Annotated in this window: 44 protein-coding genes, 2 tRNA genes and 2 pseudogenes (1 of these 48 running past the window's edge); 16 read left to right on the top strand and 32 right to left on the bottom strand. The window is 72.3% G+C overall.

What is annotated here, in order from left to right; translation table 11 throughout:
* The 4 genes from VMF51_RS16710 to VMF51_RS16695 all read right to left on the bottom strand — a co-directional run.
* On the bottom strand, positions 1-2,939 hold the 5' end (the start) of the coding sequence (locus tag VMF51_RS16710) for an OmpL47-type beta-barrel domain-containing protein (protein ID WP_325475586.1). Its footprint begins 3,034 nt before the window's first position; 2,939 of the gene's 5,973 nt are visible here — the first part of the coding sequence; it begins with the start codon at positions 2,937-2,939; the stop codon falls past the left edge of the window.
* The gene (locus VMF51_RS16705; protein ID WP_325475585.1) at positions 2,936-3,160 is read right to left on the bottom strand and encodes a hypothetical protein; all 225 of its coding nucleotides are present in this window, start codon (positions 3,158-3,160) and stop codon (positions 2,936-2,938) included. Before VMF51_RS16705 ends, VMF51_RS16710 begins: the two co-directional genes overlap by 4 nt.
* On the bottom strand, positions 3,157-9,993 hold the full coding sequence (locus VMF51_RS16700) for a family 78 glycoside hydrolase catalytic domain (RefSeq protein ID WP_325475584.1): 6,837 nt from the start codon (positions 9,991-9,993) through the stop codon (positions 3,157-3,159). The genes VMF51_RS16705 and VMF51_RS16700 overlap by 4 nt, the downstream gene beginning before the upstream one ends.
* A 78-nt stretch (positions 9,994-10,071) precedes the next feature.
* The gene (locus VMF51_RS16695; protein WP_325475583.1) at positions 10,072-15,879 is read right to left on the bottom strand and encodes a family 78 glycoside hydrolase catalytic domain; all 5,808 of its coding nucleotides are present in this window, start codon (positions 15,877-15,879) and stop codon (positions 10,072-10,074) included.
* Positions 15,880-16,133: 254 nt separating this feature from the next.
* Here VMF51_RS16695 and VMF51_RS16690 point away from each other — a divergent pair, with 254 nt between their 5' ends.
* Positions 16,134-16,334: a hypothetical protein gene (locus tag VMF51_RS16690; RefSeq protein WP_325475582.1), complete on the top strand. Its 201-nt coding sequence runs from the start codon at positions 16,134-16,136 to the stop codon at positions 16,332-16,334.
* Between the two features lie 120 nt (positions 16,335-16,454).
* On the opposite strand, the gene VMF51_RS16685 is transcribed toward VMF51_RS16690, so the two are convergent.
* The 3 genes from VMF51_RS16685 to VMF51_RS16675 form a co-directional block, all read right to left on the bottom strand.
* A complete protein-coding gene (locus VMF51_RS16685) occupies positions 16,455-18,974 on the bottom strand; it encodes a protein-arginine deiminase family protein (protein ID WP_325475581.1) in 2,520 nt (839 codons plus the stop codon).
* A 97-nt stretch (positions 18,975-19,071) separates the two neighbouring features.
* Entirely contained in the window at positions 19,072-19,386 is a 315-nt protein-coding gene (locus tag VMF51_RS16680; protein WP_325475580.1) for a helix-turn-helix domain-containing protein, read from the bottom strand.
* Positions 19,373-20,752: an APC family permease gene (locus VMF51_RS16675; RefSeq protein WP_325475579.1), complete on the bottom strand. Its 1,380-nt coding sequence runs from the start codon at positions 20,750-20,752 to the stop codon at positions 19,373-19,375. The genes VMF51_RS16680 and VMF51_RS16675 overlap by 14 nt, the downstream gene beginning before the upstream one ends.
* A gap of 191 nt (positions 20,753-20,943) precedes the next feature.
* On the opposite strand from VMF51_RS16675, the gene VMF51_RS16670 reads away from it, so the two are divergent.
* A complete protein-coding gene (locus tag VMF51_RS16670) occupies positions 20,944-21,648 on the top strand; it encodes a FadR/GntR family transcriptional regulator (RefSeq protein WP_325475578.1) in 705 nt (234 codons plus the stop codon).
* On the opposite strand, the gene VMF51_RS16665 is transcribed toward VMF51_RS16670, so the two are convergent.
* The 6 genes from VMF51_RS16665 to VMF51_RS16640 form a co-directional block, all read right to left on the bottom strand.
* The gene (locus VMF51_RS16665) at positions 21,615-22,856 is read right to left on the bottom strand and encodes an amidase (RefSeq protein WP_325475577.1); all 1,242 of its coding nucleotides are present in this window, start codon (positions 22,854-22,856) and stop codon (positions 21,615-21,617) included. The genes VMF51_RS16670 and VMF51_RS16665 overlap by 34 nt on opposite strands.
* Positions 22,857-22,903: 47 nt before the next feature.
* Positions 22,904-24,724, bottom strand: coding sequence for a hydantoinase B/oxoprolinase family protein (locus VMF51_RS16660; protein WP_325475576.1), 1,821 nt, complete (start codon positions 24,722-24,724; stop codon positions 22,904-22,906).
* Positions 24,721-26,802, bottom strand: a complete 2,082-nt coding sequence (locus VMF51_RS16655; RefSeq protein ID WP_325475575.1) for a hydantoinase/oxoprolinase family protein — start codon at positions 26,800-26,802, stop codon at positions 24,721-24,723. The genes VMF51_RS16660 and VMF51_RS16655 overlap by 4 nt, the downstream gene beginning before the upstream one ends.
* A gap of 223 nt (positions 26,803-27,025) precedes the next feature.
* Positions 27,026-27,223, bottom strand: coding sequence for a hypothetical protein (locus tag VMF51_RS16650; protein ID WP_325475574.1), 198 nt, complete (start codon positions 27,221-27,223; stop codon positions 27,026-27,028).
* Between the two features lie 45 nt (positions 27,224-27,268).
* Positions 27,269-28,231, bottom strand: a complete 963-nt coding sequence (locus VMF51_RS16645; RefSeq protein ID WP_325475573.1) for a DUF5996 family protein — start codon at positions 28,229-28,231, stop codon at positions 27,269-27,271.
* Between the two features lie 2 nt (positions 28,232-28,233).
* A complete protein-coding gene (locus VMF51_RS16640; RefSeq protein WP_325475572.1) occupies positions 28,234-28,545 on the bottom strand; it encodes a GNAT family N-acetyltransferase in 312 nt (103 codons plus the stop codon).
* A gap of 234 nt (positions 28,546-28,779) precedes the next feature.
* On the opposite strand from VMF51_RS16640, the gene VMF51_RS16635 reads away from it, so the two are divergent.
* Both VMF51_RS16635 and VMF51_RS16630 read left to right on the top strand, forming a co-directional pair.
* Complete coding sequence (locus VMF51_RS16635) at positions 28,780-28,920, top strand: hypothetical protein (protein WP_325475571.1); 141 nt, start codon at positions 28,780-28,782, stop codon at positions 28,918-28,920.
* Between the two features lie 211 nt (positions 28,921-29,131).
* Positions 29,132-29,596, top strand: a complete 465-nt coding sequence (locus VMF51_RS16630; protein WP_325475570.1) for a hypothetical protein — start codon at positions 29,132-29,134, stop codon at positions 29,594-29,596.
* A 421-nt stretch (positions 29,597-30,017) separates the two neighbouring features.
* Here the strand turns inward: VMF51_RS16630 and VMF51_RS16625 are convergent.
* From VMF51_RS16625 to VMF51_RS16595, 7 genes are all read right to left on the bottom strand, one after another.
* Positions 30,018-30,090: transfer RNA gene (locus VMF51_RS16625), tRNA-Ala, on the bottom strand.
* A gap of 81 nt (positions 30,091-30,171) precedes the next feature.
* Positions 30,172-31,035: a hypothetical protein gene (locus tag VMF51_RS16620; RefSeq protein WP_325475569.1), complete on the bottom strand. Its 864-nt coding sequence runs from the start codon at positions 31,033-31,035 to the stop codon at positions 30,172-30,174.
* A 70-nt stretch (positions 31,036-31,105) separates the two neighbouring features.
* Entirely contained in the window at positions 31,106-31,669 is a 564-nt protein-coding gene (locus tag VMF51_RS16615) for a GNAT family protein (RefSeq protein ID WP_325475568.1), read from the bottom strand.
* Positions 31,670-31,713: 44 nt separating this feature from the next.
* Complete coding sequence (locus tag VMF51_RS16610; RefSeq protein ID WP_325475567.1) at positions 31,714-32,199, bottom strand: molybdenum cofactor synthesis domain-containing protein; 486 nt, start codon at positions 32,197-32,199, stop codon at positions 31,714-31,716.
* Positions 32,192-32,671: a cyclic pyranopterin monophosphate synthase MoaC gene (gene moaC / locus VMF51_RS16605; RefSeq protein WP_325475566.1), complete on the bottom strand. Its 480-nt coding sequence runs from the start codon at positions 32,669-32,671 to the stop codon at positions 32,192-32,194. Before moaC ends, VMF51_RS16610 begins: the two co-directional genes overlap by 8 nt.
* 13 nt (positions 32,672-32,684) lie before the next feature.
* Positions 32,685-33,926 (bottom strand): gephyrin-like molybdotransferase Glp, encoded by a 1,242-nt coding sequence (gene glp, locus VMF51_RS16600; protein WP_325475565.1) that lies wholly within the window; start codon positions 33,924-33,926, stop codon positions 32,685-32,687.
* On the bottom strand, positions 33,919-35,301 hold the full coding sequence (locus VMF51_RS16595; protein ID WP_325475564.1) for a UTP--glucose-1-phosphate uridylyltransferase: 1,383 nt from the start codon (positions 35,299-35,301) through the stop codon (positions 33,919-33,921). The genes glp and VMF51_RS16595 overlap by 8 nt, the downstream gene beginning before the upstream one ends.
* A 23-nt stretch (positions 35,302-35,324) precedes the next feature.
* Here VMF51_RS16595 and VMF51_RS16590 point away from each other — a divergent pair, with 23 nt between their 5' ends.
* Positions 35,325-35,915, top strand: coding sequence for a 5-formyltetrahydrofolate cyclo-ligase (locus VMF51_RS16590; RefSeq protein WP_325475563.1), 591 nt, complete (start codon positions 35,325-35,327; stop codon positions 35,913-35,915).
* A 184-nt stretch (positions 35,916-36,099) separates the two neighbouring features.
* Here the strand turns inward: VMF51_RS16590 and VMF51_RS16585 are convergent, their stop codons facing one another.
* The gene (locus VMF51_RS16585) at positions 36,100-38,703 is read right to left on the bottom strand and encodes a penicillin acylase family protein (protein ID WP_325475562.1); all 2,604 of its coding nucleotides are present in this window, start codon (positions 38,701-38,703) and stop codon (positions 36,100-36,102) included.
* A 90-nt stretch (positions 38,704-38,793) separates the two neighbouring features.
* Here VMF51_RS16585 and VMF51_RS16580 point away from each other — a divergent pair, with 90 nt between their 5' ends.
* From VMF51_RS16580 to VMF51_RS16570, 3 genes are all read left to right on the top strand, one after another.
* Positions 38,794-39,108, top strand: a complete 315-nt coding sequence (locus VMF51_RS16580; protein WP_325475561.1) for an FmdB family zinc ribbon protein — start codon at positions 38,794-38,796, stop codon at positions 39,106-39,108.
* Between the two features lie 64 nt (positions 39,109-39,172).
* A complete protein-coding gene (locus VMF51_RS16575; RefSeq protein WP_325475560.1) occupies positions 39,173-39,820 on the top strand; it encodes an SAF domain-containing protein in 648 nt (215 codons plus the stop codon).
* A 12-nt stretch (positions 39,821-39,832) separates the two neighbouring features.
* Positions 39,833-40,225: an MscL family protein gene (locus VMF51_RS16570; RefSeq protein ID WP_414689481.1), complete on the top strand. Its 393-nt coding sequence runs from the start codon at positions 39,833-39,835 to the stop codon at positions 40,223-40,225.
* Here VMF51_RS16570 and VMF51_RS16565 read toward each other — a convergent pair.
* Positions 40,222-40,395 (bottom strand): hypothetical protein, encoded by a 174-nt coding sequence (locus VMF51_RS16565; protein ID WP_325475558.1) that lies wholly within the window; start codon positions 40,393-40,395, stop codon positions 40,222-40,224. The genes VMF51_RS16570 and VMF51_RS16565 overlap by 4 nt on opposite strands.
* On the bottom strand, positions 40,392-41,705 hold the full coding sequence (locus VMF51_RS16560) for an LCP family protein (protein ID WP_325475557.1): 1,314 nt from the start codon (positions 41,703-41,705) through the stop codon (positions 40,392-40,394). The genes VMF51_RS16565 and VMF51_RS16560 overlap by 4 nt, the downstream gene beginning before the upstream one ends.
* A gap of 121 nt (positions 41,706-41,826) precedes the next feature.
* Here VMF51_RS16560 and VMF51_RS16555 point away from each other — a divergent pair.
* Positions 41,827-41,902: transfer RNA gene (locus VMF51_RS16555), tRNA-Arg, on the top strand.
* 6 nt (positions 41,903-41,908) lie between these two features.
* On the opposite strand, the gene VMF51_RS16550 is transcribed toward VMF51_RS16555, so the two are convergent.
* Both VMF51_RS16550 and VMF51_RS16545 read right to left on the bottom strand, forming a co-directional pair.
* A complete protein-coding gene (locus VMF51_RS16550) occupies positions 41,909-42,652 on the bottom strand; it encodes a hypothetical protein (RefSeq protein ID WP_325475556.1) in 744 nt (247 codons plus the stop codon).
* Positions 42,649-43,206, bottom strand: a complete 558-nt coding sequence (locus tag VMF51_RS16545; protein WP_325475555.1) for a TetR/AcrR family transcriptional regulator — start codon at positions 43,204-43,206, stop codon at positions 42,649-42,651. The genes VMF51_RS16550 and VMF51_RS16545 overlap by 4 nt, the downstream gene beginning before the upstream one ends.
* 91 nt (positions 43,207-43,297) lie before the next feature.
* On the opposite strand from VMF51_RS16545, the gene VMF51_RS16540 reads away from it, so the two are divergent.
* Positions 43,298-44,191: a DUF4437 domain-containing protein gene (locus VMF51_RS16540; protein WP_325475554.1), complete on the top strand. Its 894-nt coding sequence runs from the start codon at positions 43,298-43,300 to the stop codon at positions 44,189-44,191.
* 12 nt (positions 44,192-44,203) lie between these two features.
* Here the strand turns inward: VMF51_RS16540 and VMF51_RS16535 are convergent, their stop codons facing one another.
* A complete protein-coding gene (locus VMF51_RS16535; protein WP_325475553.1) occupies positions 44,204-45,232 on the bottom strand; it encodes a formylglycine-generating enzyme family protein in 1,029 nt (342 codons plus the stop codon).
* 131 nt (positions 45,233-45,363) lie between these two features.
* On the opposite strand from VMF51_RS16535, the gene VMF51_RS16530 reads away from it, so the two are divergent.
* Positions 45,364-47,643, top strand: a complete 2,280-nt coding sequence (locus tag VMF51_RS16530) for a sulfatase-like hydrolase/transferase (protein WP_325475552.1) — start codon at positions 45,364-45,366, stop codon at positions 47,641-47,643.
* 1 nt (position 47,644) lies between these two features.
* Here the strand turns inward: VMF51_RS16530 and VMF51_RS16525 are convergent, their stop codons facing one another.
* From VMF51_RS16525 to VMF51_RS16510, 4 genes are all read right to left on the bottom strand, one after another.
* Positions 47,645-48,799, bottom strand: coding sequence for a thiolase family protein (locus tag VMF51_RS16525; protein ID WP_325475551.1), 1,155 nt, complete (start codon positions 48,797-48,799; stop codon positions 47,645-47,647).
* Between the two features lie 76 nt (positions 48,800-48,875).
* Positions 48,876-50,069, bottom strand: coding sequence for a flavin reductase (locus tag VMF51_RS16520; protein ID WP_325475550.1), 1,194 nt, complete (start codon positions 50,067-50,069; stop codon positions 48,876-48,878).
* An 82-nt stretch (positions 50,070-50,151) separates the two neighbouring features.
* On the bottom strand, positions 50,152-50,787 hold the full coding sequence (locus VMF51_RS16515; protein ID WP_325475549.1) for a TetR/AcrR family transcriptional regulator: 636 nt from the start codon (positions 50,785-50,787) through the stop codon (positions 50,152-50,154).
* Positions 50,784-51,425 (bottom strand): helix-turn-helix domain-containing protein, encoded by a 642-nt coding sequence (locus tag VMF51_RS16510; protein WP_325475548.1) that lies wholly within the window; start codon positions 51,423-51,425, stop codon positions 50,784-50,786. The genes VMF51_RS16515 and VMF51_RS16510 overlap by 4 nt, the downstream gene beginning before the upstream one ends.
* 185 nt (positions 51,426-51,610) lie before the next feature.
* Between VMF51_RS16510 and VMF51_RS16505 the strand changes: the two genes are divergently transcribed.
* From VMF51_RS16505 to VMF51_RS16490, 4 genes are read left to right on the top strand one after another with little or no spacing between them, the layout of a single operon-like run.
* Positions 51,611-52,930 (top strand): ABC transporter substrate-binding protein, encoded by a 1,320-nt coding sequence (locus VMF51_RS16505; RefSeq protein WP_325475547.1) that lies wholly within the window; start codon positions 51,611-51,613, stop codon positions 52,928-52,930.
* A 3-nt stretch (positions 52,931-52,933) separates the two neighbouring features.
* Complete coding sequence (locus tag VMF51_RS16500) at positions 52,934-53,872, top strand: branched-chain amino acid ABC transporter permease (protein WP_325475546.1); 939 nt, start codon at positions 52,934-52,936, stop codon at positions 53,870-53,872.
* A gap of 1 nt (position 53,873) precedes the next feature.
* The gene (locus VMF51_RS16495) at positions 53,874-55,568 is read left to right on the top strand and encodes a branched-chain amino acid ABC transporter ATP-binding protein/permease (RefSeq protein WP_325475545.1); all 1,695 of its coding nucleotides are present in this window, start codon (positions 53,874-53,876) and stop codon (positions 55,566-55,568) included.
* A 19-nt stretch (positions 55,569-55,587) separates the two neighbouring features.
* Positions 55,588-56,298 carry an ABC transporter ATP-binding protein gene (locus VMF51_RS16490; RefSeq protein WP_325475544.1) on the top strand — a complete coding sequence of 237 codons (711 nt, stop codon included), beginning with the start codon at positions 55,588-55,590 and terminating at the stop codon, positions 56,296-56,298.
* 22 nt (positions 56,299-56,320) lie between these two features.
* Here VMF51_RS16490 and VMF51_RS16485 read toward each other — a convergent pair whose 3' ends face one another.
* A complete protein-coding gene (locus tag VMF51_RS16485) occupies positions 56,321-57,043 on the bottom strand; it encodes a hypothetical protein (RefSeq protein ID WP_325475543.1) in 723 nt (240 codons plus the stop codon).
* A 90-nt stretch (positions 57,044-57,133) separates the two neighbouring features.
* On the opposite strand from VMF51_RS16485, the pseudogene VMF51_RS25945 reads away from it, so the two are divergent.
* A pseudogene (locus VMF51_RS25945) lies at positions 57,134-57,454 on the top strand (NYN domain-containing protein); the annotation flags it as partial.
* Positions 57,455-57,559: 105 nt separating this feature from the next.
* On the opposite strand, the pseudogene VMF51_RS25940 reads toward VMF51_RS25945, so the two are convergent.
* A pseudogene (locus VMF51_RS25940) lies at positions 57,560-57,671 on the bottom strand (IS30 family transposase); the annotation flags it as partial.

The following is a 57,671-nucleotide window of genomic DNA, read 5'->3' as shown; positions in this document are numbered from 1 at the left end:
CCGGACAGCGTCACGTCACCGACCACGACGGTCGGCAGGTGCACCTGGGCGATCGTGCCGGTCGGCACCGTCACGTCCAGCTCGTAGACCTGGCGGTCGCGGGCGTCGATGTCGACCGCGATCCGGCCGCCGATGCTGTGCACCTTCGCCGAGATCGTCTTCAGCCCGCCGAGCTGGGGGCGTACGGCGAACTCAGCGAAGCCGGGCTCGACCTGCTGGATGCCCGCGGCGTACCGGCTCATCATGGTCAGCGGACCGCCGGTCCACGCGTGGTTGAAGGTGCCGGCCTGGTCCTGCTCCGGTCCGGCGAAGAACTCCCACAGCGTCGAGTGGTCCGGGTCGTTGACCATCGGCGCGTAGCGGTCCTTCATCCGCGCGATCGCGTCCTCGGGGTAGCCCATCAGGTAGAGCGCCTCGAGGACGTACTTGTCCATGTAGGGGCTGGACTTCTGGATGTTCACCAGCACGTCGCGGATCTGCTCGTACTGCGCGGGCTTCGCGAGGCCGGCGTACACCGCGAGGGCGTTGGCGCGGTCGTCGGCGCGCCCGTCGCCGGTGGACTCGTAGAAGCCCTTGCCCGGCACCCAGAGCGAGTCGATGTTGTCGCGGATCGAGTCGGCGCGGTCCTGCATCCAGGCGATCGCCGGGTCGTCGGCCGGGACGCCGATCTCCGTGCCGGACTTCATCGTCGACTGCAGGGCGATGTAGTACCAGAGGGTGTCGATCAGGCGACCGTCCTCGTTGTAGCCCCAGTCGTGCCAGTGCCAGGTGCCGCCGTGGTCGTGGGCCAGCAGCCCGTCGGCGGCCATGTTGTAGGTCCGCAGGTAGGCCACCGACGGCTCGTAGGTCTCCTCGAGCGCCGAGGCGTCGCCGGAGTACTCGTAGAACATCCAGAAGCTCATCAGCGCGGCCAGTGACTGGGCGGGCAGCTCCGAGAAGGAGGCCGCCGGGGCCTGGGTCGGGATCAGGTCGCCGTTGCGGAAGCCCATCAGGTTCGTGATGCCCTTGCGGGCCAGGTCGGCGGCAGCCGGGTCGAGGGCGTAGAACGCCTCCTCGAGCTCGTTCGTCGCGTCACCCCACCACTGCGAGCGCTCCCGGTCGGGGCAGTCCATGTAGGAGTCGCGCATGGTGACGTAGAGGGTGTCGCGCGCCATCCGCCAGAGCTTGTCGAGGTACGGGTCGTCGGAGGTGAACGCCCCGTCGAACTCGCTGGCGTAGCCCGACAGGCGGTAGCCGATGGCCTCGACCTGGGCCGTCTGCGGGGCGGTGACGAACAGCTTGTCGCCGTTCATCCAGATCAGCGACTCGTACTCCTGCGCGCCGGCCTTGGTGACGTACTCGGCCTGGACGGCCTGCTCGATGCCGGCGCCGCGCACGGTGGCGCGGTCGGTCTTGAGACCGACGGTCGCGCCGGCCTGGGTGCCCGCGCCGAGCCTCACGTACGGCGTGAGCTGGTGGTTCACCGGCATCCGGAACTCGTACGTCGTGATGCCGCCGCTGGTGGTCGCCTTGACCCGCGGGTCGGTGACCGGGATGGCGGTGGGCTGCTCGTCGTACTTCAGCAGCGGGATCGGCCGGTCGACCAGGAGGTTCCAGGGCGAGCTGCCCTCGTTGCCCGACGTGACGGCGGCCGGCCAGGCGGCGTCGTCGAAGTCCGTGGCCGACCAGTCGGCCCAGTCGGCGATCTCGGCGCGGGCGTCGTACTTCACGTTGGGCTCGGCGAGGCGGTAGTTCACGTCGACCGACATCCGCCCGTAGGCGTCGAGCTTCAGCGCCTTCCAGGTCTCGTTGGAGCGCAGGTCGACGTCGGGGGCCTCGAAGAAGAGGCCGGCCTTGCCGGAGTACGGGCCGGCGTACCCGCCACGGCCGTAGGAGACCGCGAGCACCGCGACGGTGTTCTCGCCCTCGCGCAGGTGGGGCCGCAGGTCCACGTTGTCGACGTACGAGTCGACCTTGTTGGGGCCGCGCTTCACGCTGCCCTCGAAGACGACCAGCTCGTCGTTGAGGTAGAGCCAGTACTTGGTCTCGGCGGCGATCCGCGCGTTCACCGTCGCCGGGAGCGCGTCGAGGTCGTCGACGGTGAAGGTCCGGCGGAAGGCCGTCCAGTTGTTGAGCGAGGCGGCGTCCGAGGACCAGATCCAGTACGCGTCCTCGGGCGAGTCCGGCACGCTGCAGACGCTGACGATCTCCAGGCCGCCGTAGCCCGCCGCGGTGGCACCGCTCGTGCCGAGCGGTCGACCCTCGAAGTCGTCGGCGTAGAGGTAGGCGTCGGTGCCGAGGCGCTGGACGACGAGGTTGTCGAGGGTGCCGGTCTCGCCGCCGGAGACCCGGATGCCGACGGTGCCGGAGGCCGGGATCCAGGGACGCGAGTACTGCGCCACCTGCGCGCCGTCGATGTGGACGGTGACCTGCTGGCCCGTGACGGCGATCTTGAAGTGGAAGGGCTCGCCGGGGGTGAGGGTGCCGGCCGGCAGCGTGATGGTCCCGTCGGCCGCCCAGCCGCCGTTGTTCAGCCGCAGCGGGCCGAGGGAGTTCCCGCTGGCCGAGAACTGCAGGGACGGGCCGTTGTTGCCGCTCTGGCGGAAGGAGACGGCCAGGGTGTTGGGGGTGGTGGCGTCGCCCTCGACGGAGTAGTCGGTCCACTCCGAGGCGCGGGCCGGTGCGAGGTAGCCGCCGTCGTACGTCGGCGCGCCGGTGCCGCCCGATCCCGGGAGCCCGAGCAGCACGACCTTGTCGGTCGCGCTGCTGAGCGCCTCGCCGCACACGCGCGGCGGGGCGGCCGAGGCCGCCGGCGCGGCGGCGCTCGCCGGCGCCGTGCCGACGGCGGCGAGGCCGCCCAGCCCGAGCGCCAGGACGACCGCCCCGGCGATCCGGGACCGTGCCGCGAACCCTGTCCGTACCTTCCTCGCCACCCTGCTGCCCTCCACGATTCGTGTCACCTGTCCTGCCGTTCCTCGGGTCGGGAGCCGACGCCGGCTCCGTCTGGTCCGCGCGACGGCTGTCGCGCGGGATGGATCGCCTCGCCGTCACCCGAGTGGGCGGCGAGGTAGAGGTCGAAGGCGAAGCGCGGCAGGCCCCCCGTGCGCGCCACGGCGATGCCGTTGGCCAGCGCCCAAGCCCGCACCTCGCGCGTCGAGAGGCCCGCCGGCGGCGTGGTCATCGGACCCGGACCACGATCGGCCCGGCCTTCGACGGCTGCACGGTCGGCGACCCGCCGTACTGCGCGACCAGGCGGTGGGCGCCGCGGCCGCGGAGGCGGACCTTCACGGTCACCGCCGAGCCGGTCGCCCGCACCGTGCGCACGACCTTGCCGTCGAGGCGCAGGGTCACCCGGCCGCCGACGGCCACCGTGGGCGCCGAGACCTGCACGCGCACCCGCACCTTCTGGCCCGACCGGACCTTCGTCCGGTTGACCCGCAGCGAGGTGGCCGAGCGGACCTTCGTGACCGGTCCGACGGCCGTCGACGTCGCCGTCGCGGTCGCCAGGCCCGCCTTGGCCGCCGTCACCCGCACCGCGAGGCGGCGACCGACGTCGGCGGCCCCCAGGCGGTACGTCGCCCCGGTCGCGCCGGGCACGGGCCGGCCGTCGCGCAGCCACTGCCGCGTGAGCGTGACGCCGGCGGTGTTCCACGAGCCGTCGCCGGCCCGCAGGGTCCGGCCCACCTCGACGCTCCCGGTCACCTGCGGCGGGGCCACGGCGACGAGCTCGGCGACGTCCGCCAGGGTGACGGTCAGCCGGCGCACCTGCTCGACGTTGCCCGCGACGTCGGTCGAGACGACCTCCACCACGTGCTCGCCGAACCCGGTGACGACCGGTGCCTCGTCGCCCAGCGTGGTCCACTCCCCGCCGTCCATGCGGTACGCCGTGGTCGCCACGCCGCTGGTGGCGTCCCGCGCCTCGATCACCAGCGCAGCCCGGTCGGGGCGCTCGGCCCCGGAACGGACGGAGACGGTGGTGCTCGGTGCCGTCGCGTCCACCCGGACGGTGAGCGAGCGGGCGGCGGTGCGGTTGCCCGCCGCGTCCCGCGCCCGGTAGTCCACCATGTGCTCGCCGTCGTCGCCGAGGACCAGCGGGCCGGCGTACGCCGCCCACCTGCCCGCGCCGCCGACCTCGACCGCCGGAGCGGCGTCCCGGTCGTCCACGGAGGCCAGGGAGACGGTCACCGGACCGCGGTGCCAGCCGTCCCGGCCGGCCGTGCCCTCGACCCGCGGGGACACCAGGGGCGCGACGCGGTCCTCGCCCAGCGGCAGCACCCACACGTCGGCGATCGACGGGTCGTACGCCGTCGCGTCGGTCGGGAACTCGAACTTCAGCCGGACGGTGCCGTCCGCGGTCTCGGCCAGGGCGTCGGCCCCGTCGACCAGGACCTGGTGGGCCATCCAGCCCACCGAGTTCTGGGTGCGGGTGATGGTGTGCCGGCCCGCCGGGACGTCGTCGACGTAGAGGTTGAACTCCTTGGTCGTCGCCTTGTCGAAGGTCTCCCGCATCCGCACGAGAAACGGCTGCCCGGGCTCGACGTCCACCTGCGCGGAGAACCAGGACCCCGGGTGCAGCGAGTGGGCGTAGCGACGGGTGAGCCCGGCCTCCGGGCTGGTCCCGCTGTTCGGCGCCGCCAGCACCGCGTGCGCGGTCTCGGAGACGCTCTCGCCGAAGTCGACGTGGTCGGTCGCGCCGTCGCCCTCGGCGGGCGGCGTCTCCAGCGCGACGGTCAGCGACCCGGCCCCGGACGCCAGGACGTCGTCGCCGCGCCGCACGGTGGCGGTGATCTGGTGGGCGGTGGCGACCACGTCCTGCGGCAGCAGCAGCGGCACCTCGACCGTCGCCGTCCCGCCGGCGGGCACGCCCACCGGGGCCGAGGGCACGGTGGCCGGCCAGCCCGCCGGCACGCCGAGCTCGACCCGGCCGTCGGCCGCCGCGGTGCCGGTGCTGCGTACCGAGACGGTCGCGGTCGCGGTCCCCTCGCCGGTGACCTCGGCGCTCACGCCGGTCACCTCGAGTCCCGAGGACACCTGCGCCCAGGGGCCGGACGTCGTCAGCTCGAGCCGCTCGTCGCCGGTCGCGAACGCGACCGTCGCCGTGACGTCGTGCGCACCCGGACGGGCGGACGCCGGGACCCGGACGGTGAACGGCAGCTCGACGGACGAGCCGGCCGGCACGGACGCCGGGAGGGCGCCGAGCGTGACCGGCCAGTCCCCGACCGCGACCTGCGCGGTCAGCTCGTCGATGCCCGTGTCGCCCGAGTTCGTCAGGGTGACCGCGCCGGTCACCTCGGTGCCCGGCAGGACCGGTCCGGCGAGTGGCGCCACCGCGATGGCGACGCCCGCGCGGTCGGACGCGGCCCGCTCCAGCGCGGCCACGACCCGGTCGAGGCGGCGGACCAGGTCGAGGCGGACCGGCCGCTCGACGGTCGTCGCGGCCGACGTCTCCTCCCGCAGCGCGCGAGCGGCGTCGAGCGCGGCCGCGAGGGCCGTGTCGATCGCGGCGGCGTCACCGGCGATGGTGGCGCTCACCGCTCCCTCGACGTCGGCGGTGACGGCGTCGACCCCGGCCAGCAGCCGGTCCCGGTCGGCGGAGGACAGGTCCCCCGCGTCCGCGTGGTCGGCCGCACCGGTCCGGACGTCGGTCAGCCGGTCCAGGACCGCGCCGAAGGACGCCAGGTCGGCGCGGACCCGCAGCTCGTAGTGGCCCGAGCCGGTGGTCAGGCTCAGCACGCCGTCCTCGTGGCTCCACGCCCGGACGCCGTCGGCGGTGATCGCCAGGCCGTCGCCCTCGACGACCGTGGCCGCGTTCGGCGCCGGGACCTTCAGGTGACCGGTCGAGCCGACGGGCACGTCGACCTCCAGCACCAGGTCACCGTTGTCGGCGGTGCGCCAGTCGGACGTCACCGGGCCGAACGGGGTGTCGAGCGTGGCCTTCGCCCACTCCATCTCGCCGGTCACCGCCGGCGCGATCGTCACGTCGCGGTAGCCGGTGTCGACCGAGGAGCGGATGCCCGCGACGTCGTTGAAGAACCAGTCGTCGACGGTGCCGAGGAAGTAGTGCCCCAGCGAGCGCGCGTCGGTGGCCCAGTGCTCCCACATGCTGGTCGCGCCCTGCTCGAGCTTGTAGCCCCAGCTCGGGTACGTCGTCTGCACGGCGAGCTCGTGGGCCAGGCCGGCGTGCCCGTGCGCGGTGAGCACCGGCAGCAGGTACTTGGTGCCGAGCACACCGGTGTTCAGGTGCGTGTCCTTGGCGCGGACGTCGGCCGCGATGCTGTCGACGACCCGCTGCGTGGTCGCCGCGTCGGGCGTCAGCCCGAACGCCACCGCCAGCACGTTGTGCGTCTGCCGGTAGCCCCGGTCGCCGGTGCCGCGGTAGTGCCCGCCGCCCGGCGCCAGGAAGGTCTTGTTGAACGCCTCCTTGACCGCGGCCGCGTTCACCTCGAAGTGCTCGGCGTCGGCGTCCTCGCCCAGGTGCCGCGCCGAGCGCGCCATCGTGTCGAGCATCAGGTAGAGGTACGCCGTGCCCGAGACGCGGGTGTCCTCCGGCGCGTTGCCGCCGGCCGGGCTGGCCTCCGGGCTGACCCAGTCGCCGAGCCGGTTCTCGGTGACCAGGCCGTCGGCGCTGCGGTCGAACTCGAGGTCGACGTACTTCTTCAGGTTGGGGTAGAGGCTGCGCAGGGTGCGGTCGTCGCCGCTCTGCTGGTAGAGGCCCCACGGGATGTTGACGTACGCCGAGTGCCACGGCGGCGCCACGCCCCACTGCCCCCAGCCGGCCGAGCTGGGGGCGATGACCATCGGGGCGCCCTCGGCGTCCCGGGTCTCGTCGACGTCGCGCATCCACTTCGCGAACAGCTCGTGGAGGTCGATGTTGTACATGAACATGTCGAAGCCGACGGCGGCGTCGCCCGTCCACCCGTTCTTCTCGAACATCGGGGTGTCGGTCGGGATGCCGTGGATGTTGTTGTAGAGCGTGTCGACGACCGCCTCGTGGGTGCCGTTCATGACCTCGCTGGAGCTCTCGAAGGTGCCGGTGCGCTCCGCGTCGGTGTGCACGAGCCGGGCGGTGAACGCGCTCAGCGGCGGCGCCTGGTCGCCGGGCCAGCCGGTGACCTGGACGTACTGGAAGCCCTTGTAGCTGAAGTGCGGCTCCCAGGTCTCGGGCTCCCCGGTGCCGGCCAGCACGAAGCGGTCGGTCTGGAAGCCGGACGCGAACCCGCCGTTGTTGTCGAAGTTGACCAGACCGCTGGCGCGCAGCTTCTCGCCGTACTGGTAGCGGATGGTGGTGCCGGCCGGGCCCTCGGCGGTGATCCGGACGTTGCCCGCCAGGACGCGGGGGAACTTCACGACGTAGGTGCCGTCCTGCGGCTCGGTGATCTCCACCGCGGGCAGGCTCTCGGTGACCCGGATCGGCTGCTGGCGCATGTTGACCAGCTCGCCCTTCGGGCCGGCGACCTCGGCCGCCGGCGCCCACTCGGCGTCGTCGTAGCCGGGGGTGTCGAAGCCCGGCAGCTCGTACGACGCGTCGTACGTCTCGCCGCCGTAGAGGTCGTCGAAGCGGGTCGGGCCGTCGTGCCGGGTCCACGAGTCGTCGGTGACGACCCGCTCCTCGCGGCCGTCGGCGTACTCGATCTCCAGGACCGCGCGGGCGACGGGCTCGTCGTGCCAGGGCGGGGTGTTCCAGTTCCAGACGTTGCCGCCGGTCATGCCGTAGAAGCCGCGGCCGAGTTCCAGGCCCAGCGCGTTGGCACCGCCGTCGAGCTGGTCGGTCACGTCGGTGGCGACGTACTGGACGGTGTCGTCGTAGTCGGTGAAGCCCGGCGACAGCACGTCCGCGCTGATCGGGGCGCCGTTGAGGGACACGTCAGCGTAGCCGCCGGCGGCCACGTAGACGGTCGCGTTGGCGACGTCGCCGTCGACCTCGAAGTCCTTGCGCAGCAGCGGAGCCGGGCGGACCGGGGTCTGCGGGGGCTTGACGTTGCGGTTCCACGGGGCGGCGCCGTACGCCGCCTGCACGACCGCCGCACCCCACTCGCTGTCGTCGAGCGCCGGGTCGGACCAGTCGGCCGGGATCTGCTTGGTCGCCTTCCAGGTCGTGTCGGTGCCGAACACCTCGCTGGCACCGTCGGCGTAGCGGACCCGGACCCGGGCGACCAGGCCCGCGGGCGAGCCGGGGCCGTTGGTGGTGCGGACCGCGAACACGTTGCGGTCGGCCTCGAGGTCGACCTCGTAGCGGCGCGACTGCTGCCACTCGTTCACCGCGCCCTCGGTGCGTCCGACCCGCTTTCCGTTGACGACGAGGTCGAACGAGTCGTCGGCCGTGATCACGACCTCGGCCGAGACGGCCTCCTTGCCGGCCGGGCTCACCCGCGTGGTGCGGAAGGCTCGGTCCTCGGCCGGGGCCTCCGGCCTGGTCTCCTCGGGGGTCCAGATCCAGCTCGACCCGTCGACGGTCAGCGCCTCGGCGCCGGTCGGCACCACGGGCACGGTGACCCGGTCGGCGTAGACCCAGCCGCGGTAGAGCGCCTGGGCCCGCGCGGGCTCCCAGCCGCTGTCGTCGTACGCGACGTCCGCCCAGCCGGTCGGGCGCGCGGCGCTGCCGATGGGCTCGGCGAGGAAGGACCCGTCGCTGACGACGTCCTCGCTGGTGCCGTCGGTGTAGCCGATGCGGACCCGGGCCAGGACGCCGCCGTACTGGGCGTTGCCGGGGGTGTCGAGGGCGAGGGCCAGGACGTTCTCGCCCTCGGCGACGGTCAGGTTGACCGCGCGCGCCTGCTGCCACTCGTTGTTGGCGCCGGTGTTGCGGGCCACCTCCGCGCCGTTCCAGTACGCCGTGAAGATCTGGTCGCCGGTCGCGGCCAGCTGTGCCCAGGCGACCTCCTTGCCGGCGGGCACCGTGATCGAGCGGCGGAACAGCGTCGTCGGGATCGGGTTCGACGTCGACGGCGCGCCGATGTCGGGGATGATCCAGGACGCGGTGTCGAGGTTCATGCCGGTGTCGACCGCGGTCGTGCGCGGGACCGTCACCTGGGCGCCCCACGGCCCGGAGCCGTACTCCGCCCGCGCGGCCGCCGGCACCCAGCCGGCCGTCGACGCGCCGGCCAGGTGCCAGCCCGGGGCGGCGGTCTGCGTGGAGAGCCAGCCGTCGTCGGTGACGACCTCCTCGGTCGTGCCGTCGGCGTACCGGACGACGAGCTTGCCGACCACGGCGCCGAAGGCCTTGGCGGTGTTGTTGAGCCGGACCGCGAGCACGTTCTCCCCCGACTGCGGGAAGACCCGCACCCGGGCCGCGGTCTTCCAGCGGTCGTCGACCGAGGCGCCGCTGGCGACCTGCGTGCCGTTGAGGAACGCCGAGAAGCCACGGTCGCCGGTCATCACCAGCTCGGCCCCGGCGACGGTGCGGCCCGGGTCGACGGTGAAGGTCTGACGGAAGTAGCCCGGCGGCGTGTTGGCGCCGGAGTACGGCGGGTGGATCCACGACGCGCCCGCGAGGTCGACCCCGCTCACGTCCTGCACCCGGTCGTTGCCGATCCAGGCGCTGTCGCCCCAGTCCCCCGCGTCGAGCAGGCCGGTGCGGAAGCTCGACGACCCGCTCGCGGCGCCGGCCGTCGTCACGACCTCGACGTCCCACACGTAGCCGGTGGCCGACTCGAGCGCCGGGCCGTCGTACGGCGCGCCCTCGGAGGTGGCCGACTCCACCACCCCGCTGTCCCAGACCAGCTCGCCGTCGAGGCCCTCGGCCTCGGTGGCGACCCGGAGCCGGTAGGACTCCTGGCGCACGTCGCGGGCATCCGAGCCGATGACCCACGAGAACCGGGGCTCCTCGACGTCGAGGCCGAGCGGCGCGACCTTCTTCTCGACCTCCAGGGTCGAGAGGGTGGGCGCCGCGCCGGGAGCGGACGCGGCGACCGCGGGAGCCGGGGCGAGCGAGGCCGGGGCGACCGCGGCGACCGCGAGGGAGACGGTGAGCAGGGGGGCGCCGAGCCGGAGCAGAGGGCGGGAGGTGTCAGCCACAGGGCTTCTTTCGGAGTGTCGGATCGAGAGGGGCGGACCTGCGCCCGTCCCCCGGGAGGGGACGGGCGCAGGCCGCTGTCACCGGGTGCGGACCCGGATGGTGCGGGCGGTCGCGGAGGACGCCGCCGTGATGGTCGAGCCGAGGTACGACGCGCTGACGCGGTGCCGTCCGGGCTTGCGGACCTTGATCCTGACCACGGCCCGGCCGGCCCGCAGGGTGGCCCGCTTGACGACCTTGCCGTCGACGCGGACCGCGACCCTGCCGGTGGCCCGCGGGTCGGCGGCCACCACGACCGTGACCTTCACCGGCTTGCCGCGCTTGACCGTTGCCTTGTTCACCTTGACCGTGGTCCGCGAGGCCGTCTTGGCCACCGGCGCCGTCGGTGCCGAGGTGCTGGTCCCGGGCGCCTTGCCGGCCTTCGAGGCCGTCACCCGCACCGAGAGCCGTCGGCCGATGTCCGCGGCCGAGACCCGGTACGTCGCCGCCCGGGCACCGTCGATCGCGGCACCGTTGCGCAGCCACTGGTAGGCGAACGTCAGGCCCTTGGTGTTCCACGACCCGCTCGTCGCCCGCAGCGTCGAGCCGTAGCGCACCGCACCGGTGACCTGCGGGGCCACGATGGCGGCGACCGTGTCGACGTCCGCGAGGCTGACCGTCTCCTGGCGCATCGGCTCGACGTTCCCGGCCACGTCGGTGGAGGCGAAGTCGACCACGTGGTCCCCGAAGCCCTGCACCCGGACGGTCTCCGGGCCGACCTCGGCCCACGCACCGCCGTCGACGCGGTAGAGCGTCGAGGCGACGCCGCTGGTCGCGTCCGTGGCGGCGAAGGTCAGGGTCGCGGAGTCCGCGCCCTCGACCCCGGCCCCGCGGGTGGCGGTCAGCGTGGTCACCGGCGCGGTCGCGTCGACGTTCACCTCGAGGGTGTGCGCGGAGCGGTTGCCGGCCGCGTCGGTCGCGCGGTAGCCGACCACGTGCCGTCCGTCACCGGTGACGTCGACCGGACCGGTGTACGGCGCCCAGCTCTCGCCGGCGCCGGTCTCGACCGACGGCGCCTCGTCCCGGGCGTCCTGGGCGCTGACGGCGACCCGCACGTCCGAGCGGTGCCAGCCGTCCTCGCCCGGGGTCCCGGACGAGACGACCGCGGCCACGTCGGGCGCCTGCTCGTCGGCCGGCACGGCCAGCACCCACATGTCGGCGATCGACGGGTCGTGGAAGCCCTCGGCGCCCAGGAGCGGGTACTCGAACTTGATCCGCACGGTGCCGGTGTTGGCCCGGACCACCGCACCGTCGATCAGCGCGTCGTAGACCTTCAGCCCCTGGCCGCTCTCGGTGCGCGGGACCAGCTGGGTGCGCACCAGGACGTCGTTGACGTAGATGTTGTACTTCTTCGTCCGGGCCGCGTCGAAGGTCTCCAGGTTGCGGAGGACGAACGGCTGGCCGGCCGGCACCTTCACGGACACCGAGAACCAGGAGCCGGGGAAGCCGGCGTGCGAGTAGCGCCGGGTGACCCCGGCCTCGTCCGGGGTGATGCCGCTGTTGGCGGAGGCCTGGATGCCGTGGGCGTTCTCCGAGGCCGGGTTGCCGAAGTCGACGTGGTCGACGGCGGCGGCCGTCGGCGGACGGGGCCGCTCGACGCCGATGGTGCGGTCGGCCGAGACCAGCACGGCCCCGGCACGGCGTACGTCGACGCCGACCTCGATCGTGCCGCCGACCAGGTCGACCGGCACGATCACCGGGATCTCGACGTCCACGTCGCCGCCCGCGGGGACGGTGACGTCGGAGGACGACACGGAGCGCCAGCCGGCCGGCAGCCGGAGGGACACGTGCGCCCGGACGGCCGCCCCGCCGTCGTTGGTGACCGGGACCGTGACGGTGGCGTGCTCGCTCGGGTCGGGACCGTCGAGGACGACGGTCGGCGTGCCCACGGCGAACCCGGAGGTCACCGTCAGCCAGTCCGCGGTGCGCTCGGTGACCGTGTACGAGTCACCGTCGACGACCATGGTCAGCGCCAGGGTGGCGTCGTAGGTGCCCGGATCCTGCTGGCGGGAGACCCGCAGGCTGACGGGCAGCTGGGCGCTCTCGCCGGCGGCGAGGGAGGCGAGCGAGACCGTGGCCTCCTCGATCCCGGCGACCGACACCGTGCCCTCGAGGCCGGTGACGGCGCTCTGGCCCGCGTTGGTCACCTCGATGGTGCCGGTCGCGACGGTGCCGGGCAGCGCGGCGGCGCTCAGCGGCGGCAGGGCCACCCGCACGCCCCGTGCCTCGGTGACCGCGGTGACCAGTCGAGCCTCGAAGCCGGCCAGCCGGTCGTCGAGCGCGGCCCGGACGTCGGCGGCGACGCCCGAGGCGGCGAGCCAGGTCCGGGTGCCACGGACTCCGTCCAGCGCAGAGCCGAGGGCGGCGACCCGAGCGGCCGCGTCCTGGTCGAGCACGGCCTGCAGCGCGTCCTCGACGTCGGCGGCGACCTCCCCGGTCCGGGTGTCGAGGGCGTCGGCGTCGCCGGCGCTCAGCTCGTCCTGCTCGGCCAGGTCCCCGACGTCGGCCCGGAAGGTGCTCAGGTCCTCCAGCAGGGTGCCCAGCTCGGCCTGCTCCGTCGAGACGTGGAAGTCGTAGGAGCCCGAGCCGACGGTGACGGTGACCGTGTCGCCGTCGTCGGTGACGTCGAGGACGCCGTCGATCTCCTCGTCGAGCAGCGCCCCGCCCTCGCTGACCGCGTAGGCCGTGGACGCCGGCAGCACGACCTGCGAGGTGGTGTTGACCGGGACCTCGACCTGCAGGGCGAAGTCCTGGCCCTCCAGGGTCCAGTCGGAGGAGATCGGGCCGTAGACCGACTCGAACCGGCCCGCGCCGCTGGTCAGTCCGCCACCCACGACCGGCTCGATCCGCGAGACGTGGTAGCCGGGCTCGACCGGCCGGATGCCGCCGATGTTGCGGTACATCCAGTCGCCGACCGCGCCGTAGGCGTAGTGGTTGAAGGAGTTCATGTCGACCGGCCCGAACTCACCGTTCGGCATGATCGTGTTCCAGCGCTCCCACATCGTGGTCGCGCCCTTCGCCACCTCGTAGCCCCACGACGGGTAGTCCTCGTGCAGCAGCATCGTGTAGGCGAGGTCGTCGCGGCCGATGCTGCTCAGTGCCGGCAGCAGCCACGGCGTGCCGAGGAAGCCGGTGGTGAGGTGGTTGTCGCCGCGCGCGAGCTTGGCGACGAACCTCTCGCCGGCCTTCTCCCGCAGCCCGCTGTCGGAGATCAGGTCCATCCCGAGTGCCATGGCGTAGCCGGTCTGGCTGTTGCCGCTGACCGTGCCGTCCTCGGCCACGAGCGTGGCCGTGAAAGCGGCCCGGATGGCGGTCGAGAGGTCGGCGTACTCCGCGGCCTGGGCGTCCTCGCCGATCGCGGCGGCCATCTCCGCCATCATCCGCGCGTCCTCGGCGAAGTACGCCGTGCTCAGCACGCTGGTCGGCGTCGGGTCGTCGAGGTTGAGCCAGTCGCCCCAGGTGCCGCGGCCGGTCTCGATGAGGTCGGCACCGGCGCTGGTGCGCAGCATCGCGTAGAAGCGGGTCATGTCGGCCCAGTACTCCCGCACGATCGCGGCGTCGCCGGTGGACTGCCACACGGCGTAGGGAACGGTGATGCCTGCGTCGGACCACCCGGTGCCGGTGCCGGCCTTGAAGTTCGGCGTGGTGGGGGCGACGCCCTGGTAGTCGCCGTTCGCCTCCTGGGTGTCGCGCATGTCGGCCATCCACTTGGACAGGAAGGCCCGGGTGTCGCGCAGGTAGCTCGCCGTCGGGGCGAAGACGTTGATGTCACCCGACCAGCCGAGGCGCTCGTCGCGCGCGGGGGTGTCGGTGGGGACGGACAGGAAGTTGCCGCGCTGGCCCCACGAGATGTTGCTCAGCAGCTGGTTGAGCATCGGGTCGGAGGTCTCGAGGTCGCCCGTGGCCTTCAGGTCCGAGCCCCAGACGACGCCGGTCACGTCCTCGGCCGTCGGCGGGACCTGCGCCCCGGCGATCTCGATGTAGCGGAAGCCGTGGTGGGTGAAGGTCGGCTCGTAGGTGACGGTCCCGTCCACCGCGAAGGTGTAGGTGTCCGTGGCCTTCGCCGAGCGCAGGTTCTCGTAGTACGGCGTGCCGTCGCGGTTGAGCTCCTCCGCGTAGCGGATCGTGACGGTGTCGCCGGCCTCGCCGGTGAGCCGCATCCGGGCGACGCCGACCATGTTCTGGCCCACGTCGTAGACGTAGCGGCCCGCCACCGGCTCGGTGCGGCGGATCGTCGGGCGCTCCTCGGTCGTGCGCACCGGCTCGTCGGGCTGCGGCACGACCTTGGGGGTGGCCGTGGGCCGGGTCACGGTGGCGGTCCACTCGGAGTCGTCGTAGTCGGCGGTGTCCCAGCCCTCGCGGGCCGAGCGGGCGTCGTACGACTCGCCGTCGATGTTGTCGGCCAGGGCGTAGGGTCCCGGCGCGGTCCGCCAGTCGGCGTCGTCGGTGTCGACCCACTGCGAGGTGCCGTCGGAGTAGTCGATCCGCAGCCGCGCAAGTAGCGAGGTGTCCTTGCCGTAGTTGGCGGTCTGCAGGTGGGCGACCCGGCCGGCCCACCAGCCGCTGCCGATCTCGGCGCCGAAGACGTTGGTGCCGGCCTCGACCAGGTCCGTGACGTCGTAGGTCTGGTGCTGGATGCGGTCGAGGTAGTCGGTCCACCCGGGGGCGAGGTGCTGGTCGCCGACCGGCTCGCCGTTGATCCGCAGCTCGTAGATGCCGCGGGCCGTGGCGTAGGCGCGGGCCCTGGTCACCGTCTTGCCGGCCGCGGTGTCGAACTCGGTGCGCAGCAGCGGCAGGTTCGGGACCGGCACGCGCCAGAGCGCGTCGATGCGCCCGGCGAGGCGAAGGCCACCCGGGACGACGGTGCCGCCGGTGAAGGGGTTGCCGCTGGTGAAGTCGGTCTCGAGCAGCGTCGTACCCGCGTTGTCGACGACCCGCACCGCGTGGATCGTCGAGGTCTCCGCCCCCTCGGTCGCCGTGTCGGAGCGGAAGCCCACGAAGCCGCGCGCGTGCGTCGCGTCGGTGCGGGTGTCGATGGTGGTGCCGTCGAGCTTGGTGACGATGGTCGACCCCGTCACGGTGACGCTCAGGCGGTGCGTCCCGGTCTTCAGCTGCTGGGTCGAGATCACCGAGGAGATGTCGACGTTGCCGAGCAGCGCGTACCCGCCACCGGACTTGCGGTGCGGCCGGAACCGCGGCGTGCCGTCGGCCACGCTGAGCTGCCACATGTAGCCGTTGCTCAGGTCGGCCGCCCGGACGTAGAAGCCGGCGGCGAGGTTCTCCAGGCTGAAGTCGAAGTCCGCGGTGTAGTCGCGCCAGCGGCTCAGCTCGGCGTCCCCGGCCGCGCCGACCCACTCCGCGTCGCCCCAGTCGTCGGCGTCGAGCAGTCCGGTCTCGAAGGAGGCGGGCTCGCTCCACCCGGACGCGACGTCGTCGCCGTCCCAGGTGCGCACCTGCCAGACGTAGCGCGTGTGGGCCTCGAGCGCGGGGCCGCCGTACGTCACGTCGACCTGGCGCGCGGAGGCGACCTTCTCGCTGTCCCACACGTCGGCGTCCCCGAGCGCGTCCTCGCTCGTGGCCACGCGGACCTGGTACGCCGTCTGCACGACGCCGCGCCCGGTCGACCGGGCCTGCCAGCCCAGGCTGGGAGCCGCGCCGGGGATGCCGAGCGGGTCGATCCGCCCGTTGGTGGTCAGGCCGGTCACCTGGACCGCGCCGGGCTCCGCCGCGATCGTCGCGGCCGCGGCGCCGCCGGGCACCGGGACGGCGACGGCGAGGCCGGCGGAGAGCGCGAGGACCGCGAGCGCCGAGACCGCTCGCCGGGTGCCGTGGGTGGTACGTCGTGTCACTGGTCGATCCCTCTTCTTCCCCCGGGTGCGCGCCGTGGCCGGACGCGCGAGTGACGGTTGTCACGCAATAGCGATGAACCGTTTCATAGAAGGCTCACCAGCGCTAGGGAGTCCTCCTGAATTGGCCGGAAGGCGTCAGGTCTGGGACGGAAGTGCCGATAGACCGGGATTTGGCCCTTCCTCGCACCGGTGACGTCTGCCACACTGCGCTCCGTGCTGAATCGTTGCAGAGCGCAACCGACCAGGAGCGTCGCGTGGTGCCCGACCGCCCGGACGACCTGACGCTCACCCTGCTCGCGCACATCGCGAGCGGCGCCACGACGGCCGAGGCGGCGGCCGCCTGCAACGTCTCCGAGAGCACCCTCGACCGCCGCCTGCGCGCCTTGCGCCGCGACTGGGGCGTCGACACCACCATCGAGCTGGTCGTGCGGGCGGTCCGGAAGGGCCTGGTGTAGCGCGCCGCGCGAGTTCATGGATGATCGGCGTCCCTGGAAGCACAGCGACGCCCCTCCCTCCTCCCGGGTCGGGAGGAGGGAGGGGCGTCGAGTGTGGTGCTCGTACTCGCTACGACCCGCTCAGCGGCGTACCTTGCCGGCCTTCACCGTGGCGGCCAGCGTGGTGTAGCCGGCCTTCTGCGAGGTGATGACGACCTTCACCCGCTTGCCGGCCCACGCCTTGCGGACGGCCAGGCGCGGCTTGGTGGCGCCGGGGATCGGCTTGGTGCCGACGTACCAGCGATAGGTCACCTTCGACGCCGTCGGGCTCAGCGAGCCCGTCCGGGCGATGAGCGTCCGGCCCACCTTCGCCACGCCGCGCACCGCGGGGCGCTTGGTCTGCGTGAAGGTGCCGGGCACGACGCCGATCGTGGTGACCGTGGTCAGGGTCGAGTAGCCCGCCTTGCGGCTGACGATCGCGACCCGGATCGACTGTCCGGCCAGGGCGTTCGTCAACTTCAGGTGCGGGCCGGTGGCGCCCGGGATCGCGGTCGAGCCGCGGTACCACTGGTAGGAGACCGAGTCCGGCGACGGCTTCAGGGCGCCCTGGTGGACCGTCAGCGTCCCCCCGGACTTCAGCACGCCGGTGACCGCGGGCTGGGAGAGCGCGACGAACTCCTGGACGCCCGGCTCCTCGGTCCGCTCCTCACCCTCGGACCACCACGAGTCGCCGTACGTCGTGTCCCGCAGGGTGTTGGTGACGCAGTGGATCTGTCCGCTGCGGCTCGTGTAGAAGTAGTCCTCCGCCCACTGGATCTCGGTGCCGATCTCGGCGAAGCGCTCCTCGATCTCGGCCTGGAAGAGATCCTGGCCGTCCACCGCCGGCACGTGCTGCGTGGGGATGTAGACCACGTCGTGGCCGGTGCCGATCAGGTTCGCGGCGTTGGGGATCTGGACGCCGACCCGGCCGTAGGCGTTGGCCTTGTAGAGCACGGGGACGCGGATGATGTCGTCCTCGGTGAGCCCGACCTCCTCCCGCAGGACGCGCAGCCCGCGGTTGACGCCGGCGTGACCGATGGCGACGCCGCTGATCATCTGCGGGTCGTTGACCGCCTCGGCCACCGTCATGGTCGGCGGCGTCGAGCCCGCCGGGGGCACCAGGCCGTACGGCGTGTACAGCTGCTCGCCGCCGCGGCCGGCGTCGACGAGCTCCTGCAGCAGGTTCATGGCCAGCTGCGGGTCCGCCGCGACCAGCGCCCAGCCGCGCTCGGTGTCGGCCGGGATGACCGAGATGAACTCGTCGATGTGGCCGACGCTGAGCCAGCTGGTGTCCAGCGCGATCGGGTCCTGGAAGCCCTGGAGCTCCAGCATCTTGTTGAAGGCCGGGTCCGCGGTGAACTCGGTGCCCTCGACCGCGCCCAGGACCTTGCGGCCGAGCGGGTACTTCTTGCCCTCGTGCTCGTAGGCCGGGATGGTGCCGTAGTTGCCGGTCGAGCCGCGGCTGTCGTAGCTCATCCCCGGGATGGACGGCGGCACGTACGTCGGGTCGAAGTGCTGGATGCCCGCCACGTCGGGTCCGCGCAGCTCGGTGAAGACCACGCGGCCGGTCTGCCGGAACGGGTTGCTGCCCGCGTTGTCGCGACCGTCGCGGACCGGTGCGCGGACGAACACGCGCATCTGCTGCTCGCCGTCCGCGGACGGGATCGACATCAGTCCGGGCTCCATGATGTCCTGCGTCCAGATGTCGGTGCCGTTGCCGCCGCCGCGCGCGCCCTGCAGGCTGGGGAGCTTCACCAGCTCGACGTCGTCGCCCATGCGCTCCATGCCGGCGACGAAGTCGGCCGCCAGCGCCTCGCCGTTCAGCTGGCTGCGCACCAGCGACGCGCTCGGCTCGGGGACGGTCGCCCCCTCGTAGACCGAGGTCTCGTTGTCGGCCATGTAGAGCTTCTCGATCGGCATCCGGTCGGTGGCGAACAGCAGCGGCGCGACCCGCATCTCCACCTGGTCGGTGGCGACCTGCTGAGCACCCCGGCGGTGCACGACGCGCAGGATGACGGAGCCGTCCCACGACTCGTCGCGGATGATGTCCTTGCCCTCGATCCCGAGCTCGACGCCCGCACCGATCAGGTCGGCCGGCAGCGCGCCGTTGGCGGCCAGCGGGGTCCAGTCCGTCGCGGAGGCGCCCGAGCCGCGCTTGACGAAGACGTTGACCTTGACCGCGCCGACGCCACGGAGCTCGACGCGGACCGAGCTGACCGCGCCCGTGTCGACCGGCTGCACCTGCACCCGGGCGAGGTCCTTGACGTCGCTGTCCCCGTTGACGACCCGGTCGGCGGCGTCGTTGCACGAGGCCAACTGGACGTCGGTGAGCTGCGTGCCGTCGCCGGCGATCGTCGGACACCGGCTGGTGTCGTCGTCGAGGTTCGCCAGGAACAGCGCGCCCCGGTCCTTCGACCAGGTGCCCCGTCCGGCGGCGTCCGCCGTGCTCAGCACCCCGTCACGGTCGGTGTCGGCCAGGATCAGGACCGGGCTCTCGTTGGCTCCGCTGGCCGGCGCGGCCGTGACCGCCGCCAGGGTGCCGGCCGACAGGACCGACCCGGTGAGCAGCACCGAGCCCACCCGGCGCGCACGCCCCCGCAGCTGAGGAATTCGTCTGTTCATGGAGTCTCTCTTCGCTCGGTTCGTTCGGCGTCGACCCGCCACGAGTCGACCGGGACCGAGTCGATCACCGCCGCGTGCCGGGGCCGTTCCGCGAGCGCTACGGGAACGTGAGTCCAAATGAGACAGCCCGGACGACCGGGTCCGGACGGTCGGCGGCCGCCGCACCGAGCGCACGCACGCGGGCACCCAGGGCGAAGCCGCGCAGGTCCGGCGTGCGGACCAGGTACTCCTGCGCCACGAGGTGCTTGAGGATCCGGTAGACCGTCGCGCGCGACATCGGCAGGACGTCGACCAGCTCCCGGGTCGTCACGCCCGGTCCCAGCTCGGCCACGGCCTCCAGGACGGCGAAGGCGCTGTCCACGGCCGCGGGCTGACGCGCGAGGAAGCCGTCGTCGGCGTCACCAGCGGTCACGGGTGTCCTCCGGGGCGGCCGGGATCAGGACGTCGGCGACCAGCGGCTCCTCGTGCGTGCCGATCCCGCGGACCCGGCGGGGCCGGGCGACCCCCAGCGCGACCCGCCAGCCCAGCCCGAGGACCGCCACGCCGCCCAGCAGGAGGACCGGGAGCGAGGAGACGCCGCCCGCCTCGCGGGTCACGGCCTGCCAGGTGACCCCACCCACGCCCACCAGCGCCAGGAGCGGCAGCGCCACCGTCGCCGGTCGGAGCTCGTCGAGCGAACGGAGGAAGGGCACCAGCGCCAGCGCGGCACACGCGTACGTGACGCACATGATGACGGTCGTCGCCCGCAGGAGGTCCCCGGGCACCACCGGGGCGCTCCGGCCCAGCGCCCAGGCGACGACGGGCCCGGCGAGCGCGACGGGCAGCACGCACCAGGTGGCGACGACCGGGACGCCGTGGGCGTCGGTGCGTCCCAGCCCGGCCCACAGGATGCCCTCGCGCGCGAAGGAGAACAGCAGCCGGGACAGCACCGTCCAGGCGCACACCGCGAGCGCCACCATCGACAGGCCGAGGACGACGAGCGCCGCCGCGTCGAGCAGCGAGACCTCCTGGCCGACCGCGAACCAGCGCCAGGTGAGGATCGACCGGCGATCGGGCTGGACCGACCCGACCAGCGTCGCGACGAAGAAGAGCCCGCCCGCGACGAGCAGGCTGATCCGCATCGACGCCGGGACCGCCCGCAAGGGACGGTCGGCCTCGAGTCCGAGTGACGCACAGCTCTCGAACGCGACCGTGAGGGTGGCGATCAGCGCGGCACCGGCGACGATCCGCTCCACCGACGCTCCCGCCAGGGAGAACACCTCGGGACCCGGCAGTCCGTAGCGGGTCAGCCAGACCAGGAGGATCACGCCCAGCAGCAGCACGCTCACCGACTCGACGACCAGGGCCGCCCGCGTCGAGCAGTGGATGCCGCGACGGATCACGACGAGGCACAGGGCCACCAGGAGTCCGACGACCAGCCAGCCGACGTACCCCGCCGGCGGGGCGCCGCCCGTCGCCACCCAGGCGGCCTCGAGCCGGCGCGCGCCGCCGGTCAGGCCGAAGCCCGCGAGTACGCCGTACCCCAGCACCATCGCGACGCCGACGATCAGCGCGACCGTGGCGCCGAGCCCCTTGGCGACGTAGGTGTAGAGCGATCCCGCGGCGTTGAAGCGGGACGCGAACTGGTCGAGCACCAGGGCCAGCGCCCCGGCGAGACCGAACCCGAGCAGCGTGCTCACCCAGAAGCCCGGACCCACCATCGCCGGCAGGGCCAGGCCGGTGCCCAGCGCGCTCAGCGAGGGGGTGAGCACCGCGACGGAGTGGGCGACGAGGTCCACCTGGCCCACCTGGCGCCGCGCCAGGCCGTCGAAGACCGACCGCTCGCGGAAGTGGGGCCCGGGTCGCCGGCCGTCCCTCAACTCACGCCCTCCCTCCGTAGGCGGGTGAAGGTAGCCCGCCGATGAGACGAGCACGCTTCCGGCGGGTTTCGGTGCCGTGTCGTCGAACGAGACGCCACTAGGCTCGGCACGTGAGCGAGACGCGCAAGGTGCCGGCGTACGCCGTGATCGCCGACAGGTTGCGCACGCGGATCCTCTCGGGAGAGCTGCGCCCCGGTGAGCGGTTGCCCAGCGAGGCCGACCTGATGGCCCAGTTCGGGTTCAGCCGCAGCACGATCCGGGAGGCGACCCGCATCCTGGCCAGCGAGAACCTGGTGGTCACCACCCGTGGCACGACGGGCGGCACGTTCGTCGCGGTGCCCGACATGGCGCGCCTCAGCACGCACCTCGAGAACAGCGTGGCGCTGATGACCGTCGCCGAGACGGTGTCGGTCGAGCAGCTGATGGACGTGCGGCTGCTGACCGAGGTGCACGCGGCCGGTACGGCGGCGCAGCGGCGTACGCCGGAGCAGCTCGCCGGGATGCGCGAGGCGATCGAGCTGCCGGAGGCCTCGGCGACGTACGAGGCCAACCAGGAGTTCCACATGCTGATCCTCAACGCCGCCGGCAACCCGATGCTGGAGCTGGTGTGCGCCCCCGTCTTCCGGGTCCTGCGGGGGCGCTTCGCCCACGGCCGGGCGCCCGAGGACTTCTGGACGAGCTCGCAGGTCGACCACCGACGCATCATGGCCGCCATCGAGCAGGGAGACTCGATGACGGCCATGAGCGAGATGCGCCGACACCTCGACCGGCTCAGCGACGCCTACGAGGAGATGGACCTGCTCGCCGGGCGGTGAGCGACGCTCAGCCCCGGACGGCGGTCGTGCCACGCGGTGACGTCCTGGTACGCGCGCCCCACGGCGAACAGCGCCGCCTCGTCGGCCGGGGCGGCCGTGAGCTGGGCGCCGATCGGCATGCCCGAGTCGGGGTGGAACCCGACCGGGACCGAGAGGGTGGGACCGGCGTGCAGCGACCAGGGGTAGGAGAGCTGCCCGAGCCGCGCCGACTGGGCGAGGACCGGGAGGCTCTCGTCGACCAGCGGTACGTCGACCGGCAGGGTCGGCGTCACCACCACCTCGACCTCCTCGAAGACCCGGCGCAGGCCGGCGCGGAACTGGCTGCGCGCCTCGAGCGCGTCGCGCCGCGCGGTCTCGTCGATGCCGAGACCGAGACGGACCCGCTCGAGGGTCGCCGGCTGGAAGAGCTCGGGCTGCGAGCTCAGCCGGTCCCGGTGCACGCGGGCCAGGTCGGCGTACAGCAGCGTGTAGACGTGGTCCTGCGCGCTCTCGGCCGCCGGGACGTCGACCGCGACGACCTCGAAGCCGAGGTCGCGCAGGACGCCCAGCATGACGTCGACCGCGTCCCGGATCGCCGGGTCGACGTCGTCCGTGACGTAGTGCCGCGGTACCCCGAGCACGCGCGGGCGCGGGCGCGGGCGCCGCGGCAGGTCGCCCAGCACCCCGAAGGACCGCTCGACCAGCTCGACCGTGCGGGCCATCGGGCCGACCGTGTCGAAGCCGGTGCTCACCGGGTAGACGCCGGTCGTGTCGACCAGCCCGGGGGTGGGCCGCAGGCCGACGACGCCGCAGGCCGCCGCGGGGAGCCGGACCGAGCCGCCGCTGTCGGTGCCGAGGGCCAGGTCGACCAGCCCCGCGGCGACGGCCGCACCGGACCCGCCGCTCGAGCCGGCCGGCACCCGCCGGCGGTCCCACGGGTTGCGCGGGCCGCCGGCGGCGGAGTTCTGCGACGTGACGCCCACCGCGAACTCGGCGAGGTTGAGCGTCGCCACCACGAGCGCACCCGCCTCGCGCAGCCGTCGTACGACGGGGGCGTCGCGGTCGGCCACGTGGTCGGCCAGGAACGCCGACGCGCAGGTGGAGCGCACTCCCCCGACCTCGATGTTGTCCTTGACGCCCACGGTGAGCCCGGCGAGCGGACCCGTGGCTCCGCCGTCCGGCACCGGCACCCACGAGATGACGCTGTTGATCTCGGCGTCGACGCGCAACTGCTCTTCGGAGGGAGCCCAGGCCGGGCTCCCTCCGATCGGCACGCTCAGGCCGGCACCCGCGCCGAGCGCAACCGGGCGGTGGCCTCGTCGTCCACGGTCCAGCTCTCCGTGTCGACGACCACGCCGTAGTCGCGGGCCGCCTCCTCGGCGGTGAGGTACTCGTCCCACACGTCAGAGAGCACCGCGAAGGCGTCGCGCTCGAACGGGTCGCCGAACCCGCCGCCGGAGGGCATCTCGACCGTGAGGGTGTCGCCGGCCTTGATCATCTCCTGGGTGACCTTCGAGAACAGCACCTCCTCGCGGTCGGTGCCGGCGTTGCGCACGAAGGAGCCGGACACGCCGTCGTGGCCGCCGAGCGCGCCGGCGGGCGCGTCGCTGCGGTTGTCGGCCTCCGAGCCGAGGAAGGTGTCGGTCTGCATCAGCCACTGGCGCACGCTGCCGATGCCGCCGCGCCACCGGCCGGGGGCCGGCGACTCGTCGCGCAGCTCGTAGCGCAGCGCCTGCATCGCGTGGTTGAGCTCGAGCTCCTCGATCGGGTTGTTGCGGGTGTTGGCCATCAGCGCGTCGACGGCGTCCATGCCGTCCTTGCCGTTGCGGCCGCCGTACGAGCCCTCGTTGATCTCGATGTAGACCCAGTACGACTGGCCGTCCTCCGCCAGACCGGAGTAGGCGATCGCGCACAGAGCCGCCGACGAGCCGGCGACGGCGTGGTCGGGCAGCACCGGGGCCAGGGCCAGGTTGATGGAGTCGAAGACCCGGTTGACCTGCGAGAAGCGGGCGAAGCACGAGGCCGGGAAGTCGGGGTTGAAGATCGTGCCCTCGGGCGCGTAGGCCCGCACCGGCCGGAAGCACCCGTCGTTCTGCGGCACGTACTCCTCGATGACGGCCTCGTCGAGCAGGATCGTGCGGATCGCGCTCACCGCCACCGGCAGCACGGAGCCCTCGAACGGGACGTTGAACGCCGTCGGCACCTGATCGTTCGAGCCGGTGAGGTCGACCAGGACGTCGTCGCCGTCGACCTCGACGCGCACCGCCACCTTGAGCGGGACCCCGCGGTTCTTGCCGTCGTCGTCGAGGTAGCCCAGGGGCGCCTCGTAGCTGCCGTCCGGGATCGCGCGGATGCGGGCCCGCAGCATCTCCTCGGAGTAGTCCATCCACCGCTCGCTGGCGCTCATCACCGTGTCCAGGCCGTAGCGCTCGAGGAGCTCCATGAACCGCTTCTCGCCGATGCGCGCGCAGGCGATGAGGGCCTCGAGGTCGCCGCGGTTCTGCTCGGGCGTGCGCACGTTGTCGAGGATGTGCTGGATCAGCATGTCGTTGCGGACGCCGGCGTCGTAGATCTTCATCGAGTCCATCAGCTTGCCCTCGGCCCAGACGTCGACGACGTCCATGCACAGGCCGGGGAAGTTGCCGCCGATGTCGGAGACGTGCCCCGTGCAGCCGGCGAAGCCGACGTGCTCGCCCTCCCAGAAGATCGGGATGACGATGCCGTAGTCGGGCGAGTGCGCCGCGCCGTGGTACGGGTGGTTGTGCAGGACGACGTCGCCCTGCTGGTAGGTGCCGGCCAGGCGGCGGTTGATGCCGCGGATGTACGCCGGGATCGAGCCGCAGTGCATGGGGGTCGAGTCGGACTCGCAGAGCTCGCGGCCGTTGACGTCGAAGATGCCGGCGCCGAGGTCCTCGGACTCGCGGATCAGGCTCGAGTACGCCATCCGGTAGAGGACCTGCGCCATCTCCTTGGCCATCGAGTCGAGGGCGCCGCCGATCACGCGCAGGGTGATCGGGTCGACCTCGACGTCGTTCCAGGTGCGGGTGGCCTCGCCGGCCAGCGAGACGCCGGTGCGGGGCATGGGGGTCTTGCTCATGCGGAAGCCCTCTCGATGATGATGTGGCCGACGGCGTCGATGGTGGCCCGCTGGCCGAGGCCGACGATGGTGGTGGAGTCGAACTGCTCGACGATGGCCGGACCGGTGAAGGTGTTGCCGGCGAGCAGCTCCTCGCGGCGGTAGACCGGGGTCTCGTGCCAGGCCGGCTCGGTCGAGCCGCGCTCCCAGAAGAGCGCCTTGGTGGTGGCCTTGATCGCGTGGGAGGCGTCCGCGCCACCCTGCTCGATCTCCGGGACCCGCACGTGCGGGACGGCGCCGACGCCGGTGACGCGGACGTTGATCAGCTGCACCGACTTGTCGTCGAAGCGCTGCGAGTAGGTGCGTCCGTGGACCTCGTGGAAGGCCTCGGCGACGTGCTTGACCCACTCGGCGTCGATCTCGCCGTCGGGCGCGGCGACGCGGAGCTCGTAGCCCTGGCCCAGGTAGCGGCAGTCGACGCTGCGCTCGAGGGTGATGTCCTCGTCGGCGACGCCGTCCGCGCGCAGCTGGGCGGTGGCCTCCTCGGAGAGCCGGTCAATCTGGGTGCGGATGAGCTCGACGTCCGGCTCGTCGGAGGAGGTCCACACGGTGGTGGGCACCTCGTAGCGGATGTCGGTGGTGAGCAGGCCGACCGCGGAGGTGATGCCCGGGTGGCCCGGCACGATCACCCGCGGGATGTCGAGCTGCTCGGCGATCTGCCACGCGAACAGCGGGCCGGCGCCGCCCTCGGCGACCAGGGAGAAGTCGCGCGGGTCGTAGCCCTTGCGCACCGAGTGCAGGCTGATCGCCTCGGTCATCGAGTGGGCGAGGATGGTGAAGATGCCCATCGCCGCCTGCTCGAGGCTGGTGCCGAGCCGCTCGGCGATCTGGGCGCGTACGGCGTCCTCGGCGAGCTGGGGCACGACGGTCATGGCGCCCGAGAGGAAGCTGTCCTCGCGCAGCCAGCCCATCACGACCATGGCGTCGGTCGAGGTGGGCTCGGTGCCGCCGCGGTTGTAGCAGGCCGGACCCGGCGTGGCGCCCGCGCTGCGGGGGCCGACCCGGAACATGCCGCCGTCGTCGACCATCGCGACCGAGCCGCCGCCGGCACCGATCGTGTCGACCTCCGCCATCGGGACCATCGCGTGGTAGTCGCCGATGCGGGTGTCCAGCAGATGCTTCATGCGCAGCTTGCCGTCGGGGGCCACGCCCACGTCGGCGGAGGTGCCGCCGACGTCGAGGGTGATGACGCTCGGGAACCCGGAGGCCTTGCCGATGGCGCAGCCGCCGAGCAGACCCGCGACCACACCGCTGGTGAGCAGCGAGACCGGCACGTCGGCGGCGCTGCGGGAGGTGACGAGACCGCCCGCGGACGTCATCAGGTGGACGTCGTCACCGACCTCGGCCGCCTTGGCCTTGCCCGCGAGGTTGTCGATGTACGTCGAGGTCTTGGGGCCGATGAAGGCGTTGAGCGCGGTGGTCGAGAAGCGCTCGTACTCGCGGTACTGCGGCGCGACCTCGCTCGACAGCGAGATGAAGACCCCGGGGTACTCCTCCTCGATGATGGCCTTGACCCGCTGCTCGTGGACCGGGTTGCGGTAGGCGTGGAGGAACGCGACGGCGATCGCCTGGACGCCACGCTCGCGCAGCAGGCGGACCTCGCGGCGTACGGCGTCGTCGTCGAGGGCGACGAGCACGTTGCCGGCCGCGTCGATGCGCTCGGGGACGACCCGGCGGTTGCGCCGGGGCACCAGCTGCCACTTCTGCCAGGGCAGGTCCTGGTAGTTGGAGTAGTTGAGCGGGCGCTTCTTGCGCGCGATGTGGAGGAGGTCGCGGAAGCCCTCGGTCGTGATCATCCCGACGTCGCTGCCGTTGTGCTCCAGCACGATGTTCGTGGCCACGGTCGTGCCGTGGAAGAACATCTCGATCTCGCTGGGATCCACGCCCGCCCGCTCGGCGAGGACGGCGATGCCGTCCATCGTGCCGATCGAGGGGTCGTGGTTCGTCGACGGTGTCTTGTGCACCGTCACCGTGCCGTCGTCGTCCCACAGCACGAGGTCGGTGAAGGTGCCGCCGACGTCCACTCCGATGCGCTTCATCCGCTGTCCGATCTGTCGTTCGTCCCTGGCTCGACCCGACGCCCGCAGACGGCCCGACCGGGCCCGCCCGCCGGTCGCGCCGGGGTGTGGCCATGGTGGTCCACCTCACGCCTTCTTGGCAATACCTCTGATTGATTCATCGCCATTCATGGCGTTCTGTCAGGGATCGAGGGCTTCACTTGGCCGATGTCGGCCAAAAAAGCAGAGGTATCGACTCGACGGGTCAGTCGCGCGAACGAGCGACGTAGGCCACGGCGTCCGGCTCCGAGAGCTCCACCCGGTCCACGACCTCGCCTCCGTCGCAGCGGCAGAGGGCGACGGTGACCGAGGACTCCGACCGGGTCAGGACCTCCCAGGTCCCACCGGCCTCCTGCCAGCGGAGCAGGCTCTCGAGCTGCCCCGTCTGCCCCGAGTCGGACACGTCACGACCCCGGCAGGAGACGGGACTCCGCCACCTCGAGGGTCGTCACCGGGCGCGCAGCCCCGGCTTGTGCTGGGGCCAGCGGCCCGGGTCGTCCTCGAGGCTCCCGCGGTCCCAGCCGCCGTGGTCGGCGGCGGCGCAGTAGGTCGCGTGCAGGAACTCCGCCAGGGTCCGGTCGGGGTCGTCGGAGTCGGCGACCACCTCGTACGGCAGCAGGAACTGGCGGAACTCGGTGCTGTAGTAGGCGCCGTCCGGACCCGGCGCGGCGGCGGAGAAGCCGTCCGGCTCGGGATAGGCGTACGAGTAGAACGCACCCTCGTCGCCTCCGCCGGGCCAGAAGCCGGCGCTGCTGAGCTCGCGCGAGTAACCCTGGGCCATCACCCAGTCACCGCAGTTCGGCGCGCCGCCGGGGTGGGTCGGCGCGTCCGCACCGGAGAACCGGGTGCAGGCCAGGTCCATGGCACCCCAGAAGAAGTGGACGGGGCTGACCTTGCCGGTGAAGTGGGACCGGAACTCCCCGAGGCCCCGGTCCGCCCGGACCAGCTGCTGCCAGAACAGGTGGGCGGCCTCGGGATCGTAGGTGGCGTGCTCGTAGTCCTCGTCGAACGGGATGGCCGGGTCGACCTCGTTGGGCCGGACGTCGACGTGCACCTCGATGCCGAGCTCCTCGAGCGCCGTCATGATGTCGCGGTAGTACTCGGCCACCGGCCGCGACGACAGCGCGACCACGCGCTGCCGGCCGTCGCTGCCGCGGATCCGCAGGTGGTGCTCGACGAAGTCGAGCTCGATGTCGAACGACCCCGTCCGGTGCGGGACGGTGCCGGTGGTCAGCCCGCGCGGGCTCACGTAGAGGGTGACCTGCCACCAGTGGTTGACGAGCGGCGCGTTCGAGAGCCGGATCTTGCCGACGATCTGCGTCACCATATGCAGGGTGTCGCGGGTGTCGGTCCAGTCCGCGACCTTCAGCCGCGGCCAGGACCGTCGCGCGTCGGGGGTGTGCGTCGTCATCCTCAGGCTCCCTGGGACTCGTCGGCGGTCGCGCTCGCCGGGGCGTTGAACAGCAGGTCCACGTACTCCGGGTGGCGCCGGATCCACTCCAGGATGAACGGGCAGACCACCAGCGCCTTGAGGCCACGCTCGCGGATGTCGTCGAGCGCCGCTCGCGCGAGCGTGCTGCCCACCCCCGCCCCCTCGAAGCCGGGGTCGACCTCGGTGTGGGTCAGCACCACCAGATCGCCGGCGTCCTGGTACTCGACGAAGCCCGCCACCACTCCCCCGTCGGCCTGGGCCTCGTAGCGGTGACGCCCTCGGTTGTCGGACACGGAGTACTCAGAGGACACGACGGTGGGGCCTTCCTGCCGGGGGTGGGGGGGGTTCGCATCCACCCTGACATGCCGTGCCGAAGCCGACGGCGCGAACCTCGCGTGCGATTCGCACCACCATCGGCCTGTCACACGATCCTCTGGTCGACGACGCGGGGCTCATCGCGCTGCGAACGAGAGGCATCCACCGCCGGGTGGTTCGCAATCCTCGGGTTCGGTACTTGACTGTTCGGATTGCTCACGGACCAGTCAGGGGTGCTCCAGGTCGGGCTGACGGCGGGTGTGACCGCCGGCCTGACCCGCTACTTCCTGGACTGGTTCACGCGACGCGCGGAGGAGCGTCCGCGCCACGGGCGGGTGTCGGAAGAGTTCTGAGTCTTCCGACCTCGTGGCGTCCTGAGCGTGAACCCGGAGCGTGACCCGTGCGGATCATTCAAGGGTGACCGGTCCGGCGGCGAGTCCGCACTCCCCAAAAGACTATCTAGAATCTTATCCTTGACACTTCGAATCACTTCTGAAACACTTCTCTGTACGAACACAGTCAAGCCAATTGGCTGCCACCCAGATGAGTAGGAGTGTGATTCGCATGAAGATCAGCATTGACACGGACGTGGACTCGTTCGGCAGCGCCATCGGAGCGGTTCACGCCGCGTACGGCGTGTCGTACACCGGAGGCAGTGCGCCACACGACGAGGAAGGGGGTGATAGCGATGACTTCCTCCCTGGAAAGTGGACACGGCCCCGTCTGAAGAAGCTGGTGGAGTGGCTCGGAGAGTCGGACGCCGCGATGGCGGTCCGATACATCGCTGAGCACGCTCCCGCTGTGGGCCTCGACGAGGTCTTCGAGTTCATGGGCGAAGAGACAGGCATCAAGCACTTCGATGGCAAGGCGATGGGTGGTCGCATGTCGGCAGTCGGATTTGCACGCAACGCCATCGGTGGAGGGGTGGGTCCGATCTACGACACGGACTACAACTCGAGGAAGTACCGCATGGACAAGAGGCTCGCGGCGGCCCTCCTCGAGGAACTGGATGCTTACGAAAACGCATGACCCGAATACGCGACGAAGCGGGCTGGCCGAACGGCGGGCCCGCTTCGTCGCGCCTGAGTGCCGACGTTCGCCCCGACCAGCAGCGGGTCGGCTGCGCTCGCGCTGAGCGTGGCTGTCCGGCGTCTCGACCACGACTTCGACGCGAGGTGCAACCAAGGCCGTCGGATCAGCCGAAGACCCCGTTCTCCGCGACGACCACGACAGTGAACCGTCCGTGTTCGACGTGGCGCTCCTTGCAGACGCACGGGATCTTCGGCTTCCCCGGGCCGTTGGTCTCTCCAGAGATCTCCGTGCACCCCCTTCAACCTCCGCGACCGCAATGACGAAGTGGAGCAGCCTTGAGGTGGCCCCGGCCCGGTTGCCGACGAACGACAAAGGCCTCTGTCCAGCGTTTCGGCCGGACAGAGGCCCTATCGGTTTGTGGAGCTGAGGGGATTCGAACCCCTGACCTTCTCATTGCGAACGAGACGCGCTACCAACTGCGCCACAGCCCCATCGCGCCCGAGGACGCGAGGCGAAACGTTAGCACCAGCCTCCCGGCCGGTCCCAATCGACCCGGCTCACCGGGCCGGAGGTCAGGATCCGACCGCTCGGTCGTCGCCGTCGGCGCGCTGCGCCTTCTCGACCTTGGCGGCCTCCTCGGCCTCGCGGGCGAGCCGGCTGTCGGCCTGGGCGTGGCCCGAGGACCACACGCCGGTGTCGTCGAGGGCGATGGTCCGGACGGTACGGCGCACCGCGGCCGGCTTGGAGACGTACGTCGGCAGCGTGACCGGCACCGGGTCCCAGAGCGTGGGGTCGACCTGGACGTCGGCGACGACCGCGATCTCCTCGGTGACCTCGCCCGGCTGCTCGGCAGCGACGGGCTCGACGGGCTCGGACGGCTGCTCCTCCGCCACGGGAGCGACCGGAGCCTCCGGGACGACGACTCGGGGCGCCAGGACGGCGTGCTCCTTCTTCACCATCACCCGGCACAGCACCAGCCAGGCGACGAGCAGCCCGCCGGGGATGGCGACGTACCACCAGGAGTGGACGTTCACGGCGGCCAGGGTGACGACCACGGCGTTGGCGAGCAGCAGCACGGCGAGCACGTTGCGGCGGCGCTTGGTCGCGCGGGCGACCGCGGCGCGGTGGGCACGCCGCTGGGCCGGGGTCAGCTCGACCGGAGCCGGCGCCGAGGTCTCCTCGACCGGGACGGCGTCCGCGGCCGAGGGCTTGGTGACGACGACGGCGGTCGACGCGGGACGGCCCGGCTGGACGACCAGTCGGGCGCTCTTGCGGTCGACCGGCTCGCGGCGCGCGAGCACGCGCATCCGCTGCGAGAACCGCTCGACCGATCGGCTGCGTACGGCGTCGTCGTGCGACCTCACGGCGACAGGGATGAGGTAGGCCGCCCACGCCACGGCCACGGCGACGAAGATCAGTCCACTCCCAAGGTCCACGGACGAGAGCGTAGGTTCGCCAGCACAAGGTGAGGCGGATGTCTACCCGTGTGTCGCGAGAGAACTTCTGTTACTGGTGTGACTCGGGCTCCGACAGCCGCGCCAGCAGCCCCTCGGGGCACTCCTCGCGGGTGATCGCGTAGAGCCGGTGGTCGCGCCAGTCGCCGTCGATGTGCAGGTAGCGGGGCGCGTAGCCGTACTCGGCCAGACCGAGCTTCTCGACCACCCGCAGCGAGTTGGTGTTCTCCGGCCGGATGGCGATCTCGACCCGGTGCAGACCCGCGGCGGTGAAGCAGTGGTCGACGACCAGCGCGACCGCGCGCGGGATCGCCCCGCGGCCGGCGTACTGCCTGTCGATCCAGTAGCCCACCGAGCCGAACTGCGCCGAGCCGCGCGCGATGTTGGTGACCGTCACCTGACCGGCGAACCGGCCGTCCACCTCGACCGCGAAGGGGTACGTCGTCCCCTGCCGGGCCTGGCGGCGCATCCGCCGGACCAGCCCCGCGAACGTGCTCGGGCGGATGCCCAGGTCCGGCGGGACCGTGGCCTCCCACGGCACCAGCCACGCGGCGTTGCGCTGCCGGGCCTCGCGCCACGCGCGCTGGTCGCGGACCCGCAGCGGACGCACGGTCACGTCGCCCGCGCTCAGGCGCACCGGCCAGGCCCGGACCGGGCCGCTCAGTGGTCGCTCCCGACGACCTGCTCGACCGCGTGCACCACGATCGGCGCGAGCACCGCGAGCCCGTCCTTCACGCCGCCGCGGGAGCCGGGCAGGTTCACCACCAGGCACGAGCCGGCGACCCCCGCGAGCCCCCGGGAGAGGGCGGCCGACGGGACGCCGTGGGCGACGCCGTACGCCCGGATCGCCTCGGCGATGCCGGGCACCTCACGGTCCAGCAGCGGGCGGGTGGCCTCGGGGGTCCGGTCGGTGGGGGTCAGCCCGGTGCCGCCGGTGGTCAGCACCAGGCGAGCACCCGCCGCGACGGCGTCCGCGATCGCCCGGCCCACCGGCTCGCCATCGGGTACGACGGCCGCGTCCTCGACCGCGAAGCCCAGCCCGCGCAGGGCCTCGACGATCAGCGGGCCGGTCTCGTCGGCGTACACGCCGGCCGCCGCGCGGTTGGACGCGACGACCACCGCGGCCGGGAGCGCGCCCTCAGCCATCGGCGCGGGTCCAGTCGCCGGACTTCCCACCCGACTTCGCCTCGACCCGCACGTCGGTGATGACCGCGCCCTTGTCGACGGCCTTGACCATGTCGACGACGGTCAGCGCGGCGACCGAGACGGCCGTCAGCGCCTCCATCTCGACGCCGGTGCGGTCCGAGGTCCGCACCGTGGCCGTGATGTCGACGGACGTGTCGGTGACGTCGAGGTCGACGGTGACGCCGGAGATCGCGAGCGGGTGGCACAGCGGCACCAGGTCGGGGGTCCGCTTGGCCGCCATGATCCCGGCGACCCGGGCGACCCCGAGCGCGTCGCCCTTGGGGACCCCCTCGCCCCGGAGAAGCTCGATGACCCGCGGCGCGACCAGCACGCGCCCGGACGCGGTGGCGGTCCGAGCGGTGACGTCCTTGGCGGAGACGTCGACCATCCGGGCCGCCCCGGACTCGTCGACGTGGGTCAGTCGGTCGCTCATGGCCGGTAGTAGATCAGTAGTCCAGGTCGAGCGGCAGCACGTCCACCTGCGCACCGGCCGCCAGCGAGGTCGTGTCCTCGGGGATCACGACCAGCGCGTTGGACGAGGCCAGGTCGCCGATCAGGTGCGAGCCCGGCCCGCCGACCGGCGAGACGGTGACGGTGGCGCCGTCGACGACGTACTCCCCCCGCAGGAACTGCCGCCGACCCTCCGGCGAGGTGACCGCGTGGGTCAGCCGGGCCGGCACCGTCGGGCGGGACCAGGGGGTCATGCCCATCAGCTTGCGCAGGGCGGGCAGCACGAACAGCTGGAAAGAGATGTACGACGACACCGGGTTGCCGGGCAGCGTGAAGATCGGCGTGTTGTCCTCGCCGACGAACCCGAAGCCCTGCGGCTTGCCGGGCTGCATCGCGACCGGCCCGAACCACACGCCCTTCGGCGCCAGCGCCTCCTTGACGACGTCGAAGTCGCCCTGCGAGACACCCCCGGAGGTGACGACGACGTCCGCGCGGACCAGCTGGTCCTCCAGCGCGTCGAGGAACGCCCCCGGCTCGTCCGGGACGATGCCCACCCGGTACGCGAGCGCACCGGCGCGGCGCGCGGCGGCGGCGAGCAGGAACGAGTTGCCGTCGTAGATCGAGTCGTGACCGAGGGGTACGCCGGGCTCGCGCAGCTCCGATCCCGTCGACAGGATCACCACGCGGGGCCGCGGCCGCGAGCGGACCGTCGCACGGCCGATCGACGCCAGCAGGCCCAGGTGCCGGGGGCCGAGGACGGTACCGCGCTCGACGACCAGGTCGCCGACGGAGACGTCCTCGCCCGCGGGTCGGATGTGCTGGCCCGGCTGGGGTGCGCGGGTGATCTCCACCTGGGCGACGCCCCGGTCGGTCCACTCGTAGGGGACGATCGCGTCGGCCCCCGCGGGCACGGGTGCACCGGTCATGATCTTGGCCGCGGTCCCCGGGGCGAGGGCGAGCAGCCGGGCGTTGCCGGCCCCGATCTCGCCGACCACGGGCAGGTGCACGGGCGAGCCGTCGGACGCGGAGACGACGTCCTGCGCGACGACGGCGTACCCGTCCATCGCGGAGTTGTCGAAGGACGGCAGCGCGACCTCGGCCGTGATGTCCTCGGCGCACGCCAGACCGAGGGCGTCCATCAGCGGCTGCGGGAAGACCGGCAGCGGCTCCAGGTCGCGCAGCACCCGGTCCAGGTGCTGCTCGACGGTGTCCGGCCCGGGTCCGCCCTGCTCAGGCATCGGAGGACAGCACGGTCTCGGCGGCGACCCGCTGGGCCGACGACGCCTCGAGGGACACCTCGCCGACGACCCGGACGCCGCGGCCGAACGTCCAGTCTCCCTCGACGGTGAGCGACGCGGCGTCGCGCAGCGACGGCGCGCCCTCGGGGAAGCGCTTGTCGAACTCGCCGACCAGCTTGTAGTGGTCGCCGTCGAGGTCGACGAACGGGATCGCGTCGGCGGTCTGGTCGAGCACGAAGTCCTGCCCGATGTCGTAGACGTCCGAGCGGAGCACGAGCAGGTCGTTCGTGGTCTTCACCGGCACGAACCGCTCCCGGGTGACCTCGATCAGCTGCGAGCCCTCGAACACCTCGATCGCGGCGCCCATGGCGGTCTCGACCTGGATCACCTCGGGGGTGCTCGTGTCGCCGGGGTCGACGTTCTTGACGTTGCGGATCAGCGGCAGCCCGAGGATGCCGTCGCGCTGGTCGAGCGCCGACTTCATCGCCGCCAGGTCGAACCACAGGTTGTTGGTGGAGGTGAACCGGTGCCGGTCGAGGTCGGCCAGCGCCTCCTTGTCGGCGTCCAGCGTCTGCGCGGTCTCGCGCAGCACGATCCGGCCGTCGCCCTTGCGGCGCGCGAAGTGGCCGCCCTTGCGGTCGGAGGGGGTACGGCGGACCGCCTCGATCGCGAACGGCGCACCGCTCGACGCGAACCAGCCGGCCACCCGGGCGTCGGGGACGGCGCCGAGGTTGTCGGAGTTGGACACGAACACCCGCTCGTAGCCGGCCGCGATCAACCGGTCGAGCAGCCCGGTGCCCCGGAGTGCGGTGTAGAGGTCGCCGTGCCCAGGCGGACACCACTCCAGCGTCGGGTCCTTCGGCCAGCTGACCGGCGACAGGTCCTTGGCCAGGAGCTTCGGCTCCTTGTTCTGCAGGAACTCCAGCGGGAGGCCCTCGACCGGCAGCGACTCGTAGCGCGCCAACGCGTCCACGGTGTCGGCGGAGGTGCGGAAGGAGTTCATGAAGATGAGCGGGAGGGTGGCGTCGTACTGCTCGCGCAGGTGCAGCACCTGGCGGGCGATGATGTCGAGGAACGACAGGCCGCGGCGTACGCACAGCAGCGACTTGGCGCGGTCCATCCCCATCGAGGTGCCGAGCCCGCCGTTGAGCTTGATCACCGCCGTACGGCGGATCGCCGCGGCGGCGACGTCCTCGGGCACGTCGACGTCGGCCAGCGCCGGCATGTCGACCGGGTCGATCGTCGACTCCGGGATCATCCCCGTCTCGCCGTGCTCCAAGAGCCGGTAGTAATGCGCGAAGGTCTCGATGGCGACGGGGTCGACGCCCTCGGCCGCCATCTTGTCGCGAGCCTGGTGCAGGCCTGGGCTACCCATGTCTCCGATCGTAGGCTCGCGGGGTGGACCATCGGCAATCGCTCCCGGAAAAGACCCGGAAGCTGGCCCTGCGCGATCAGCTGCTCACGGCCCGCAACCGCCGCCCCCTGGCCGAGGTCGGCGAGGTCGGCCGCCGGATCGCCGACCACCTCCTGGCCGCGCCGGAGGTACGACACGCGGCCACCGTCGCGGCGTACGTCTCGATCGGCACGGAGCCCGGTACCGGCCTGCTGCTGCGCGCCCTCGCCGACACCGGGCGGCGCGTGGTGCTGCCGGTGCTGCTGCCCGACGGCGACCTGGACTGGGGCACCTACCGCGGCGACGCCTCGCTGGCGCCGGCCCGGATGGGGCTGCTCGAGCCGGTCGACCGGCTCGGCGTGGACGCGATCGCCACCGCCGACGTCGTCCTCGTCCCCGGCCTCGCCGTCTCGCCCACCGGCCTGCGCCTCGGCCGCGGCGGCGGTTCCTACGACCGCGCCCTGGCCCGCGTCCCGCTCGGCACCGTCACCTGCGTGCTGCTGCACGACGAGGAGGTCGGCCTCGACGTCCCCGCCGAGCCGCACGACCGCGCCGTCACCGCCGCCGCCTCCCCCGCCGGGATCACCCGCTTCTGACCGGCGCCGACGCTCGTCCCACGGGGTTTCGAGGCTCAGGACTTCGTCCTTCGCACCTCAACCAGCGTGACTGGTCGGACTTCGTCCTTCGCACCTCAACCAGCGTCACTCGCCGCACGCTGGTTGAGGTGCGAGCGAAGCGAGCCTCGAAACCCGGCGAGCCGAGAAGCAGCGGTGGCCCGCGTCACTCGGCGTCGGCGCCGGGGACGAGGGTGAGCACGTGGACGGAGGCGTCCTCGACGGCGTCGGCGGAGAAGGGCCAGGCGAGCGACTCGCCCTCGGCCCACAGGTCGGTCTGGTCGGTGTAGTGGTCGCTGGCCGGGTGGCCGGAGACGCCGGTGAGGTTGATCCAACGGGACGCGTCGAAGTCGTCGAGGGAGACGACCATCCGCATCGACGGCGCCGAGGTCACCTCGTAGCCCTCGGCGGCGTCCCAGGCCGTGGCGTCGACGGTGCTGCTGCCGCCGCCGACCTCCCAGCCCTCGCGGTTGACCAGCCGCTCGACCGGGCCGATGCCGGACTCCCCCAGCGTCGGCGAGCGCAGCTCGAGTCGGTGCAGGTGGCCCCAGTCCCACCCGGACGGGTTCCGCGACTGGCGCCGGGTCAGCTCGTCGCGCGCGTCGCGCATCGCCCGCTCCAGGATCGCGTCGCGGTCCTCGACCTCCTCGGTGGTGGCGTCGTCCCACCACATGCTGCCGGGGCGCTCGAGCAGCCGATCGACCACGGCGTACCACCGCTGGCCCCCGTCGGGCCACTGGTCCTCGGGCAGCTCGTCGTGGAAGGTCAGCGCGAGCAGGTTGCGCCACACGACGTTGTAGTACGCCGCCGCCCCGCTGTCGGCGGACTGGCGGAAGTCCCAGTCGGCCAGCAGCTCCTGGCCCCCGGACCAGTAGCCGTCTGGCAGCTCCACGTCGAGGAGGTACGGCGTCAGCCGTTCGGCGAACGGGTGCCGGTCGTCGAGCTGGAGGTCGAGCATCGAGTCCACCGTCATCGGTCCGGAGTCGGCCAGCACCTCGCGGATCCGCTGCGAGCGCCAGCCGCGGTCCCAGTCGCCGGTGAGGAAGTACGGGTACTCGGTGTCGATCACGGCCTGGTTGGCCGCCACGAGGAAGCCCTCCTCGGGATCGCGCACGTTCGGCAGGCCGTCGTACGGGACGTACTCGCCGGTCCAGTCGTTCTCCGGACGCCAGCCGGCGGACGGGACGGTGCCGTCGTTGCCCGACTTGCGGATCGGGATCCGCCCCGGCGCCTGGTAGCCGATGTGGCCGGCGCGGTCGGCGTACAGCACGTTCTGCGACGGCACGGCGAAGGACGACAGCGCCGAGCGGAACGAGTCCCAGTCGTGGGCGAGGTTCAGGTCGAGGATCGCATCGGCGGTCGGCGCCGGCTCGAGCGCGGTCCAGGCCAGGGACACCGCGAACTCGCGCCCCTCCCGGGCCTGCTCCCCCACGTCCGCGAGCTCGTCGGCGACGTCGGAGAGGATCGGGCCGTGCCGCGTCGAGCGGACCGTCAGCTCGACGTCCTCGCCGCCAGCCACCTCGATGGTCTCGGTGCGGGTGCGCAGCGGGCGCCAGGCGCCGTCGTACCTCCACTCGTCGCCGCGGACCTGCTCCAGGTAGAGGTCGGTGACGTCGGGACCGAGGTTGGTGAAGCCCCAGGCGATGTCGGCGTTGTGGCCGATGATCACGCCGGGTACGCCGGAGAAGGTGAAGCCGGCGACGTCGAGCGGGCAGTCCCGGGAGACGGAGCGGCAGTGCAGGCCCATCTGCATCCACACCCCGGGCATGCCGACGCCGAGGTGCGGGTCGTTCGCGAGCAGCGGCGCACCGGTCGCCGAGTGCTCGCCGTCGACGACCCAGCTGTTGCTGCCGATGCCGTCCCCGCGGCCGAGCAGCGCCGGCATCCGGTCCAGGCCCTCGCGGACGCCGCGCAGCGCGGAGCGCTGGTCGGCGGTCCACGCCGGGCGCAGCGGGTTGCGGGTGCCGCCCGTGGTGGCGTCCTGCTCGAAGACGCCGTCGACGACCGCGCCCTGGTCGACGATCGGGTCGTGGTCGCCGAAGGGGTACGCCGGGTACAGGTCGCGCATCCGGGCCGCGCCGACCGCGGAGCTCGTCAGCACCCGGTCGATCTCGTCCTGCATGTTGCCGCGCAGGTCCCAGGCCATCGCCTTGAGCCACGCCAGCGAGTCGACCGGCGTCCAGTCCGCCGGAGCGTAGCCGAGACCGCCGAGGTTGAGGACGGTGTACTCGACGGCGAGCTGCCCCGGCGAGTGCTCGTCGAGGTAGGCGTTGACCCCGTCGGCGTACGCCTGGAGCAGCGCGCGGGTGTCCGGCCGGACCAGCGCCAGCTCCTGCTCGGCGACCCGGCGCCAGCCCATGGTGCGCACGTAGGAGTCGCTCTCGACCGCGTCCTCGCCGAACAGCTCCGCGAGCCGACCGGCCGTGGCGTGCCGGCGTACGTCCATCTCGAAGAAGCGCTCGGAGGCGTGCACGTAGCCCTGGGCGCGGACCAGGTCGGGCATCGAGTCGCCGTACAGCTGCGGGATGCCGTGCTCGTCCCGGACGACCTCGACCTCGCCCTCGAGACCGGCGATCTCCGCCTCCCCCTCGTTCTGGGGCAGCGGCCGGCGGGCCACGGCGACGACGGTCACCAGGCCCGCCACGAGCACGAGCACCAGGCCGACGACGACGTACGTCGTCACCCGGGCCCCGCGCGGCCAGGTGCGGAAGGCGACGCGCCACCGGGGCGGCGGGCGGTGGGCGGGGTCGGCCGAGGGGGTGCTGGTCATCGCCCGGCCATTGTGCCCGTGCCCTATGATTGGCACTCGCACTAGTCGAGTGCCAGCGATCCCGCACCACCAGCACGAGCCGGAGCCACGATGCCGACCTACCAGTACGCCTGCACCGAGTGCGACCACGCCTTCGAGCAGGTCCAGAGCTTCTCCGACGACTCCCTCACGGTGTGCCCCGAGTGCCAGGGGCGCCTGCGGAAGGTCTTCAACGCGGTCGGCGTGGTGTTCAAGGGCTCGGGCTTCTACCGCACCGACAGCCGGTCGGGGTCCTCCTCGTCGTCGTCCTCCTCCTCGTCGAGCTCGTCCGACGGCTCCGGCAGCTCGTCCGGCTCCGGCACCAAGACCGAGACGAAGAGCGAGAGCAAGCCGGCCGCCCCGGCGGCCACCAAGTCCGCGGACTGACGGTCTCCGGGTCCGCCTGTGGAGGACGCGGGCAGGGTCGGCTGATCCCTCCTAGCGTCGGAGGATGCTCCCCGACGCCGTCGCGCCTCCCGTCCGCCGACCCCTGCGTGCCCTGCGGTCCGTACGCCGCGCCGTCCTGACGCACCGACGGCTACTGGCCGCCGTACTCGCCGCCGTGGCCGTGGCCGCCGGTCTGCAGGCGGCCGCCGCCCCGCCTCCCGCGACGGTCGGTGTGACCGTCGCGGCCCGCGACGTCCCTGCGGGCGCCGTACTCACCGAGAGGGATCTGACCACCGCCGCCTTCGCCGTCGGCACGGTGCCCGACGACCTCGCGACCGACCCGGTGGGCCGCGCCCTCGCCTCCCCGCTGCGGCGCGGGGAGCCGGTCACCGACGTCCGGCTCCTCGGTCCGGCGCTGACCGAGGGGCACCCCGGCCGGGTCGCGCTGCCCGTACGACTGCCCGACGCCGGGATGGCCGGCCTGCTGCGGGTGGGCGACGTGGTGGACCTGGTCGCGGCCGACCCGCAGGGCGGACAGCCGGCCCTGGTCGCCGCCGAGGTGCCGGTGCTGGCCCTGCCCGCCGGCTCGACCGACTCCGGAGGCACCGGCCTGGGCGGGCGGCTGGTGGTCGTCGCGGCCCGGCCCGACGACGTACCCGTCATCGCCGACGCCGCCGCGAGGCTGTTCCTCAGCTACGCGTGGCGGGACTAGCCTCGACGCATGTTGAGTGGATTCAAGAACTTCATCCTGCGCGGCAACCTGGTCGAGCTCGCCGTCGCGTTCATCATCGGCGGCGCGTTCGCCACCGTCGTGACGGCGACCGTCGCCCTGATCATGGACCTGGTCGGGAAGGTCGGGGGGACGCCCGACTTCTCGTCCTACGCACCCGGAGGCGTCGGCGTCGGCGTCTGGCTCACCGCCGTGATCTCGTTCCTGATCCTGGCCGCGGTCGTGTACTTCTTCATCGTCACGCCGTACACGAAGGCCAAGGAGCGCTACTTCCCCAGCGCCCCTCCCGGGACCCCCGAGGACATCAAGCTGCTCCAGGAGATCCGCGACCTCCTCGCCACCCAGCAGGGCCGCTCGACGGGCGACCCGGAGCAGCCTCTGAGCTAGCTGCCGTGGTGGGGCGGCACCTGCGCACGCAGCCACGCGTCGCCGGCGTCGCCCCCCTCGCGGGTCGTCTCGTCGTCCCGCTCGTCCCGGGTCGTCTCGGGCAGCGCGTCGCCGAAGACCTCGGCGAGCCGGCGCCGACGCTCCCAGTCCGCCTCCGGACGCTCGCTCACGTGCAGAGCCCCGCGGCCTCGAGCGTGGCTCGCTGCTCCTCGTCGCGCTCGCTGCCACCGGCGGAGCCGTCGCCGCCGTTGCCGGCGCTCGCGTCACCCGACGGGGACTCGTCACCCGACGGGGACTCGCTGCCCGAGGCACCACCCGAGGTCGTGGGCGAGCCGGGGACGTTGGCGGCGTCGAGGGTGCCGGTGTCGAGGTTGCGCGACATCGGACGGTCGTTGAGGACCCGGTCCCAGACGCGCTGCGCGTCGTCGGTCCACACGACCCGGCCGCGGAACTCCTCGCGGGTGTCGTAGGCCCACGGGATGGTGATGAACCGGACCCGCTGCAGGCCGATGTCCTTGAACCCGAGGCCGACCTTGCTGAGCTTGAGCACGTTGTCGAGGCCGGGGTCGACCGTCAGCGACTTGGTCGCCGCTCGCAGGAAGCCGATCAGCCGGTCGGGACGGGCGAGCACGCCGCCGGACACGACCTTGTTGGCCATCGCCGCGATGAACGCCTGCTGGCGCTTGACCCGGCCGATGTCGGACCCGTCGCCGAGGGTGTAGCGCGCCCGGACGTAGTTGAGCGCCTCCTTGCCCCGGATCTCCCGGGTGCCGGCCTTGATGTCGATGTCGTGGGCCGGGTCGGAGATGTCCTCGGGGATGCAGACCGGGACGCCGTCGATGGCGTCGACCATGTCCTTGAACCCCGCGAAGTCGACGACGACGAAGTGGTCGACCTTGATGTCGGTGAGGGTCTGGAACTGCTGGATGGTGCACGCCGGCCCGCCCAGCGCGAACGCCTCGTTCCACATCGAGTTCTCGGCGCCGGAGATGGTGTCTCCGTTCTCGCCGATGCAGTCGGGACGGGTCACCAGGGAGTCACGCGGGATGCTGACGCCGTACGCCGACTTCCGGTCCCCCGAGAGGTGGAAGAGCAGGGTCGTGTCGGAGCGCTGGCCCGAGCCGGTCAGCCCGTCGATGTTGTTGCCGGCGCCGTCGCGGTCGTCGGAGCCCATCACCAGGATGTTGAGCGGCTCCTGCGGCTCGTCCGACTCCGGCTTCTCCGGCTCGTCGTAGAGCTGGTTGTCGAGGTCGAGGACCTCGATGTTGTGGTTCAGGTCGCGGTAGAGCCACACCGTGCCGAGACCGGTGACCATCCCGAGCACCACGACGGTCACCAGGAGCACCTTGCCGACGGTGTGCCGCTTGCGGGCCTTGCCGCGGCGGGCACCTCCGCGTCGGTCGCCACGCCGGGCCGCGGGGTCGCCGACCACCGGCTGGTCGGCCTGCTCGGCAGGCTGGCCGTCGGGGCCTTCGGGCATGCGGGTACTCCAGGAGATGGGGCGGGTTGACGCGCCCCCGAACCTACGGGTGCACATCAAATGGTGGGTGCGACCGGCGGCCAGGTCAAAACCGCGGCATGGCAGGATGTCCGCGCGATCGGCCCCAGTAGCTCAGCGGATAGAGCAGCCGCCTCCTAAGCGAAAGGTCGCAGGTTCGACTCCTGCCTGGGGCACCACCGACGTCAGTGATCGCGCAGCAGCACTCCCGCACCGGGGACCCGGTCGTCGATCCCGTGCTCGCGCAGCGCGTGCCACAGCGTGGCGGAGTTGATGGCGACGACCGGCTTGCCGAGCTCAGCCTCCAGGGTCTCGGCGAGCCCGACGAAGGACAGGTTCGTGCCCACTTGCACGATCGCCTCCACGTCCGGGCCGTCGAGCTCGGCGACGACCTCGCGCAGCCGCGGCTCCGCGACGCGGGCGATGTCGGTCGCGGTCGCGCAGCGCAGGCCGGTGATCGCGGCGACGTCGAAGCCCGCCTCGGTGAAGAAGCGGCCGACCTCGCGGTCGGCGACCGGCTGGTACGGCGAGAACACCGAGATCCGGCGTACGCCGAGCGCCTCGAGCCCCGCGCGGCAGGAGCTCGCGCCGGTCGTGACGGGCAGTCCGGTGTGCTCGCGGAGCCGGCGCTCGAACGCCGCGTTGCCCTCCACGCCGCCCCAGAACGTCTCGGCCGACATGCCCATGACCAGCCGGTCGGGCTCCGCGGTGAGCGCGTCCCGCACGGCGGTGTCGATCGAGGCCCGGATCTGCAGCAGCAGCGCCTCGAAGCCCGCGTCACCGTCCATGGTGGGGTTCGCGATGTGCATGGAGCCGGCGCGGAAGGCGACACCCTCGACGCCGGCGCGCCAGTAGTCGTGCTCGACGACGGTGTTGGTGCTCGGGACGATCACCCCGAACACGGCCCGGGTGCCCACGACGTTCGTCATCGGCCGACCTCCGCGAGGTGCAGGTCGACCGCGCGGTGCGCTCGCGCACGCGCCGTCGGGCGGTCGAGGAGCAGGGCGTCGACGAGCAGCGGGGAGACGATCGCGGCAACCGTGTCGTCTGCCGCGGTCCGCGAGACGCCGGCGTCGCGGAGGACGGCCTGGAACGGCGCCAGCAGGTCCCCGACGTAGCGCTGCCGCAGCTCCGCCGCGGCGGGGTCCGACCCCGCAGTCGCGGCGAGGGCCTGCAGGAACGCCCCCACCGGCTTGTCCCGGAGCCGGTTGCACAGGGCGTCGACCTCCGCGTGGAGGTCCTGCACCGGGTCGCCCGTGGGCGTACGGCGCGGGCTGGGTGCGACGTCGATGAGCGCGGCCAGGACGTCCGTCGGCGTGGGCCAGTGCCGGTAGATCGTCGATCGCGAGACCCCCGTCACCTGGTGCAGGCGCTGCGCCGTCAGCGCGGCCGCGCCCTCGGTCAGCAGCACGTCCAGCGCCGCGGTGAGCACCGTCGCGGTCGTGTCGTTCGCCGGCCCCGCGGGCCGTCCGGTTCTGGTCACGAGAGATAACGATACAACATGCACCGCTAATGTGATATCAATACATCCTGTATCGGTAAGTCGATGACGAACCACCACCCGAGGAGACCCCATGCGCCCCCACGTCGAGACCGTCGACGAGCGTGACCTGATCTGGCACATCGCCGAGTTCGAGCACGCCACCGGCACCGCCAAGCAACGCAACCTCTGCTACGACGAGGAGGACGGCTCGGCCTCGCTGAAGGTCCACTTCACCAGCGACTGGTCCCGGCCGGCGGGCGTCCACGTGGCCGACACCGAGTGGTACGTCCTCGAGGGCGAGGTGCGCATCGGCGACACCGTCCTCGGCCCGGAGGGCTACTGGCACGCCGCCGCCGGCGTCTGGACGCCGGAGCTCGAGGTCGCGGACGGCACCGTCGTCCTGCTGTGGCGTGAGTACGGCGACTGGACCTTCACGCCCGGCGACGAGAGCCTGGCGACGATGCGCGAGGACCAGAAGCTGATCGTGCTGCAGGTCCGCGACATGCCCTGGATCGACGTGCTCGAGGGCAGTCCGATGCGCTTCGACATCGGCGGCACCCCGGTGCCCGGCCTCTACATCAAACTGCTGCACCGCGACGCCAAGACCGGCTTCTACACCCGGCTCATCAAGGCCAAGCCCGGCTGGGTCGAGCACCCGCTCGCGCACCACCCCTGCAGCGAGGAGGCCTACTGCCTCGAGGGCGGCTTCGACTACAGCTTCGGCAAGATGTGGCCGGGCACCTACTTCTGGCGGCCCCCGCTCGTGCGGCACGGCGACTTCACCGCCGACCCCGAGCTCGGCTGCACCTGGATCCTGCGCTCCGACAGCGACCTCGTCGACTGGTACACCGAGGACGCCGGCATCGAGATGTACGGCACCCCGACCAACTGGGGCGAGGGCTTCCCGCACAGCGCCGCGCCGCGGCCCGTGCAGCCGGTGCGCTCGCGCAGCCTCGGCCCCTGGGCGGACCCGACCTACCAGTGAGCGAGCCCCACCTCAGGCAGCGTCGTTGGCACACCTGAAGCCGATGTTGCCCGAGGAGGACTCGGCGGTGTTGGAGGAGCGGGCCGCGACGCGGTAGCGGTTGCAGTAGCTGTCGTGGCACAGGTACGACCCGCCCCGCATCACCCGCAGCACCTGGGGGTCGTCCACCTCGGACGGCTCCGCCGCGACCGGGTCGGCGACGGGGTCGTCGCCGGCCCGGTCGGCGTACTCGGTGGCGCGGAACGCGTCGTGGCACCACTCCCACACGTTGCCGACGGCGTTGTGCAGGCCGTAGCCGTTGGGCTGGAACGCGGTCACCGGCGCCGTGGTCAGGTAGCCGTCGTCGAGGGTGTTGCGCCGCGGGAACTCGCCCTGCCAGATGTTGCAGCGCCACCGCCCGCCGTGGGTGAGCTCGTCGCCCCAGGGGTAGCGCGCCCGGTCGAGGCCACCGCGGGCGGCGTACTCCCACTCGGCCTCGGTCGGCAGCCGCTTGCCGGCCCAGCGGCAGTACGCCTGGGCGTCGCGCCACGACACGTGCACGACCGGGTGGTTCTGCAGGTCGCCGACGCCCGAGCGCGGCCCCGCCGGATGGCGCCAGTCCGCGCCGCGCACCGCCAGCCACCACGGCACGCCGTCCGCCCGCTGGAGGATGTCCGCCGGGGCGGCGTCGACCGCCAGGTGGAAGACCGCCGAGACGCCGTCGCGCTCGGCATCGGTGACGTAGCCGGTCGCCTTCACGAAGGCGGCGAACTGGGCGTTCGTCACGGACTTCGCGTCGATGAGGTACGGCGACAGCCGGACCCGGTGCACCGGCACCTCGCCGTCCGCGGCGTACCCGTCGCCGTGACCGTCGCCCATCCAGAACGTGCCCTCGGCGATCCGGACCTGGCCGCGGGTGCTGCGCGTCCCGCGCGGGACGGGCGGCACGGCCGCCACCTCCGCCTTCGGAGCAGCAGCAGGCGCGCAGCAGGAGCCGGCGTGCTCGTGCCCCGATCCGAGGAGCGGCAGCAGTCGCCGCCCGCCCTCGTCGTTCGTCGTCATGCGGGAAATTTACAGAATCCGCATGGACTCAGGCGATCTACGGCACGCCGCCCACCATGTGATCATTTCTAGTTAAGTCGCTTTAGTAACTGTAGTTTCCGGACACCACTCCCCCAGAGAAGGAAACCTCGATGCCATCCCGGAAACTCATCAGGGCGATCGCCGTACCGGCCGTCCTCACGCTGGCCAGCGCGAGCCCCGTCCTCGGTGCCGTGCAGGCCGGCACCGCGAGCGCCGCCGAGCCGGCCGACGCGCCGCGCCCGAACCTCATCTTCGTCATGGCCGACGACCTCGGCTGGGCCGATCTGAGCACCGACCTGGCCAACGGCGGCTACGGCAACGACTACAACGAGACCCCCCGGATCGACCAGCTCGCCGAGGAGGGCCAGTCCTTCACCGAGGCGTACGCCTCGGTCCAGTGCAGCCCGACGCGCACGGCGCTGCACACCGGCCAGTACGCCGTCCGGCCGACCAACAACGTCTACGCCGTGGGCGGCATCGGGGGCTCCAGCAGCGCCCCGCTGCGCGGCGTCACCCAGGGCCGGGTCGCCGAGGACGGCCGGACCGCCATCCCGGTGAACTACCCGACGGTCGGCGAGACGCTGCAGTACGCCGGCTACACGACCGGCTACACCGGCAAGTTCCACGTCACCGGCTCGATCGAGGAGATCGTGACCCACCACGGGTACGACGAGAGCTGGGGCGGTGGCCCGAACTCGCACGCCACCGAGTACTTCGCCACCGACGGCCAGTTCAACAACACGGTTGCACCGGCGCTGGACCAGTTCGCCGCCGACTACACCCAGGAGTACGTCGACGAGAACATCGCGCCGTACAGCGTCGGCGTCAGCGAGCAGCAGCTTGACGCCCTCGTCGGCACCGACAAGCACGTGACCGACGCGCAGACCGACGCGACGCTCGACTTCATCGACCGCAGCAAGGGCGAGCCGTTCTTCGCCTGGGTGAGCCAGTTCGCCCCGCACTTCCCGGTCAACGACGGCCAGGCGCGACCCGACCTGCTGGCGAAGTACCAGGCCAAGGCGCCGGGCCAGGCCCCCGCGAAGCCGTCGTACGGCGCCCTCACCGAGGGCGTGGACCAGTCGGTCGCCCGGATCGTCGACTACCTCGAGGAGACGCCCGACCCACGCAACGGCGGCAAGCCGCTCGCCGAGAACACGGTGGTCATCTTCACCTCGGACAACGGCGGCGAGGAGGACCCGGTCAGCGCCGGCGCCTTCAACGGCCCGCTGCGCGCCGACAAGGGCCAGCTGTTCGAGGGCGGCATCCGGGTCCCCTGGATCGTGTGGAGCAAGAACCCCGCGCTCGTCCGCGGCGGCGGCACCACGAACGACACGATCGTGAACAGCACGGACCTCTACACCACGCTCGCGTCGTACGCGCAGGCGAAGCTGCCGACGACGACGTTCCCCCTCGACGGCGTCGACCTGAAGCCCGCGATCAGCCAGGGCACCACGATCGACCGCGCGCACTTCCACCAGCTGCCCGGGTACGTCGGCGCGCAGGCCCCGGGGGCCATCGTCCGCGAGGGCCGTTGGAAGCTGTACTACCAGTACACCGACAGCTCCTTCGAGCTCTACGACCTCACGGCGGACATCGGCGAGACCACCGACCTCGCGGCCCAGGAGCCCGAGCGCGTCCTGGCGCTCGGCCAGAAGCTGATCGGCTGGCTCGACGAGACGAACGCGCCGCTGGCGACGCTGCGCGACGGCCAGGAGCCCCGGGTGATCGAGAACTTCACCGGCGACACCTACGCGAACGGCGAGGTGAAGCAGCACCTCCGCGAGACCATCACGATCGCGCCCGGCGACCAGGTCCCGTTCTTCCTGCCGAAGGCCGAGCCCACTGAGGAGCCGGGAGAGGACCCGGTCATCCCGGGCGCCCCGACGCCCACGGTCAGCGGAGCGGCGATCGCCGGCCGCACCGTCAGCGCCGTACCCGGCACCTGGCCGAGCGGCACCACCCTCGGCTACCAGTGGTACGCCGACGGCGCCGCGCTCCCCGGCGCGCGTGGTGCCACCCTCGCCGTCCCGCGCTCCACGGTCGGCAAGGCCCTGAGCGTGGCCGTCACCGGCACCAAGGCCGGGCACCGCGCGACCACCACCACCTCCGCGGCGACCCTGCGGACCGCGGTGACGGGCACGGTGCGGATCACCGGGCGGGCGCGGGTCGGCAGGACCCTGCGGGCCGCCGTCTCCGGGTGGACGCCGGGCGCGAAGGTCAGCTACCGCTGGCGGCTCGGTTCCCAGGTGAAGGTCACGGCCAAGCCGGCGCTGGCGCTCAAGCGCGCCCACGCGGGCAAGCGCGTGCGCCTCACCGTCGTCGTGACGAAGGCCGGGCACACCACGGTCTCCGGCACGTCGGCCAGGACCGCGAAGGTGGCCCGCCGCTAGCTCAGACGAGCTCGACGACCAGCGCGGCACCCATCCCGCCGCCGGCGCACATCGAGACGCAGCCGACGCTCGCATCGCGACGGCGCAGCTCGTGGACCATGGTCACCAGCATCCGTGCGCCGGTGGCGGCGATGGGGTGCCCGAGGCTGGCACCGCTGCCGTTGACGTTGACGATGCCGGGGTCGATGCCCAGCGCGCGCACGGCGGCGACCGGCACCGAGCAGAAGGCCTCGTTGATCTCGAACAGGTCGACGTCGCCGAGCGTCAGGCCCGCGCGGTCGAGCGCCTTCGGGATCGCGTGGATCGGGCCGGTCCCGGTGAGGGCCGGGGGTACGCCGACGGCCGACCAGGAGCGGATCCGAGCCAGCGGCGTCAGGCCGTGAGCCGCGGCGAAGTCGTCGCTCGCGATGCCCACGGCGGCCGCCGCGTCGTTGAGGCCGGCGGAGTTGCCGGCGGTGACGGTGGCGCCGGGCACGTCGGGCCGCAGCAGCGGCAGCCCGGCGAGGGACTCGACGGTCGTGCCCCGGCGGGGGTGCTCGTCGACGGCGAGCTTGCCGTGCGGCAGCTCCACCGGCACGGTCTCGGCCTCGAACCAGCCGTGGTCGATGGACTCGATCGCGCGCGCCTGGCTGTACGCCGCCCACTCGTCGACGTCTCGCCGGGTCAGCCCCGCGTGCCGCGCGGTGTTCTCCCCCACGGTGAGCGGCATGTCGAAGGCCGGCGCGTCGGGCGTGCCCGGGTTCGGCTCGGACATCCACCACGCCGGCGTACCGTCCGGGCCGGGCTTGGTGGAGGTCGGCTGGGTGCTCATGCTCTCCGTGCCGCCGGCGAGGACCATCCGGTCCATGCCGGCCCGCACCGAGGCCGCCGCCATCGCGACGGCGGACAGCCCCGAGGCGCAGTGCCGGTTGGTCGCGACGCCGGGGACCTGCTCGAGGCCGAGGCGTACGGCGACGTTGCGGGCGATCACTCCCCCGCCCTGGTAGCTCTCCGCGAGGACCAGGTCGTCGACCAGCTCCGCGGGCACCCCCGCCCGGTCGAGCGCGGCCCCGACCGCGACCTCCCCGAGCTCGAAGGCGTCGACGGCGGCGAGCGAGCCCTTGCGGGCGCGGCCGATGGGCGTACGGGCGGCGGAGACGATGACGGCGTCGATCACGGGCGGACGCTAGGACCGCCCGGCGGAGCCCCGCAAGCGGGCGTCGCACCAGCGGGACACCACCGTCCCGCCCGGGTCAGGGCCGTACGCCGCCGATCGCCGCGGTCGCCGCCGCGGCGGTGTCGAGCAGTGCGCCGACGTACTCCGCCACCGCCGCCACGTCCACGGGCGCCTGCGGACCCCACAGCGTGAGCGTGAGCGCGACGCGTCCGTCCCGGCCGAACACGGGCGCGCTGAGCGAGCGCAGCTCGACCAGGTCGGCGAGCGGCGTGGACGGGTTGTAGCCGTCGGTGACCCGCGCCATCGCCTCGCGCAGGGTCTCGGCCGAGACGCCCGGATCGCGCTCGTGCACGAGGGTCGAGATCCGCTCCAGGTTGCTGGTCTCCGAGTGGCCCAGCGCGATGGCGTACCCCCGCTCGCGGACCATGTCCGGTACGCCGCGCAGCCGCTCCAGCTGCTGCTCGGTGAGGTGGCCGGCGATGCTGGCGAGCCAGCGCTCCCGCAGCGCGTCGTCGCCGTACGCCGCGTAGCAGCTGCCGAGCGGAGCGGCGAAGGGCAGCCGCTGGCCGACCCGGGTGGGTCCGGTCGCGATCTCCGTGTGTCCCGCCGCCGCGGCGAGGACCAGCTCGTCGCGGACCAGGGCGATCGCGGTCACCTCGGTGCCGAACCGGTCGGCCAGTTCCTCCAGGTGCGGGCGCGCGAGGTCGACGAGGCGGAGCTGGTCGAGCAGGTCGGCGTCGGAGGCCGCGAGCGAGTGCGGCATGAAGGAGCCGTAGCCACCGCGGAAGAACAGCAGCGGCGAGTCGCCGTCCCCGAGGTCGAGGTCGAGCACCCGGCCGACCACGATCTGGTGGTCCCCGGCGTCGTGGACCTGCTCGGCGACGCAGTCGATCCAGGCGACGGCGCCGTCGACGACCGGGTTGCCGCCCGGCGAGGGGTGCCAGTCGATCCCGGCGAACTTGTCGGTCTTGCGGGTCGCGATCGCGCGGCAGACGTCCTCCTGGTCGGCGTCCAGGACGTTGACGCAGAAGCGGTCACCGGACTCGCGTAGCGCGCGCCAGGAGCTGGAGTTCTTGTCCGGCAGGAAGGCCACGAGCGGCGGGTCGAGCGAGACCGACGTGAAGGAGCCGACGGTCATCCCGATCGCCGTCCCGGTCGCGTCCAGCGCGGTCACGACCACGACGCCGGTCGGGTACTGGCCGAGCACCTGGCGGAACCGGGCCGGGTCGACGGTGGACGAGCCGGTCGTGCTGGTGGCGGTGATGGTCATCTCCGCTCCTCTCTGGAGTGATCACTACAGAGATTGCCACGCGCGCCCGGTCCGTGACAAGCGCCACGGTCGGTTCGGACGCTCAGCCCTCCGCCAGCGCCGCCTCCACGATGGCGACGAGGATGTCGATGGCCTCCTCCGCACTCCACCCGTCGTACATCTGCGCAGCGAAGAAGAGCCCGTCGGTGACCGCGACGACCGTGCGCGCCAGGTCGAGGGCGAGCTCGGGACGGCGTACCCGCAGCTCGACGTCGAGGTACGCCGCGAACCAGGCCGCGATCGTGGCGGTCACGTCGGCCCGGACGTTGAGGAAGTACTGGCGCGCCTCGGGCTCGACCTCGCGGGTCTCCAGCAGCAGCATGTGCCCGATCCGCAGGAAGTCCGGCGCCTCGGGCAGGCTCGAGACCGAGCGGGTCAGGATCGCGCGCAGCACGTCGGTCAGCGGCTGGTCGCCCCGCTCGGGCCGCTGCCACAGCGGCTGGCGCGAGATCCACTGCTCGAAGCTGTGCCGCAGCACCTCGGCGATCAGGTCGTCCTTGTCACGGAAGAACCAGTAGACCGAGCTCGCCGGCAGACCGGAGCGCTTGGTGACCTTGGAGATCGTGGTGCCCTCGTAGCCGCACTCCGCGGCGATCTCGGCGGCCGCCTTCAGGATCCGCAGCCGCGACGCGTCGCCCTCGCCGGGCAGCGCGGCGGACTCGCTCGCCGTGGTGTTCACGCCGCCACCTGCCGCATCCAGGTCAGCGCCTGCGCGTACATCCCGTCCGCGACCAGATCGACGAGACGGTCGAGGTGCCAGCCCTGGTCGGCGTGCACGCCGACGTACAGCCCGTCCATCACCACGAGCTGGAAGCGCGCCATCCGGTCGGCGACCACCGAGCGCCGCTCCTCGTCGCCCGCGGGCAGCACCTGCGCCCACCAGTCGTGGATCGCGACCCGGGTGTCCTCGCGGACCTGGAGGTAGCGGCTGCGCGCGGCCGGCTCCTTGGGCCGGTTCTCCAGGCCGAGCATCAGGCCGAGCCGCCAGAACTCCGGCCCCTCGGTGATCGCCCGGGAGGCGCGGTGCAGGCGGTCGCGGACCTCCTCGGCGGGGTCGGCGAAGTCGAGCCGGTCCGCCCAGGTGGGCGCGGCGTCGCGCCACTGCCGGTAGCTGAACTCCAGGGTCGAGGCGAGCAGCTCGTCCTTGTTGCGGAAATGCCAGTAGATCGAGCTCGCGGGCAGTCCGGTCGCCTCGGTCACCAGCGCGATCGAGGTGCCGTCGTATCCCCGCTCCGCGGCGATCGCGAGCGTGGACTCCAGGATCCGCAGGCGCGACTCGTCCCCCTGCTGGTGGCGTCGCGTCGTCTTTCGGGGCATCGATTCCCTTCCTCGTCTCGGACATTTTGTCGCGAAACCCTTGTGTGTGGCGTCACACCGTGGATACGGTCCCCTCGCGTCTCTGTAGCGATCATTCCAGTCACCGTAGTGATCGATACGGATCCTCGGGTCTTGCGCGTTTCCTGTCAAAGATCACCGGCCAGCCGGTGCCAAGGGAGTTCACCATGTCGATCCACCGCACCACCCACCGCCGCCGGCGGCTGGTCGCGCCCCTCGTCGCCGCGACCTCGCTCGCGCTCGCCCTGTCGGCCTGCGGGTCCGACGACGAGGGCGTCTCCGCCGAGGACGCCAAGGACCAGGCCGCCGACCTGGTCGGCATCCTCGGTCTGGAGGACACCGCCGACCTCGGCGGCGACCTCACCTGGGACCTCGGCGCCACGCTCACGCTCTCCGGTCCGACCGCCGGGAACAGCAAGGCGATGCAGAACGCCATCGACCTCGCCGTCGAGCAGATCAAGGCCGCGGGCGGCCCGAGCATCGAGGTGAGCGTCAAGGACATCGGCGCGCCCGACCCGGTCAAGGCCAAGCAGGCGATCGAGGAGCTCGGCGCCGAGGGCGTCCCGGCCAAGATCACGACGATGGGCGACGGCCTCGGCGCGATGCTCGCCGACACCGACAAGTACCGGATCCTCACCCTCGACGGCCAGGGCGGGGCCCAGGTCTTCACCCGGGGCACCGAGTACTTCTACGGCACCCGCGAGGTCGCCCCCGCCGACGCCGTACCCGGCGCGATGCAGTGGGTGAAGGAGGCGCTCCCCGACGCCGAGACCGTCGGCCTCGCCGGCGTCGACCTCGGCCCGCTGAACGAGCCGATCCGCGCCGACGTGAAGGCCAAGATCGAGGCGGGCGGCCTGGAGTTCAACGGGCTGTGGGAGACCGTCTCCCCCGCGGAGACCGACTTCAGCTCGCTGATCGCCAACGTCAAGAAGAACGAGCCCGACGTCCTGTACGTCGCGTTCGGCGGGGCCGCGCCCGGCGCGTTCGCCGCCGCCGCGAAGGCCGCCGGCATCGAGTCCGAGCTGCTCGCGATCGAGTTCACCCCGGAGGCGGTCACCGCCTCGAAGGGCGTGCTCGACAAGGACGGCCTGAAGTTCTCGATGGACTACTTCGACGCCGAGAACCCGGGCAACCCGCTGGCCGACCTCTTCGTCGGCGCCTACGAGAAGGCGTACGGCGCGAAGCCCGACTTCTACGCGGCCAACGCCTACGAGGAGGTCTTCGCGTTCTGGCAGCTGATCCGCGAGGTCGTCGCCGACGGCGGCGACCCGGACGACAGCGCGCAGCTGAAGGCGGCGCTCGAGGCCAACCCCGTCTTCCCGTCCGTGTACGGCGGCGACGAGTCCACCCCGGGCACGCTGGAGATCGACCCCGAGACGCACAGCGTCGCCCGCCGCCCGATGGGCGTCTACGAGTACAAGGCCGGCAAGGTCACCACGCTGGCGACGTACGACGTCGGCGGCGCCGACTTCCAGCTCGTCGACTGACCCATGCAGAGCCTCCTGGACGCCGAGCTGCTGCAGCTCAGCCTCGACGGCGCGATCCGCGGCCTGCTGTACGCCGCGCTCGGCGCCGGCCTGGCCCTGGTCATCGGCGTGACGACACGGTTCCACTTCGCCTACGCGCTGACCTACACCGTCGCGCCGTACGCCGCGTACGGGGCGTTCGACTCCCTCGGCGTGCCGTTCTGGCCGGCGCTCGGCCTCGGCCTGCTGGCCGCCGTCGTCCTGTCGGTCGTCCTGGAGGCTGGCATCTACGCCCCGGTCGCGGCTCGGGCCGGCGACCGGGCCATGCTGGCGGTGCTGGTGACCTCCATCGGCATCAGCACCGCCGGCGTCGCCCTGCTGCAGCTGCTCATGGGCACCGGCAGCCTTCCCTTCTACGACCCGAGCGCGACACCGACGTACCACCAGGTCGGCGACGTGCTGACCTCCGACTTCGCGCTCTACGAGGCGGCCACCGCCCTCGCCCTGGTCGTCGGCCTGGCGCTGCTGCTGGCCCGCACCGGCCTCGGCCGCTCGATCAAGGCCGTCCGGTCCAACCCGGTCCTCGCCGGCACGCTCGGCATCAGCATCCGCCGGGTCAACCTGGCCTGCTTCGCCGTCGCCGGCCTGATCTCGGGCGCGTGCGCGCTCTGGTACGGCCTGATCAACACCGTCTCCCCCACGATGGGCGACTCGATCGTCATCTACGGCTTCGTGGTCGCCTTCCTCGCGGGCACCCGGTCCTCGCCGCTGCGTGCCCTGCCGGTCGGCCTCGCGGTCGGCCTGCTCGAGCAGTACGCCTCGATCTGGCTGTCGCTGCAGTGGACCCAGACGACGGTCTTCGTCGTCCTGGCCGTCTACCTCGCGGTGCTGGCCGGGCGGAGCCGCTGGCCGAAGGTGACCCTGCGCCGCCCCCTCGTCCAGCCCCAGGTGAAGGAGGCCTGACATGTGGGTCAACTACCTCGACCAGGCCCTGCTCATGGCGGCGCTCGCCGTCTCGGTCAACCTCCTGGTCGGCTACGCCGGCCAGGTCTCGGTCGCGCACGCCGCGTTCGCGGGCATCGGGGGCTACACGATCGCCTCGCTCGCGGGCAAGCACGAGTGGCCCTTCCTCCTCGCGCTGGTGGCGGCCGTGCTGTTCGCCGCCGCCGTCGGCACGCTCATCGGACTGATCGCCCTCGGCCTGCCCGAGGAGTTCCTGATCCTGATGACGATGGCCTTCTCGCTGGCGCTCATCGGCGTCTTCGCGACCTTCGAGTCGCTCGGCGGGATCATGGGCATCACCGGCATCTCCGGGCTGAGCCTGTTCGGCTTCGAGCTCGACGGTCCGCGCGACTGGCTGGTCCCCTGCGCGGTCACCCTCGTGCTGGTCTTCGCGATCTGCCACCGGATCGGCGAGTCGCCGTACGGCCGGGTGCTGAAGGGGGTCCGCGAGGACGTCGTCGTGACCCAGGCGCTGGGCAAGAACGCCTTCGCCTACAAGGTCGGGATCTTCGCCATCACCTCCGGCCTCGCCGGGCTCGTCGGCGGCGTCTACTCCGGCTGGCTCGGCCAGGCCACGCCGTCCGCGTTCAGCTTCCCGCTGGCCATGACGGTCTTCGCGATGGTGATCGTCGGCGGCAACGCCAACCTGTTCGGCTCCGTGCTGGCGGGCGTCGCGCTCACCATGATCGAGCCCGCGCTGCGGGTCGGCCTCGGCGTCGCCAGCACCGACGCGGCGCTCGTGCAGCTGGTGCTGTACGGCGCGCTCCTGGTGCTGGTGATGATCCTGCGGCCGCAGGGCCTGCTGGCCGAACGGTTCCGGCACGTGGAGGTCCCGGACGTCGACCCGGTCGTCCCCGCACGCACGACCCCCCGGGAGCCGGCGGCGTACGACGCGGCCGAGGTGGTGCTGCGCGCCGAGCACCTCTCCAAGCGGTACGGCGGGATCGTCGCCGCGAAGGACATCAGCCTCGAGCTGCGCCGCGGCACCATCACCGCGCTCGTCGGCCCGAACGGCGCCGGCAAGACGACCGCCTTCAACCTGCTCACCGGGGTGGCGGTGCCCGACACCGGCAGCGTCACGCTGAACGGCCGCGAGCTGGTCGGGCTGCGTCCGGACCGGATCGTCTCTGCCGGGCTGGTGCGGACCTTCCAGGACGTCCGGCTGCTCAACCGGCTCACCTGCCTGGAGAACGTCATGCTCGCCGTACCGCACCAGGAGGGCGAGCGGCTCGACGCCCTGTTCCGGCCGGGCCGGGGCATCGCCCAGGCCGACCGCGCCGTGGCCGAGCAGGCGATGGAGTGGCTGGCGTTCGTCGGGATGGCCGGCGAGGCGAACACGCCCGTCGACGCCTTGTCGTACGGCCAGACCAAGATGGTGAACATCGCGCGCACGCTGGCCACGCAGGCCGACGTACTGCTGCTGGACGAGCCGGCGTCCGGCGTCGACTCGATGTGGCTGGACCGGATGGTCTCGCTGGTCGCCGACACCCGGGCCGCGGGCCGCACCATCTGCCTGGTCGAGCACAACCTTGAGGTGGTGCGCGAGCTGGCCGACCACACCTACTTCATGGAGCTCGGCGAGATCACCGCCGCCGGCACCGTCGACGAGCTGACCAGCTCGGCCCGGCTCGCGGAGGCGTACTTCGGTGCCCAGTGATGTTCGAGAGGACGCGACGATGACCGAGACCCTCCTGGAGGTGACCGGCCTGGTGGCCGGCCACGGCCGCAAGCAGGTGCTGCACGGGATCGACCTGCGCGTCGAGGCGGGCGAGATTGTGACCCTGATGGGCCACAACGGCGCCGGCAAGACGACCGCGATCCGCAGCGTGCTCGGCGCCGTACGCCCGCGGGGTGGGTCCATCGCGATCGGCGGCCGGGACACCACCCGCGACCCGGTACGACGGATCGTCGCCGCGGGCACCGCGCTGATCCCGTCGGAGCGGTTCGTCTTCCCGGACCTGAGCGTCCACGACAACCTGATGCTCGGCGCCGCCAACGCCCCCGCGGGCTCGGACCGCGAGGAGCGGCTGGCGACGGTCCAGCAGCTGTTCCCGATCCTGCAGGAGCGGGCGGGCCAGCTCGCCGGGTCGTTCTCCGGCGGCCAGCAGCGGATGGTCAGCCTCGCCATGGCGCTGATGGCGCGCCCGCGCCTGCTGCTGCTAGACGAGCCCTCGCTGGGACTCGCGCCGTCGGTGGTGGAGACGATCTTCGGGCGGCTGCGTGAGCTCGCCGACACCGAGCGGCTCGGCATCCTGCTGCTGGAGCAGAACGTCAAGCAGGCACTGCAGATCGCCGACCGCGCCTACGTGCTGCGCTCGGGCTCGATGATCCTGGAGGAGAGCGCCGAGCTGATGCGCCAGCGGGCGGACTACTGGGACCTTTTCTGAATCGGCCCTCCCCGGGCGGCCGTCAGGCGTAGGTGCCGAGGTCGGCGACGAGGTCCAGCAGCGCGACCACGCCGACGACACCCAGGACGCCCCGCGCCGCCCAGGCGGCGACGGACCGGGACCCCGGCGACAGCCGCCCGACGACCAGGCGGACGAGCAGGGCGGCGCCGAGCAGCAGCGCCACGACCGGCAGCAGCACCCCGGTCGCGAGCCAGAGGATCAGCACGGCGCAGACCCGACGCACGTCGGCGGTCGCGAACCAGCTGCCGGGGCGCTCCCAGCGCTCGGTGAGCAGTGCGACCGCCGGAATGTAGAGGGCTGGGATCGCCAGGAAGAGTGCGATCGGCAGCCACGACGGTTCGAGCAGGGTGAAGTCGACGCCGTCGTGGACGATCAGCGCCCCGAAGACGACGGTCCCGCCTGCCGTGAGGCTGGCGATGCGCACCCACCGCGGTCCGATCGCGAGGTGCCGCAGCCCGAGGTAGATGAGCGCACCGACCAGCCCGAACTGGCAGGTGGAGAGCAGGAGCTGCGCCGTACCGCCGAACGTCACGCGGCCCATCTCGAAGCCGTCGTCGGAGATGACCCCCGCGTCCTCGGGGTTCAGCCCCGCCAGGACGCTCATCGCGATCCGGCCGCCCACGCCGCCGACGAGGACCCCGCACAGGGCGCCCGCGGCGGTGGCCGCGGCGAGGGTGCGCACCGCGGGCTCCAGAACCACTCGTGAGGACGTCACGTCGGTCATCCGCGCAACGTACTGCGGCGCCCGCGCCGCGGTGGCCCGGTCTGGACCGGACCAGGAGGAACTGTCCGTGGCTTCGTGCATCGTGCACTTATGGTCGAAGACGGTGGCTGCGCCATGTATATCGACGGGGACGGTGTCCCGTTCTGGCTCATGGAGCTCGCGATCCGCGACGTGCGTGCCAGGCACGATGACGTTCAGGTGCGCGCGTACAAGGACTGGACGAATCCGGGCAACAACCGGTTGATGGCGTCCTTGTGGGGCCTGGGGGCTGACCTCGTGCAGGTGAACCCGCACGCTGGCCTCAGCAACGGCACGGACATCGCGATCGCCGTCGACGTCGTCGACACGCACCACCTCGCCCCGACCAGGTGGGTCGCGTTGGTCAGCAACGACGGTGACTTCACCTCGATCGCCAGCTATCTCAGGCGAAAGGATGTCGGCGTGGTGGGCTACGGCGCCAGCGATGCCTCCGCTCAGCTGGCGGATGAGGGCGGGGTCAACCGGTGGAAGCAACGTTCATGCTGCTGTCGGGTTCGACAGGAGCTCGGCCAGCGCTTGGGCTGGGGTCTTGAGTCCCAGGGTAGGGCGGGGTCGCTTGTTGAGGGTCGCGGCGATGCGTTCGAGGTCC

The sequence above is a fragment of the Nocardioides sp. genome, assembly GCF_035503875.1.
Classification (GTDB): domain Bacteria; phylum Actinomycetota; class Actinomycetes; order Propionibacteriales; family Nocardioidaceae; genus Nocardioides.
This window is presented reverse-complemented; position numbering and strand designations above follow the sequence as displayed.

Excerpts from the sequence above, each read along its gene's own strand:
- VMF51_RS16705 (WP_325475585.1), bottom strand. The coding sequence starts at position 3,160 with ATGACCACGCCGCCGGCGGGCCTCTCGACGCGCGAGGTGCGGGCTTGG.
- VMF51_RS16685 (WP_325475581.1), bottom strand. The coding sequence starts at position 18,974 with ATGAACAGACGAATTCCTCAGCTGCGGGGGCGTGCGCGCCGGGTGGGC.
- VMF51_RS16660 (WP_325475576.1), bottom strand. The coding sequence starts at position 24,724 with ATGAGCAAGACCCCCATGCCCCGCACCGGCGTCTCGCTGGCCGGCGAG.
- VMF51_RS16655 (WP_325475575.1), bottom strand. The coding sequence starts at position 26,802 with ATGAAGCGCATCGGAGTGGACGTCGGCGGCACCTTCACCGACCTCGTG.
- VMF51_RS16645 (WP_325475573.1), bottom strand. The coding sequence starts at position 28,231 with ATGACGACGCACACCCCCGACGCGCGACGGTCCTGGCCGCGGCTGAAG.
- VMF51_RS16630 (WP_325475570.1), top strand. The coding sequence starts at position 29,132 with ATGAAGATCAGCATTGACACGGACGTGGACTCGTTCGGCAGCGCCATC.
- VMF51_RS16610 (WP_325475567.1), bottom strand. The coding sequence starts at position 32,199 with ATGGCTGAGGGCGCGCTCCCGGCCGCGGTGGTCGTCGCGTCCAACCGC.
- moaC (WP_325475566.1), bottom strand. The coding sequence starts at position 32,671 with ATGAGCGACCGACTGACCCACGTCGACGAGTCCGGGGCGGCCCGGATG.
- glp (WP_325475565.1), bottom strand. The coding sequence starts at position 33,926 with ATGCCTGAGCAGGGCGGACCCGGGCCGGACACCGTCGAGCAGCACCTG.
- VMF51_RS16595 (WP_325475564.1), bottom strand. The coding sequence starts at position 35,301 with ATGGGTAGCCCAGGCCTGCACCAGGCTCGCGACAAGATGGCGGCCGAG.
- VMF51_RS16585 (WP_325475562.1), bottom strand. The coding sequence starts at position 38,703 with ATGACCAGCACCCCCTCGGCCGACCCCGCCCACCGCCCGCCGCCCCGG.
- VMF51_RS16580 (WP_325475561.1), top strand. The coding sequence starts at position 38,794 with ATGCCGACCTACCAGTACGCCTGCACCGAGTGCGACCACGCCTTCGAG.
- VMF51_RS16575 (WP_325475560.1), top strand. The coding sequence starts at position 39,173 with ATGCTCCCCGACGCCGTCGCGCCTCCCGTCCGCCGACCCCTGCGTGCC.
- VMF51_RS16560 (WP_325475557.1), bottom strand. The coding sequence starts at position 41,705 with ATGCCCGAAGGCCCCGACGGCCAGCCTGCCGAGCAGGCCGACCAGCCG.
- VMF51_RS16550 (WP_325475556.1), bottom strand. The coding sequence starts at position 42,652 with ATGACGAACGTCGTGGGCACCCGGGCCGTGTTCGGGGTGATCGTCCCG.
- VMF51_RS16540 (WP_325475554.1), top strand. The coding sequence starts at position 43,298 with ATGCGCCCCCACGTCGAGACCGTCGACGAGCGTGACCTGATCTGGCAC.
- VMF51_RS16535 (WP_325475553.1), bottom strand. The coding sequence starts at position 45,232 with ATGACGACGAACGACGAGGGCGGGCGGCGACTGCTGCCGCTCCTCGGA.
- VMF51_RS16530 (WP_325475552.1), top strand. The coding sequence starts at position 45,364 with ATGCCATCCCGGAAACTCATCAGGGCGATCGCCGTACCGGCCGTCCTC.
- VMF51_RS16520 (WP_325475550.1), bottom strand. The coding sequence starts at position 50,069 with ATGACCATCACCGCCACCAGCACGACCGGCTCGTCCACCGTCGACCCG.
- VMF51_RS16510 (WP_325475548.1), bottom strand. The coding sequence starts at position 51,425 with ATGCCCCGAAAGACGACGCGACGCCACCAGCAGGGGGACGAGTCGCGC.
- VMF51_RS16505 (WP_325475547.1), top strand. The coding sequence starts at position 51,611 with ATGTCGATCCACCGCACCACCCACCGCCGCCGGCGGCTGGTCGCGCCC.
- VMF51_RS16500 (WP_325475546.1), top strand. The coding sequence starts at position 52,934 with ATGCAGAGCCTCCTGGACGCCGAGCTGCTGCAGCTCAGCCTCGACGGC.
- VMF51_RS16495 (WP_325475545.1), top strand. The coding sequence starts at position 53,874 with ATGTGGGTCAACTACCTCGACCAGGCCCTGCTCATGGCGGCGCTCGCC.
- VMF51_RS16490 (WP_325475544.1), top strand. The coding sequence starts at position 55,588 with ATGACCGAGACCCTCCTGGAGGTGACCGGCCTGGTGGCCGGCCACGGC.
- VMF51_RS16485 (WP_325475543.1), bottom strand. The coding sequence starts at position 57,043 with ATGACCGACGTGACGTCCTCACGAGTGGTTCTGGAGCCCGCGGTGCGC.